A 57671-nucleotide genomic window follows, 5' to 3' on the forward strand; every position below is an offset into this window, starting at 1 on the left:
TGAGGCAAGCACAGGCGTATTTCGGAGAGTATGTCGGCATGACAGGCGTTGGCCGATTCATGGACGGCAGACTGACGGAGCTGACGATTACGGCGACGGCGGAGTATGACTCGCGGACAGAAGTTTTGCAGTTCACGCAGTACGCAGCCGGAAGCATCAATCAGTTGTTCGACAAAAGCGTCCACGTCAACTTGTACGTCCAATCGATGAACAAGCCGCTGGCCATTTATATTCGACCGACATCTGGCGAACCGTACATGCATCTGTATCGCCAGTAGACAGTAGCCAATAGCAGGAAGCGACCCCGATGTGCACCTCTCCAGGTGTGGATCGGGGTTTTTGTGCAGAAGCCAGAGGAGATTGCACACAAGTGTATACGGTTGAACAAAGTGTGAACAAAAGTGTAAGGTCCCGTTTTCTGAAGTTGGCTGTTGTTTTTCGCGGAAAAATGCAAACACTATCGGGGTCGGGCTTCTCAGTAGTAGTTGGTATGATCCTTGCATATGTTTTATAAGTGATCTTAGGAAGAAAACGATAAGGAGGCGTCACCAAATGCAAGTTGAATTCAAAAACGAGGCGTTTACTAATTTTGGCCTGCCAGAAAATAAAAAGGCATTTGAAGAAGCACTCGCCAAAGTAGAAAGCGAGCTTGGCCGCGAGTACCCTCTCATCATTGGTGGAGAGCGCATCACAACCGAGAAAAAATCCAGCTCCTTCAACCCTTCCAATAAAGAACAAGTCGTGGGCGTTGTGTCCCAGGCAGACCAGGCGCTGGCTGAAAAAGCGATCCAAACAGCAGCCAGCACTTTCGAAACATGGAAAAAGGTTCCTGCCGGTGCGCGTTCCCGTTACCTCTATAAAGCAGCAGCAATCCTGCGTCGCCGCAAGCATGAGTTCTCCGCTTGGCTGGTAAAAGAAGCAGGTAAAAGCTGGGCAGAAGCTGACGCTGACACAGCAGAAGCAATCGACTTCATGGAATACTACGGCCGTCAAATGGATAAGCTGTCCCAACGCCATGACCTGCCACGCATCCCGGATGAAGACAACGAACTGTACTACATTCCACTCGGTGTTGGCGTAGTAATCCCGCCATGGAACTTCCCTCTGGCGATCATGGCTGGTATGACAACTGCAGCTCTCGTAGCTGGTAACACAGTTGTACTGAAACCTGCTTCCACTACACCAGTAATCGCAGCGAAATTCATGGAAATCCTCGAAGACGCTGGCGTACCAGCAGGCGTAGTGAACTTCGTGCCAGGTTCCGGCAGCGAAATCGGCGACTTCCTCGTAGAGCACACGCTGACTCGCTTCATCAGCTTCACTGGTTCCCGCGACGTAGGTCTGCGCATCAACGAACTGGCTGCGAAACATCGTCCAGGTCAAAAATGGATGAAGCGTCTGGTTGCGGAAATGGGCGGTAAAGACTCCATCGTAGTAGACAACGACTGCGATATCGAGTTGGCTGCACAATCTATCGTAGCTTCCGCATTCGGCTTCTCCGGTCAAAAATGTTCTGCTTGCTCCCGCGCAATCGTTCACCAAGACGTGTACGATCAAGTGCTGGGTCGCGTAGTTGAGCTGACTAACCAACTGACTGTAGGCGACGTAAGAACAAACGAGTTCTACACAGGTCCAGTTGTCGACGAGAAAGCTTACAACAAAATTCTCGAATACATCGAGATCGGAAAAACAGAAGGCAAACTGGTTGCGGGTGGCGAAAAAGGCCCGGAAACAGGCTACTTCATCAAGCCAACCGTATTTGCTGACGTAGATCCGCAAGCTCGCGTGATGCAAGAAGAAATCTTTGGTCCAGTAGTAGCATTCTGCAAAGCCAACGATTTCGACCATGCTCTGGAAATCGCGAACAACACCGAGTACGGCTTGACTGGCGCTGTAATCAGCCGCAACCGTGCACACCTGGAGCGCGCTCGCGAAGAGTTCCACGTGGGCAACCTGTACTTCAACCGTAAGTGCACAGGCGCTTTGGTTGGCGTGCATCCGTTCGGCGGATTCAACATGTCCGGTACTGACTCTAAAGCGGGCGGACCAGACTACCTGTTGCTCTTCACCCAAGCGAAAATGGTTTCCGAAAAAATGTAAGAAAACGCAATACCAAAGCTGCCTCCACACGGGGGCGGCTTTTTTTGTCGCAAAAAGATTGAGGAAACCAAGTTTTCTCACGCTCATTTTGTCCACACTAAGAGGTAAGAAATGATGTGCGGGCAGGTGAGGGTAGCTGTTTACTTACATTGTGTCAGGGCTCTCGACGTTTTTTCTCGTGTACTTGCTGATGCCGCTTGCGTATCGGCTGGCGTGGAAAACAAAGCTGCTGGACATGCCCAGGGGAAGAAAAGGGCACAGCAAGCCAATGCCGCTATCTGGCGGGCTGGCGATGTTTGTCGGACTGCTGCTGGTGACAAGTTTTTTTGCAGGGGCGCAAAAAACGGTGGCAGTTTTGGCAGTCGGCGGCGTTCTGCTGGTGGCGATTGGCTGGGTGGACGATATGTACAAAGCGCAGCAAAAAGATTTTCCTGCGCTGCCGAAGTTGCTCGTTCAAGTAGCGGTCGCTGTCCTCGCCTTTTTGCTCGATATCCGGTTTCGCGGGATCAGCCTGACCTGGCTTGGGGCTGAAGATGGTTCTTATGTCTCGTTCCCTGTGTTTTTGTCTTTGTTGGCAACGGTGCTGTGGATTGTTGGACTGATCAATATGGTAAATTTTTTGGACGGAGTGGACGGGCTTGCGGCGGGAGCGACAGCCTTTTCAGCCATCACCTTGTTTTTTTTGTCGATGTTCAAGGGGCAGGAAGTCACGGCATTGCTGGCCGTTGCGTTGGCAGGGGCAGCGCTCGCTTTTTTGCGCTTCAATTTTTATCCGGCCAAAATATTCATGGGAGACGCCGGATCGATGTTTCTGGGCTTCGCGCTGGCGGTAATATCGCTGGAAGGAACGATGAAAGGGGCCACGCTCATTTCGCTGGTCGTGACGGTTCTGGCACTCGGCTTGCCTGTGATGGATACGATGCAGGTAATGATCAGTCGGTTGTTGGCGGGGTCGCCTATGTATCAGGCTGATCGGAGACATGTTCACCATCGCTTGATGTCGTTTGGCCTGACAGCCAAGCAAACGGTTGTCGTCCTGTATTTGGTCAGCCTGCTGTTCTCGGGACTTGCGGTGTTCCTGTTTTTGTACGGATAGAGCAGCGCAGCATTGCTTTATTTGGATAAAGCAATTGAGCAAGAGAGTGCCCGCCAAAAAGGATGGCGCAGCCAAGACAAAAGGAATGGACATTCGATCTCTAGTCTTCGGCAGGATCGAAGAAAAAGAACTGGTTGCGGCCTGTTGCTTTTGCTTTATACAAAGCCTTGTCGGCGTTGCTCAGCAACTGGTCCGCTTCTTTCGCAGAGGCAGGGAAAAGAGCAATTCCGATACTGGAGGTAAAGTGAAACGTCTTGTCCTCGTAGCTCCACGGCTGCTGGAGCGAACGCAGGATGCGCGTCGCCACTTTTTCGGCCTGACGTTCGCTGTCGATGGCTGTGAGAATGACGACAAACTCGTCTCCCCCCAAGCGGGCGACGGTATCCTGATCGCGAACGCACGATTTGAGACGCTTGGCCAGCATTTGCAAAAAAACGTCGCCAATATCGTGACCCCATGTATCGTTGATCTGTTTAAAATGGTCACAGTCGATGTACAGCGCTGCTACCATCTCTCCAGACGCCTCGGCGCGTTCCAGCGCTTCCTGGAGGTTGTTGTAAAGAAGGCGTCTGTTAGGCAAGCCTGTGAGCATATCGTGGTAAGCCATGTGCTCAAGCTGCCACTCCAGTTTTTTGCGTTCGGTAATGTCGCGGGTAACAGAAAAGACGTGTGTGCATAGCCCTTCGTTGTTGAAGACAGGCGAGAGGATGGATTCACCGACCATGTGGCCGTTCGTTGTGAAATGAGTGGGACTGGCGCCTTCAACGGTTTGGCTGTACATGCTGTTGAGCAAGTCAGCCTTTTCCTGCGGGTAAACTTCTTCAATCAGCTTCCCGTAGCAATCCTCGGTAAGACCTGATCCTTTCATGGCGGCAGGATTCATCAAGACATACCGGAACTGGTAAGCCCCGCCGGCGTTTTTTTCCACAGCCATAAGGAAAAACATATCCGACATGTGATGAAACAAACTGGTCAAGATGTCGCTGTGCTGACTGATGAGTGTTGTAATATCAAGCTTCGCCATATCTGTGGTCTCCTGATTGTAGGCTTGTCCCTATATTATAGTATAGCAAGGCAGGCCAAGAAAATGATGAGACGTTGGTAATAGTGCGGGGTTTACTGGCTGCAAGTGGAAGTGGTAAAGTAAGGGTATTCTCTCACTAGCTGTCTAATCGAAAATGATTAAGGAGTTCCACTTATGCGCAAAAAGCTGCTGCCCGGTCTGATCCATCGCCTGCCGCAAAACGCGATGTCGAGGACCATGGGAAAAATTACTGCTTCTCGCTTCAGTCGATTAGCCATTCAGCGATACATCCGTCACTATAAAATCGATTTTTCCATCATAGAAAAGCCCGTATCGGAATACCGGACTCTCAAGGAATTTTTTACGCGCCGCCTGAAACCGGAAGCAAGACCGATCGCCCCTGGACACGATGTTGTCGTAAGCCCGGTGGATGGGACTGTTTCCCAGCTCGGCGACATCTGCGAAGGCACGCTGATTCAGGCAAAAGGAAAAGATTTCACAGTGACTGAACTGCTCGGCGGTTCGGAGCAAGAGGCGAAACGTTATTACGGCGGAAAGTTCATTACAATCTATTTAAGCCCGCGCGACTATCACCGCATACATATGCCAGTGGCGGGGAATCTGGTGAAGTACAGCTACTTGCCTGGACGTCTCTACCCGGTCAATCAGCTCGGAATTGAAAACGTGGAGCGACTGTTTGCCCGCAACGAGCGGCTCGTGACCTACATCGAAACAGATGGTTTGGGCAGCATGGCTTTGGTCAAGGTCGGAGCGCTGTTCGTCGGAAGCGTCAAAGTCTCGTACAATACAGCCACGACGAACATCAAGCACGGCCGACAAACGGACGAACCAATCATCGGCACCCCGCATTACGAAAAAGGCAGCGAGCTGGGCTGGTTCGAGTTTGGTTCAACGGTCATTTTGCTCGTGGAGTCCAGCCAGCTGGAATGGGCAGACCGTGTGGAAAAAGGCCGGTCGCTCTTGATGGGGCAAGTGTTGGCGACGATCAACAAGGAGCAGGCGTAGCCGCTTTTGCTTTTTTGGCATGAAAAGGTAGTATGGATGCGAATGAAAAGGAGCTGATTGCAAAGTCAGCTTCTTTTATTTTTTATCGAAAAATTTTTGTTTATAGCCTGTCCAATCCCCGCGAAAATTGACTGAACCCGCTGTTTTCAAGTAAGATCAAAGTTATGTGATACGATTCGGAGGTGGAAGAGATGAGTGCCATCACTCGCAAAGAAGTAGAGCATGTTGCCAATCTGGCCCGTTTGCAGCTGACGGAAGACGAGGCTCTGCAATACACAAAAGACCTGAACGCGATTTTGGAGTTTGCGGCGAAGCTCAACGAACTGGATACATCCAATGTCGAGCCGACCAGCCACGCTACAGACGTGAAAAACGTGATGCGCGAGGACGTCAACAGACCGTCCCTGCCGCGCGAAGAAGTGCTGAAAAACGCACCGGACCACGAAGACGGGCAGTTCAAGGTGCCTGCTGTATTCGAATAACGGGTCAGGAGAACGAGAAGGGAGGAACCCACTGTGTCGCTGTTTGACAAGCGATTGTCGGAAATACATAGCGCTCTGCGCGCAAAAGAGCTTTCGGTAACGGATCTGGTGCAGGCTTCCATCGCAAGCATCAAGGAGCACGATGACAAGATCAAATCCGTCCTGCATGTGGATGAGGAGGGAGCGCTTGCCCATGCTCGCCAGCTGGACGAGCGTCTGGTGAAGGAAAATGAGGAGTTGGGCCTGCTTTTCGGGATGCCGGCGGGTCTGAAAGACAACCTGATCACCAAAGACATCCGCACCACTTGCGCCAGCAAATTTTTGGCGAACTACGATCCTGTGCATGACGGAACGGCTTCCAAAAAAGTGAAGGAAGCGGATGCTGTGATCGTGGCGAAGCTGAACATGGACGAGTTCGCCATGGGCGGCTCCAATGAAAACTCCGGCTTCTTCCCGGCGAAAAACCCGTGGAACACCGATTACGTGCCAGGCGGCTCGTCCGGCGGTTCTGCTGCGGCGATGGCTGCCCGTCACTTCTACTTTACGCTCGGATCGGATACGGGCGGCTCGATTCGCCAGCCGGCTGCTTTTTGCGGCGTTGTCGGCCTGAAGCCTACTTACGGGCGCGTATCCCGCTTCGGTTTGGTCGCATTTGCGTCTTCGCTCGACCAGATCGGCCCGGTGACGAAAAACGTGGAAGATGCGGCATACGTGCTGCAAGCGATTGCCGGACACGATGAGTTCGACTCCACTTCTGCCAATGTAGAAGTGCCGAACTATCTCTCCGCGCTCACTGGCGATGTAAAAGGTTTGCGCATCGGGGTGCCAAAAGAGTTGATCGGGGAAGGCATCGACACAGAGGTGCGCGAGGCTGTGCTTGCTGCCCTGAAACAGCTGGAAAGCTTGGGCGCAACATGGAGCGAAGTTTCCATGCCGCATACCGAATACGCGGTTCCAGCCTATTACTTGCTGTCCTCTTCGGAGGCATCGTCCAACCTGGCCCGTTTTGACGGCGTACGCTACGGTGTGCGCGCAGACAATGCGTCCAACTTGATTGAGCTGTACAAAGAATCCCGCAGCCAAGGCTTCGGTCCGGAAGTAAAACGCCGCATCATGCTCGGTACTTATGCGCTTTCGTCCGGCTACTATGACGCGTACTACAAAAAAGCGCAGCAAGTTCGCACGCTGATCATCCAGGACTTTACCAACATTTTTGCCGATTTCGATGTGATTTTGCATCCGACGACGCCGTCCACGGCTTTCAAAATCGGCGAAAACGCCAACGATCCGGTCAAAATGTACCTGGAAGACATTTGCACCGTACCTGTCAACCTGGCTGGACTGCCAGCGATCAGCGTACCGTGCGGCTTTTCCCAAAACGGTCTGCCGATCGGCTTGCAGATCGTGGGTCGTGCGTTTGACGAATCCACTGTCTTGCGCGTAGCACATGCTTATGAGCAGGCAGCAGGCTACAGCCAGCGCAAGCCGGAATGGGTGAGGGGGTAAAAGGCATGAGCAAGTACGAAACCGTCATCGGCCTGGAAGTCCACGCCGAGCTGTCGACCAACAGTAAAATTTTTTGCGGCTGCCCGACTGAGTTCGGCGCGCCGCCGAATACACATACATGCCCGATTTGTTTGGGACATCCGGGCGTTCTTCCCGTAACGAACAAGCAAGCGGTGGAGTTCGCGATGAAAGCGGCGCTTGCGCTCAACTGCGAGATTTCCCGCGAGACGAAGTTCGACCGGAAAAACTACTTTTACCCGGATTCTCCAAAAGCGTACCAAATCTCCCAGTACGACCAGCCGATCGGCTACAATGGCTGGATCGACATCGAGGTCAACGGAGAAACGAAGCGCATCGGCATCACGCGCCTCCATCTGGAGGAAGACGCGGGCAAGCTGACGCACAGTGACTTCGGGGGAGAATCGCTGGTCGACTTCAACCGCGTAGGTGTTCCGCTCGTGGAGATCGTCTCCGAGCCGGACATTCGCACGCCGGAAGAAGCTCGCGCCTACCTGGAGAAGCTGAAAGCGATCATCCAGTACACAGAAGTGTCCGATGTGCGCATGGAGCAAGGCTCGCTGCGTTGCGATGCCAACGTCTCGATTCGTCCGTACGGGCAAGAAGCGTTCGGAACGAAGACAGAACTGAAAAACATGAACTCTTTCCGCAACGTGCAGATGGGTCTGGAGTACGAGGTGCTGCGTCAGACGGAGGTTGTTTCTTCCGGCGGCACGATCGTGCAGGAGACACGCCGTTGGGATGAGGCGAATAAAAAGACGATTACGATGCGTTCCAAAGAGGAAGCGCACGACTACCGTTACTTCCCGGACCCTGATTTGGTGCGCATGCAAATTTCCGAAGAGTGGATCGAGGCCGTGCGCGCGACCATTCCGGAATTGCCGGATGCCCGCAAGGCTCGCTATGTGAACGAATACGGCCTGTCGCAAGCGGACGCGGAAGTCATCACGATCTCCAAGGAGACAGCGGATTTCTTCGACGAAACTGTGAAAACAGGAGCGGACGCCAAAGCTGTAGCCAACTGGCTGATGGTTGATTTGCTGGCACATCTCAATGCGAACAACCTGGCGTTTGCCGACGTGAAAATGACAGCGCAAGGCTTGGGCGACATGATCAAGCTGATTGCAGACGGAACCATCTCTTCGAAAATCGCCAAAACCGTCTTCAAAGAGATGGTGGAGACAGGCAAAGAGCCCAAGAAGATCGTCGAAGAAAAAGGACTGGTGCAAATCAGTGACGAGGGCGCCCTGCGTCAAATCGTCGTCGATGCCGTCAACTCCAATCCGCAAGCCGTGGCCGACTACAAGGCCGGAAACGAAAAAGCGGCAGCGTTCTTCGTGGGTCAAGTGATGAAGCAAACCAAAGGCAAAGCGAACCCGCCGATGGTCAACAAGCTGATCCAGGAAGTATTGAGCAGCCTCTAAGGATAAAAGCAGCAGCACGAACCCGAAAAAGGGAGCGTGCTGCTTTTTCTATGTAAAAAGTCGCATTCCAAAATGTCCCATACAAGGTAATATAGATGGTAAGTAGATGATAGGATGGGGGAGCATCGATGAAACGGAAATGGCAAGGAGCAGCTGTTGCTTTGTCTGCAACGATGGTGTTTGCAGGAATGGGAGGAACGGCATTGGCGGCAAGTCCCGGGTCTAGCCCAGCAAGCGCGACTGCTGCGAAAGTCGAAGCAAAGCTGCCTGCGCAAGCGCAAAAAATAGTAACGGCTTTGGAGCAGCTGGAGCCGTGGGTGAAGGCCATGACCGAGCGCGAAATCGATGTGCTTGATGCCGATCAAGGCTATGTGTATTTGGACATGTACGATCCGAAAAATACGAACGTCAGTGCCAGCCTGACTTTTGACAGCAAGACAGGTGAATTGATCAGCTTTGAATCTTCGGTGACAGCGAAAACGGAAAAAGACAGCGCCGTGCCGTCTGACAAGGAAATTTTGCAAAAAGCGATGACGTCGCTAGTCACCCTGCTGGGAGAAGCAAAGCTGAAAGGGCTTGGCTCTCCGGTGTTGTCCGTGTTAGTGCCTGATAGTGAGGAAGCGGAGCAAGTGGAAGCGGGAGGCACGCGGAACAGAGTCTTCTATCCGTTTCTGGTGAACGGGTTGCAAGTAAACGAAGGCAAATACGGAATCGAAGTCAATACGGATGAAGCGGGCCATCTTGTAGCACTGAATGTGTACCGTCTGGATTTGACGGGAATTAAAGTTCCCGATCCGAAATCCGCGCTGACGCCAGAGGCGGTCAAAAAGCAATATTTCATCCCTGACCGATTGGATCTCGGATACATGCAGGAAGGGAAAGACGGCAAGCCCGGCCTGCAATACACATTGCGAGTTTCGCCGATGATTGACGCGACAACGGGAACACAGATTGATCCGACGCGTGGAACTACAATCGACCAAGGCAAGCGCAGCAAGGCAACGATCAAAAACATCACACTTGCGCTTCCGGCCAAACCGCTCACGGCCAAAAGCAAGGCCGAAGCAGAAAAGGCAGTAATCAGCCTGTTCGGAATCGATACGAAAAAAGAGTACATCTACCCAGAGGAAGTCGCGGGGGATTACGATCATACGTATACGTGGTTTAATGAAGATCAAGATTACGCGTCCGTAACGTTTGAAAATGAGACGGGCAATTTGATTGCCAGCCAGTTTTTTGCATGGTCGGAGCAAAAGCCGGCTCCTTTGAAACAGGAAGAGGCGCTGACAAAAGCGGTTGGCTTCCTGGAGCAGGTAGCGCCGGAAAGCTCAGCTTCCTTGCAGGTTGAGATACTCGAACCATACAAAGAGGCGCCTTTGGCGGACTGGATGCTGGAACTGCTGGATGGAGAAGAACCGGAGCCGGAGCCAGGTCTGTATTACGCCTTCTTGTTCAGTGAAATGCACAAAGGCTTGCCGATCCTGGATCGCTACCATTGGATTTTGGTGAACAGCGAGGATGGCAAGGTTGCCCAATACTCCACTACGCTGCCGATGAAAAAGGTCGATTTTCCGGATGAAAAGCCAGCGGTGAGCGAGCAGCAGGCGGCTGAAATCATCGCGAAACAACTGCCGCTAAAGCAATCTTATTTGTGGACCAACTTCTACGGCATCCCGGCTCCATCCCTGTCTCTCGTCTACACGGTTGACAACAGCAAAGGCTGGCCATATGTAGATGCGGCCAAAGGCTCGATCGAGTGGATCGAAGACGAGGAATAACAGCCGATTTTGTTCAAAAGAAAGACGCGGACATTTTACATGCCCGCGTTTTTTATTTTGCGCAATGCAACTCAACTATGGAGCAAGCAAACTGCACAGATACTCGCAGCTCTCTTAATTCGCAGTGAGCGCCGCGTGGATTTTTTCCAGCAAGCTGACGGCCAGACCCTCATTGCTTTCAATGACCGACAAAAGCTGAATCGCTTGCTGTGCGGTTGCTGGCTCATTTGGTTCACCGCCACTCGGGAAAGGGAACAGCTGGACAAGCTTGTTAAAGTCTTCGGCAATTGTCCGGTAGAGCGCTGCCGCTTCTTTAAGCTGCGGGCGCACCCCATCCAGCGATTCGTCTGTCCATGCATCGGCAACTTCCGCAAAGAAGCGGGAAGCGTTGTTTCGTGCATCGTGTACGACAGCCAAGGTGTAGGCGTTTCCGTTTGGTTCCACGCTTCCTTTTTCAAAAGCTTCCTTCCAAACCGGATAGGCAGCCAAGCCGTTCACGTAGCGATCACTTGGCCCTTCCTGAGTGCGGTAATGCTTGAGCGCCGTTGCGATGGCGTTTGCCAGCATGGTGCGCTGGTCGATCGGAAGCGTGCTCTCGATTGCGAGCACAAACAGCTCCTCAATCAGTCCGCGTCCCAGATGCTCATAAGGGATCTTGGCGTCATTGTTGCAGTTGTCGCCAGCATGCAGCAGTTTGCTTGCATCCTCGTAGCCGTAAATCAGCGCAAACTCCGGCATGAACAAGTCCCAGGCGAGCACGGGGCAGCCTTTGTCAAGCGAGCTGTGAATCAACTCGATTGCTTGCGGCAAAAGAGCGGGAAGTTGCCGCTTTTCTCGTGCCGCTGAGCTGAGCAATGTCGGATTCACGAAAGTGGCGTTCGGCCCCGGCGTACCGTCCAGTTGTCCCTGGCAGACGGAGCGTGGCACAAAGCCCATGTTGCGCAGCCCTTCTTCCAGTACGGATTGAAAATCAAACATGGTCGGTCCCGCAATATGAATGTTTTTTGGAACGACAGTCAGGCGAAAAGCGTGGCCGCTTAGTCCGAGAACGGCTGGCAAAGACAGCTTGCGCTCCGTAAACTCCACTAATCCGTACAACGCCGCTCCACATGTAATCCAGGTCGGCTGCTTCATTGCCTCCGGTTTTCTCAATACAGCTTGTTTCATGATTCCCGCATCCTTTCGCGTCTTCACGTATTGGTCAACCACGACACGAATCCTTTCTTGCATGAGCTTTTTGCGAGAACGGGACAGCACTTGGTAGACATTGGCCTGCGTCATTTCGAACAGATGCGCGATCTCGTGGGGCGCGAGATGGTCAAAAAAGTGCGATTCGACAATTCGGCGCTCCCGCGGATTGAGACAGTGCAGCAAGCTTTTGATCGTCTCAAACAGTTCACGGCGCACCAATAGCTCTTCGGGGTTGCCGTTGTTTTCGACCGAGGCTGACCAGTTGCGGCCAAGCCTGTGCAAAATACTGTCGAGATCTTCCCAATCAGTAGCTTCAAGCTCGCTCGGCTGTCTCGTCAGGCCGGAAAAGACCTGCTCTTTTGTCTGCGGCCCTTTTTTCAGGCGCGTGTACGCTTGATTGCGCACAATCCGGTGCAGCCAAGGTAGAAAACGGCGGCTGTCGACCAGCGTACCCAGATGAAGAAAGGCGCGAATCAGCGCGTCCTGGACGATGTCTTCGGCAAGAAAAGCTTCCTGGGTATACGAGCGGGCATAGCCGTATACTTTTGCCCGATGCCGCCTCACCAGCTCGCCAAACGCTTCCTGATCCCCGGCTTTTGCCCTTTCCACCAAAATCTCGTCCTGTTCCTGTTGCTCTTCCGCTTGACTGGCAGGCTTGATAACCAAATGATCCATCCCAAATTCTCCTCGTTGTTAGTTGACTTACCGTATAGACTCCCGAGCGCCGGGTTTTCTGACAAAGGTGGCGGATTTGTAAGAAATTCCTCTCTATCCTATAATGAACATACACGAAGCAAAAGGGGGAAGAAAAGGTATGAAGCTGATTTCTGTCACGGGAGAAAGCGTGGCGCCCGGCAAAGGCGGTTCGCCATCCGATACATTTGACCGTTCGATTGCGACATGGGAAGCCAATAACCAGCAAAAAACCGTAACCGTTACATACTGTCGCTATTTCGGCAAAGTGCTGGCCGAGCGGGGGATTTACGACGAGGAGGCGGAAGGCGTGCCAGTCATGCATCTGGTAGCACCGCTTTTTGTGGAAAAGAACCCTGAGCAAAGAGAAACCCGCCACTACATCAACGATACCGAGAGCTTTGTTTCCTTGTTTGCAGGCTTTTCCTTGGCGGCTTGGAAAGATCGCTACGCGAGTGCTTTGAACTGAGTGTCGGCAGTCTCTGGCGGATTGAGGCCCAAACGCCTAAAAGTCGAAACATTCAGATCGGATAATCGGCACATATGCCAAACTTTTGAGAGGGCATGCTAAGGACAACCATTTATTGGAGCTGATTAGCATGTTTTCTTTTTGGATGACGCTTGTTCTTATGGTTTCTGCCCATTCGTCCGGTTTGTCCGGTTTCTCTGGTCTGCCCGGTTTGCCCGATTTGCCAGCAGCGCAAATGCCGCAAGCAGGCGCATGGTCTGCAGCTACTGCCGTCCAGGAGTTCGACGCCTTTTTGCAGGACTGGCGCGGCGGTCAAGAGCTGGCTTCGTTGCGCCATCCGCTGTTTGATCTGACGCGCGTATCGGGAGGCGCGGGAGACGTCCAGACGATTGTATTTTCCGGAGAGGCGCACGGCGACTCGGGGGAAGTCACGCTCATGTTTTATTCGTTAGAAGGTGACCGCATATACTTGCCGCCGGGCACAGTGTCTACAGCCCGCGTTGATGCGAAGCAACGCAAATTCCATATCGCCGCGAAAATACCGCGGGTGCTCCAAGGTCGTACGGGAGTCGTACAGGTGACATTTGCCGGGGAAAAAAGAGCTGCCTATTTGCTCAAGGTACAATTTTGACAACAAAGAAAAGCGAGGGAGAGGAGGACTGCCCTTGATAGAGGTAAAAGGCGCAAGCAAACAGTTTGGGACGGTCACAGCGGTCCGCGATCTGACGTTTCGCGTGGAAGAGGGCGAAGTGTACGGGCTGTTGGGCGAGAACGGAGCCGGCAAGACGACGACGATGCGCATGATGGCGACCATTCTCACGCCGACCGCCGGAGATATCGAGATCAGCGGCTTCTCGGTGCGGGAACAACCGCTGGAGGTGCGCCGCAGGATCGGCATTCTGTTTGGCGGAGAAGTCGGGCTGTACAGTCGTTTGACGGCGCGGGAAAATATCGCTTACTTCGGCAATTTATACGGACTGACTTCCTCACGGGTGCAAGAGAGGATTGACAATTTAAGCCGCATGCTGGACATGGAAGCGTTCATCGACAGGCGTGTCGGGGCCTTTTCCCGGGGAATGAAGCAAAAAGTGGCGATTGCCCGCACGCTTGTCCACGATCCGGACGTCATTTTGCTGGATGAACCGACAACCGGGCTTGACGTGACAGCCGCCACGATTTTTCGCCGGATGGTGACCAGGCTGCAAGAGGAAGGAAAAACGATCCTCTTTTCCAGCCACAACATGGGCGAGATCAGCAAGCTGTGCAAACGGATCGCGTTGATGCACAAAGGCAAGCTGCGCTTCTCCGGGGATTTGGCCGCATTGCGCAAGCAGTACGGAACGGACGATTTGGACGATATCTTCATGGCAGTCGTGGAAGGGGGCGAGCTGTGATGGGCTGGCAAATCATCTGGACTGTCTTGAAAAAAGAGCTGCTGGATTTGTTTCGGGACAGAAAAGCGTGGATCGGGACTTTTCTTGTGCCGCTGGTCATCATCCCGTTTGTGTTTTTTCTGCTGGGCAATTCCTACAGCAATGTAGAAAAAGAAGCGCGGGAGTACGTGCCGCTGGCGATTCACGGCTCCTCCCCGCTGATTGACATGCTGGCAAAAAATCCGGGCGTGCGCCTGATCGAGTCTGCTGATCCCGAGCAAGCGCTGCAAGCGGGACAGCTCCGCGCGATCATCACGATCCCGGAACGGTTCGACGAGGAAATCAAGGCAGGGAACACCGCCAAGCTGCTCGTCGCTTTTGACTCGACCAATACGAAGTCCGTCTACGCACGCGATCTGATCAAGCAAACGGTGGAGGCATACAGCAAAGAAATCGTGGCGAAGCGTTTGCAGCAAGCAGGTATGTCCGAAGCGGCGATTCAGCCGATCGCCGCTGATTTCCAGAACGTCGCGACAGAAGAAAGAAAGTCGGGCGGGATGCTGGCAGGCTTTATCCCGTTAATGCTCGTGGTTTCTCTCGCTTCGGGAGGGATCGCTGCGGCTAACGACCTCGTTGCGGGCGAAAAAGAGCGCGGGACAATGGAGTCGCTCCTGACTGCGCCAATCGCGGCCAACCATATTCTCACGGCAAAGCTTGTGGCTGTAATGATGATGAGCATGTTGAGCGCGATCGCTTCACTCATTTCCGTATCGCTCGTGTTCAGCATGGGGCCGCTCGGCGGAGGAGACAATGCTGCCTTTTCTTTCGCGTTTTTGTCGCCAGCGACTCTGTTGGTGCTGATCGTGGTGATTTTGCTTATGGCGGCGACTTTTGCCGGACTGGAGCTGATGCTCAGCACGATTGCCAAGTCGTTCAAAGAAGGGCAGACGTATATGAGCGCCGTGATCTTTCTGGCGATGGTGCCGTCGTACATGCTGATGCCGCAAAGTCCGGTGGACATCGCCGAGCATTATTACGTGTTGCCCGTCTTCAACGGCGTGGCGCTTTGCAAGGAAGTGTTTTACGGCAAGGTCGATCCGCTGCATGCCCTGCTTGGCATCGGTTCTTCACTTGTGTACGTAGCGATTACGATTGCTTTCGCATCACGGCTGTTTCGCAGAGAGGGAGCGGGATTAAAAAACTGATCGGAGGATACTGACTGTCTGTTTTTTTCATGTGTCGCTGCCATTTGAAGAAAGCTGGTGAAATGGTTGTGAAGCCGCTGTATCTGGGAGTGCTGTATATTTTGGCCTCGGCTGCGGGGTTTGGCGTGATGTCCATTTTTGCCGTCTACGCCTACGGAGCCGGAGTTTCGGTTTCCACGCTTTTGTTTTTGCGCTTTTTGTTCGCCGCAGGGCTGTTTTTTGGCTTGCTTGCCTTGCGTAAAGAGTCGCTGCGGCTGAATCGGCGCCAGGTGCTTGCCCTGTTTTGTTTGGGCGGGGTGTTGTATACGCTGCAATCGCTCAGTTTTTTCTCGGCGGTTCAGCACATCCCGACCTCGATGGCAGCGCTGTTGCTTTATACGTTCCCCGTGTTTGTAGCTGTATTGAGTTATTTTGTGGATAAAGAGCCGCTGACGCGCAAGACCGTTTTTGCCATGCTGCTGTCTCTGGTGGGACTTGGACTGGTGCTTGGGCTATCGTTTGGCGGGGTTAAAATTTTCGGCGTCTTGCTTGCGCTTGCGGCAGCGCTGTTCTACTCGGTGTACATCATCGTGGGCAATCGGATCGTCAAAGGATTGTCGCCGTACGTGACCTCGGGGTACATCTCGTTGTTTGCAGCCGTGTCGACCTTTTTGATTGCGCAAAAGGATGGCGGCGTCGATCTGGCTTTTGCGCCAACTGGCTGGTGGGCTTTGGGCGGCATCGTCGTTTTTTCTACGGTGATGGCGATCAGCTTTTTCTTCCGCGGCCTTCAACTGATCAGTTCGACAAAAGCTTCCGTGCTCAGCACGTTTGAGCCGGTCGTGACGTTTTTCTTTTCGGCTCTGTTGTTCGGCGAGGCGTTCAGCATGCTGCAACTGCTCGGTGGAGGTGCTGTGCTGGCGGGAGCGGCCCTGATCGTGGCGGGGAATGATGCGAAGTCCAGTCAGGTTCAGCAGGTTCAGGAAGGCGTGAATACGTAAAGCCGCCTGCCTGCTTCCAAAAATAAAACAGCGCTCCTGCGCGGCACATACGCTGCGGACAGGAGCGCTGTTCTTTTTTAGGGAAAGGTAACAAACAAACTAGGCTTCCATCCGGGAGCGGATCAGCCAGCCAGCGCCGTACACGCCAGCGTCGTTGCCAAGAGTGGCAGGCAAAATTTGTGTGGATTCTACGACGTAAGTGAAGGGAACAAATCGGGTAAACGAATCGCGGATGCGCGAAAAGAGGAAGTCTCCTGCTGCCGCTACGCCGCCCCCAATCACAAACTTGACCGGGTTCAGCACGATAGCCAGGTGGGAGAGCGCAAGCCCCAGATAGAGCGCCACATGATCGGCGATGGCGAGTGAGGCTGCGTCGCCTGCTATAGCTGCGTCGAATACGTCTTTTGCCCCGATCTTGCCTGTCTCGGCAAGTACGCGGGCGAGGTGCGGGCTTGTTCCGTTCGTTGCGGCCAGATGCCCTTCGCGAATAATGGCCGTGGCAGAGGTGAACGTTTCCAGGCAGCCTGTTTTCCCGCAATTGCAAGGTGCTCCGCCAGTAGGGGCCATCGTAATGTGTCCAATCTCGCCGCCGACCCCGTTCATGCCGTGAATTACATTTCCGTTCAAAATCACACCGCCGCCGACGCCCGTTCCAATCGTAATCAGCACGAGGTCTTGTGCGCCTTGCCCGGCCCCTTGCCACATCTCGCCCAGTGCTGCCGCATTGGCATCGTTGTCAACTTCGACGGGACGCCCTGTAAGTGCTTCCAGCTTTTGTTTCAGCAAAACCGGCTTGGTCCAGTGCAAGTTGACCGCCTGCATCACGATGCCGTTTTTCGCGTCGATCGGTCCGGGGATGCCGACCCCGATTCCACTCGCCTGTTCCAGACTATAGCCGTGCTCGTGCAAAAGGGCGCGGGTCATCCCTGCGATTTTTTGCAAAACGCCGTCTTCGCCTTCTGCAACAGGTGTCGGTTCCTGGATTTTGGCTACAAGCTCGCCGTTCGGTGTAATCAACGCCATTTTGATGGCTGTTCCGCCCACATCAACACCAACGATGATTTGTTTCACAACCGTCCCCCCACTCTCCTTTTTCCCATCTTTTTCTATCTTATCACGCTACATTCCGCATAGCGATTCCCAAAAATGGCTATACAGGATATGATGGAAGGAAGTACACCCGCGAGCGAGGGAAGGAAGAAGGGATCTGCCTTGAAACGAGCCAGATTAATCTATAATCCAAGCTCCGGCCGGGAGATCGTGCGTCGGCGATTGCCGGATATTCTCGATTTGATGGAGTCGGCCGGATACGAGACATCCTGTCATGCAACCAGAGGGGAAGATGACGCGACCGAAGAGGCTGCCCGAGCGGTAGCCCGCGGCTTTGACGTCATCCTGGCTGCTGGTGGAGACGGAACCATATACGAAGTCGTGAACGGGATGGCAGAGCAAAAAGCTCGCCCAACCCTTGGAATTATCCCCTGCGGCACCAGCAACGATTTTGCCCGAGCGGTAGGCATCCCCAAGTCGATCACACGCGCTACGGAAATCATCGCCAAGGGCAAGAAAAAGCGCATCGACCTGGGGCGAATCAACAATCGCTACTTCATGAACATCGCAGGCGGCGGCTCGCTCACCAACCTGACGTACGAAGTCCCGAGCAAGCTGAAGACGCTCATGGGACAGATGGCGTACTACGTCAAAGGCTTGGAGAAGCTGCCGTCCCTGCACCCGATCCGCGTCCGCTTGGAGAGCCGCAAGGAAGTGCTTTTGGATGAAGAGATCATGGTGTTCCTCATTGCCAACAGCCACTCGGTAGGCGGCTTCGACAAGCTTGCCCCGGAAGCGGACTTGTCAGACGGCAAGCTGGATGTCATCGTCGTCAAAAAGATGAACATCGCCGAGTTTATTCGCCTCGCTACACAGGCGGTTCGCGGCGAGCATTTGCGGGACCCAAACATTTTGTATTTCCAGGCAGACTACATCAAAGCGACCTCGCCATCCGGCGAAGTGGTCCAGCTCAACCTGGATGGCGAGCTGGGCGGGCAGTTGCCTTGTGTCGTGGAAGCTTTGCCAGGTCATATCGAGTTGTTCGTCCCGTAGGAAGATAGTAAAATGAATAGCAACAAGCCGTAGGGATGCCGCTTTCGCTGTGCATCCCTGCCTGTTTGCTACGGAAAACAGGCGAGGCAGACAGAGCGCGAGACAAAAGGAGCAAAAGAAAAGTGGCGAAAACAACAAAAAGACGGCGCAGACCGCAGCAAACTGCCAAGGTAGAGCTGGACGTTCCGGTTCGTGTCGGACAAACTGTGGAAGTGGAGATAACCGGACTGAACCACGAAGGCGCTGGCGTCGGCCGGATTGAAGGATATACGCTGTTCGTCGACGGCGCACTCGCAGGAGAGCGCGTCCATGCGCGCGTCGACCATGTCAAAAAGAACTTCGGCTTCGCCAAACTGACCAAAGTGTCAGTAGCGAGCACATTCCGCTCACAGCCGCCCTGTCCGCTGTACGACCGTTGCGGCGGCTGTTCGCTGCAGCACTTGGCATACGAGGAGCAACTGCGTCACAAGCAGCAAATCGTGCGGGACAACCTGCGGCGCATCGGCGGCTTCCAGGTGGAGGGAGACGGAGCAATCACCGTTCACCCGACACTCGGCATGAGCGAGCCGTGGCGTTACCGCAACAAGGCCCAAGTGCCAATCGGTGAGGAAAACGGCGCCTTGGTCGGCGGATTTTACGCCGAAAAGTCCCATTCCATCATCGACATGCACGAATGCCTCATCCAGCACCAAAAAAACGACGAGGCGGTCGCAACGGTGAAGAAGGCCGCAACTGCCCTTGGCATCAAGCCATACGATGAAGTGCGCGGCTCAGGCTTGCTCCGCCATGTGGTCGTCAAAGTCGGGGTCAAGACGGGAGAAGTCATGGTCGTGCTCGTGACGACCGAGGAGACGATTCCGCAGCGTGACAAGCTCGTGGAAGCGATCCGCACCGAGGTGGCGGGCGTAACGAGCATCGTGCAAAACATCAACCCGGACAAGACCAACGTCATTTTCGGCAAAAAGACGGTAACGCTCTGGGGCAGCGATGTCATCTACGATTACATCGGAGCGATCAAATTCGCCATCTCGGCGCGCTCGTTCTACCAGGTCAACCCCGCCCAGACGGAAGTGCTGTACAATAAAACGCTGGAATACGCCGGAGCGACAGGAACCGAAACGGTCATCGACGCCTACTGCGGCATCGGAACGATCTCGCTCTTTTTGGCGCAAAAGTCCAAGCATGTCTACGGCGTGGAAATCGTCCCAGAAGCGATCGAGGACGCCAACCGCAACGCCAAACTGAACGGAGTGGAAAACGCAACGTTCGAGGCAGGCCCCGCGGAGGTCGTGATTCCCGCGTGGAAAGAGCAAGGAATACGGGCCGATGTAATTGTCGTCGACCCGCCACGCAAGGGCTGCGACGAGGCGCTGTTGACGACGATTTTGGAGATGCAACCAGAGCGCGTGGTGTACGTGTCGTGCAACCCGTCCACGCTGGCACGTGATTTGAAGGTGTTGGCGGAGAAGTACGAGGTGCGGGAAGTGCAGCCGGTGGATATGTTTCCGCATACGGGGCATGTGGAGAGTGTGGCTTTGTTGGTATATAAGGGTTTTTGATATGCTGAAACCACGTTCGGGGCGATATTAAATCATCCATTCTTCTGTTGAAATCAAATCAAACGAAGGATAGTTGCTCAATTGAACCTAAATACAGGGGATTCGATAACCTTGCGAAATGCAGATTTGGTATTAGTACAGCTTGCATTATCGCTTTATATTGCAGTGAAGCTTGAAATCACAAAGGTTAATTAAATGATCGTTCCGTCAACAGCCCTCCGGAGATTTCCGGGGGGATTTTTTTACCAAGAATTTGAGCGCCTCGATCTGTTCGGGGCTATTTTTATTGCCTGATGAGGCAGGGTGGAAGGTGTACATGGAGGGATTTTACAAGGTAACGTTTGCAGGTGGAAGTACAACAGGTACATTCTTATTTGGTGGTTTGCCTGCGTTGCTTAGCGTCCTAGGTGCGTTCGTTATTTTCGACTTTGTAGTTGCTTTAGGTGACCAAAACTTTATTCGCGATGCAACGATCTTCTGCTATCTGGCCGGCGAGCTATTGTCAATATTATTGGGAGGATATTGAACCAAAGTTCGATAAAATAGTTGCAGCATTTGAAGCTTCATTTAGTGCAATGGCTGACGAAATTGTAGAGGCTTTTGACTATTTGTATGCAAAAGGAATAATCGACTATCATAATATCCCTAAAAGGCTGTTAAATGATGCTGGGGACGGTGTTGATTTAGGCCAGTTTGATAAGAGAGTTGATGGAAATACGAGAGAGAATGAAAAAACCGGTTGGAGTATTCAATTCAAAAAGATAGGGGCAATAAACCGCATGGTGGAAGTGCATGGAAACATAGAGATAGTAAAGGGAAACGCAAGGCAACATTAGATGATACAGGTAAAATCCTTCGTGATTAAGAAAAAGGAGGGTGTTTGGTGGAAATTGCTAAGATAGTTGAGGGTTTATGGGGAAGCAAATGGTCTCCTTCTATGGATCTGGAACCAGGTAATATGTGTGAAACTTTTCTCCTGGAACATAGCCATTTTGTAGCTGATCGCTTCCCTGAAAATAGCTTTTATCTGGATAGATTCCCATTGCAAATAAAAGATCAATCGGCTTTTGAAAAGGTGAACATTTTTTTCGACAAGACTGTGGATGATCCAAACCTGCTTTCTTTATATTTAAGAGAAGAAGAGAAATTTAAGCAGGTACTCCGTAAGCTTTGGGTGTACAATTCTGTTTGGATCGAAACAGCATTGCCTAGCGTAAACGAGTAGTAGATACGATAAACAGTGATACCCAAAAAATAAGGGCGAAAGAAATTCATTCACAGCTAAAAGCATCTGGAAGCAAGAGTATGAAATTAGCGAACCTGCATGATTTTGAAATATTAGTCGAGCTGGGACTCAGAGAGAAAGTTTCAACCGTGTTTATTTTTGAAGATATGAAGATTTGTGTATGGTCAAATTTTGATTTTTCTCTACCCGTGTATTCCAAAGATGAAAAATACACGCAGCTACTCCACAGGATTTGTACCACAGAGGAAATATTTTTACGCCCTTTGAATGATTGATGATGGAAGATTTTCAAAGGTTTTGAGGATTGGCTCGGATTAACAAAGCGGGTCGACACTCCCGAATGTGGAGAGTGCGGCTGTGTTGGTGGGGAAAAACTATTAGCATGGATGAAAAAGAAGCGGGCAAAGTACCGCTTCTTTTTCGATTTAATACAAGGAGCGAAAATAGCTAGAAAATAATTTTAAATAAAAAGCAAGGGAATGAATTACGCTCACTCCCTTGCTTAAAAATGTATTACTTTTTATTTCTTACGTTAATCCAACTTGCTTCCCACACATTATACGAATTGTTAGCAACTTCTTCGTACGTGTACCAATCTTCAGTTCCCCCGTTTGGATCGACCATAATTACATAGTTTGTATTATCACCAGGTTTATTGAAATAGCCATTGATGATAAGAACGTGTCCATTTCCTTTTTGCTTCTTTTTAAATACTACAACTGGTCGGCCTTTGTCGATTGATGATTTAATTTCATTCCAAGTAGCGGCTGTTGCTTTGTAGTCTCCATAAATACCTTTTTCATTTAGCTTGTCAATGAATTGGCTTTTAAAAATGGTAACGTTATCTGTGCTTCCATTTACAAACTTTGCGTATTCTGATTGGGACATTTTTTTTCCATAGAGCTCCAAAAGCATCACTGAGACGGCACTCCAGCACCACTGCGATTTTTCTTGAGAAACAGGTTTGATTTTAATTTGAGGATCTGGGTAATCTTTTTTTCCAGCAAATGCAGCAGTGTTTGGTAAAAGCAAAAGAACAGCGGCCAAAAATAGAGCTAAAAAATTTTTGAATCTCAATGAAACTGCCATGGAATCTCCTCCTAATTATCTTTTATGTAATAAATTTACTTTTAATATAATAATATCTTCAAATTACAAAAAATGAAATTATATTCAACCGATTTTAATTATGGCTGAATTTTTTGTTATTTTATACTCTTCATGATTAAATACAGAAAAAATTAAAGTAGTGATTGGTAAACATGTCACAGGTTGAGTGGGTGTACGTAGTAATGATACGTGTCCGAAATAGGCCACTATAGTAAAATAAAATGAATCAGTGAGAACCTTCCACGGAGGCAAATATGGCAAACGAATCCTTTCTAGCTAACGTAAAGCTACTAATCCAAATGCACTCCCAAGGCCTCCTCGGCGGCGAAACAATGCCAGAAGATGCGCTCCTCGGCATTGTCCCTGAGAACGATCTGCCCAACGTATTAACACTAGGCATGGCCTTAAACTACCAAAGAAACTCATACACCCTATGGCAATCAATCGCACAGGCGTACCAAGATGAAAGGATTAGATGGATATTCAATCCGCATGCAGTATCCAAAAGTAGCATAGAGGAACTGCGTCAAGCACTGCTCCAGGAGCGCGTAGCCTTGCAGCCTAATCGACACCCGGAAATCTGGAAGAGCGTCTCAACCGGAATTACTCAATCTTCCTTAAAAGGTGACGTTGCCGGAATGTTAGAATCCGTTCAATTTGACATCGCCAGCTTGAAAAACATGATGCAAGTAACGCGTAAACGCGAATTTCCGTATTTGTCCGGTCCGAAAATTTTCAATTATTGGCTGTACGTAATGGAGACGTATACAGGGGTAAAGTGGAAATCCCGCGAGCTGATTACAATTGCCCCCGACACGCACATCATGAAAGCCACGGTAAAATTGGATCTGTGCTCGTCGGACGTCCTGGATGGAACGGCTGAGGACAGGAACCTTGTTGCGGAAGCATGGGAAAAGGCACTGCGTGGTAGCGGGCTGGCTCCGATTGATGTTCACACACCTTTATGGTTGTGGAGCAGGGCCGGATTTCCACCGCTGTCCGGTGACGTATCAAGGTCATGAGACACTAATTCCCAACCGTGGCATTGAAAAAGGATGTTAACAAGAAAGACACGGAATGGATCTTCCGTGTCTTTTAATAATCAGTTGTATTGCAACGGACCAGATAGCGAGTGGTCCTGAAATGTCCGGCTTTCCAGGTTGCAGGGGGATATTGTTTGTTTTTGCGATTGCAATCTTTAGTTCTCGATTAGATAGCTCTTTTAGTATTGGGCAGTACCAAGAAATGTATAGATCAAATGGGAGGAATGTTTTATTATAGGCATGAGAGTGAATGGCTATCCTTTAGCGGGGAAAAATAGACAGACAGAGATAGTTAAAGTCAGATTTTCGAGGATAGGCTGTGGTTTTTGACAGAAAATGAATCCTCGAAAAAAGAGTGGTTTCTTGTTGGCACTGAGTATGAAAAAAGCCTTGGTGTGACTGGGGTTGAGCATGTTAGTCAAAGTCGGTTACATTGAAGACCCGAGAAGTTAGGGGACTGAAACTAATCTGATTTCCATCATAATGATATCGTTGAGGGGTTACATTGAAGACCCGAGAAGTTAGGGGACTGAAACAGTCGATGACTTCTGCGATCAGGCGCTTGTCCTCCGTTACATTGAAGACCCGAGAAGTTAGGGGACTGAAACTGTCGAGTTCCTCTTGCGTGAACGTCTTCGCGGGTTCGTTACATTGAAGACCCGAGAAGTTAGGGGACTGAAACTGGCACGGAGGCCGAACGCAAGGCCCTCCGGTTCATCGTTACATTGAAGACCCGAGAAGTTAGGGGACTGAAACAGACAGCATGCCGAATTTGCCGTCAGTGGATTGGGAGGTTACATTGAAGACCCGAGAAGTTAGGGGACTGAAACTACTATGACTGCTCGTATCCAGCCTTTCAAAACCCGAGTTACATTGAAGACCCGAGAAGTTAGGGGACTGAAACTGTGGAATCGTGATCGCCTCCTGCCGTCCGGCGACGGTTACATTGAAGACCCGAGAAGTTAGGGGACTGAAACGCTGGGCTCCTGGCACCTGCGGCCATTCCCCTGCATTCGTTACATTGAAGACCCGAGAAGTTAGGGGACTGAAACGAGTAGACGTTCAATTTGATATGGTGATCCGCGACAAGAAGTTACATTGAAGACCCGAGAAGTTAGGGGACTGAAACCATCCGGTATCCAATCGTGCGATAAGTAACCGTAACGTTACATTGAAGACCCGAGAAGTTAGGGGACTGAAACGGAAGATTCCTTCACTTTATACAAACTGGATACACGAGTTACATTGAAGACCCGAGAAGTTAGGGGACTGAAACCGTAGTTAGAGCCGTCGCTGGTGCGCTTAGTGAAGCTAGTTACATTGAAGACCCGAGAAGTTAGGGGACTGAAACCACATATGAACATACTTCATGGTTTCTTCTATCGAAGTTACATTGAAGACCCGAGAAGCTAGGGGACTGAAACAGCGCGATCATCAAACCCGCTACGATGACGGTTTCAAGTTAGATCCAAGCTCCGAAGAACAGGAGATAGATGGATTGCAAAGAAGGGAATATCAAATCAGTTCGAGGGGAAACAGGTATCCATTACAATGAGCTGACTTCATGGAACGAAAGATACTGAGCATCTCTAGAATTTTAAATTTTTTGATCTTTCATCAGATAAACAAAATAACGAATTGCTTCTAAACGGCGTGGAATTTCGGTTTTGGATACAAGCTTCATGTTGTACTTGTCCGAAGGTTTTGTGAGCTGATTTTTTATGTATAAATCATTTCGAAAATTGGAAAGAGGGTAATCCCGCACATCGTGGAGAAACAATATTAGGGAAATTCGAATGTATCTTGTATCTAAAGGTAATATAGAGAAACTGTAACTGGCTTTGCTCCAGAGTTACTTTGTAACCTAAACTATCATTTACCACTGGTCAGACGACAATTCGACTTAGCGAACCACATAAACCTATAGCTGAAAGTAGAGCAATGTTTTATTATAGACAGGAGAGAGAATGGTTATCCTCTGGCGGGAGAAAATAGACGATATGGGGTACTTAAATATAGACTTTCGAGGATAGGCTGGATTTTTTAACAGGAAATCAATCCTCGAAAAAAGAACGATCTCTTGTTAGTGTTGAGATTAAGACAACCCTTGGTAGAAGTGGATTCGTTTGCGTTAACCGAGGTCGGTTACATTACAGACCCGAAAAGCAAGGGGACTGAAACAATAAGTACACAGACATGCGTGTTGGTCAGTACGTGTTACATTACAGACCCGAAAAGCAAGGGGACTGAAACATATAACGTGGTATTACGTACATTCTATCACGAAGTGGTTACATTACAGACCCGAAAAGCAAGGGGACTGAAACCTGTATGCCTATGAAGTGTGCCACCCTTACTTTCCCCGTTACATTACAGACCCGAAAAGCAAGGGGACTGAAACACGAACTGAGTTACAGCACCATGACCATCTTCACGAGTTACATTACAGACCCGAAAAGCAAGGGGACTGAAACCGAAGTCAGTAAAGTCATAGGTGAGGAAAGCCTGCTCCGTTACATTACAGACCCGAAAAGCAAGGGGACTGAAACTTGTATTGGAATACAGCATGCCTAACTGTGAACTCAGTTACATTACAGACCCGAAAAGCAAGGGGACTGAAACCAGGGGTATGATCTCCTCGGACGGGATTCTTTTGAACGTTACATTACAGACCCGAAAAGCAAGGGGACTGAAACAATCGTGCATTATCGACCTTGACTCAGCGCTGCAACGTTACATTACAGACCCGAAAAGCAAGGGGACTGAAACTTGTGTATCAATCACGAATTGCAATTTGTTATTGAAAGTTACATTACAGACCCGAAAAGCAAGGGGACTGAAACGTAAAGGTGCTGGCGCTGGACAACTTCGAGAATCTCGGTTACATTACAGACCCGAAAAGCAAGGGGACTGAAACCCGAACCGGATGATACAGTAGAACTACTGAAAGAATTGTTACATTACAGACCCGAAAAGCAAGGGGACTGAAACTTTTTGACGATCTCCTGTGCAATCTCATGTTTTGTCCGTTACATTACAGACCCGAAAAGCAAGGGGACTGAAACTTTGCTGCCGTTGCGAGTGCAAGCGCTTGCTGTGTACCGTTACATTACAGACCCGAAAAGCAAGGGGACTGAAACAGATCATCACTTTCCGCTTGGATCGTCCGTAGAGCCGTTACATTGAAGACCCGAGAAGTTAGGGGACTGAAACTTGATGATACTGGGACTACACGATGAAGAGTTTCACGTTACATTACAGACCCGAAAAGCAAGGGGACTGAAACGAATGGAGTCGGTGCGTTATTGGATGGAGAAGCGGGAGTTACATTACAGACCCGAAAAGCAAGGGGACTGAAACCGTGTTCCTCGATCCGCCGCAGCAGTGGGCAGTATCGTTACATTACAGACCCAAAAAACAAGAAAACTAAAACCGATAGACTGATAAGCGTAGCAGCAGCCGAGTGCCAAGTGCCGAGGAGACTGAAGCACTGCTCGATCATATGTCCAACCAGTTCTTTTTTCCGATTGCATGAAAAACCCGAAACCCTAGAGACCCCGACTCGAAGTCGAGCGGTTGCCTCAAGTACATTTAGTTTTTGCCCGACCTTTACGCTGATCAACGAGGGAATTGTATGAATTGCACGACAATAAACGGTGGAACCACTCCCTTATCTTTTGATCGCGCCTTTCCCAATACCTGAGCAATCTGTATAAACCGATATGCATGAATCGCTTCTCAAAAAATCAGCATCTCATAACTATCAGCACTCTCCCAACATTAACCTCTCTGCCTTTACTCATGCAGAGAGTTTTTGTTTTTCTCAGATGCCGTTTACTCCATCAATTTTCGGACGAGACTGAATCTATCCTACTAAATGCTAAATGGGAGTGGATGTTTGTGCAGGTAGTAATTGATGAGTACGGATACGCCTTGCGTAAGACCAGTGAACGGCTAGTGATTCGGGACAGGGAAAAGAAAGTTGTGCAGGAGATTCCCTTTTTTCAAGTGGATGATGTTGTGATTTCTTCCAAAGGTGTTTCGATTTCGTCGGATGTGGTTGAGAAGTGCATTGAAAACGGTATACATATACATTTTTTGTCCAACAGAGGGGAACCTTTTGCCAAAGTAGTCTCTCCTTTCTTGCAAGCGACGGTGGCTACAAGAAGGGCACAAATACAGGCGTACAATGATGAGCGTGGTGTGAAAGTCAGCAAGCATTTTGTTCGGGCAAAAATACGGGCTCAAGCCAGTCTCGTTAAATATTGGGCGAAAAATCGGAGAGACAAAAATGAGAATTTGCAAGCGATGTTTCAAACAGCCATCTCCAATTTGGAGCACAAGCTGGATGAATTGGAGGAAATAAAGGGAGCAAGTGTTGATGAGGTTCGCGGAACGCTAATGTCCGTAGAGGGACGTGCTGCATTTGCTTATTGGGAAGTTGTGAAGTGCTTAGTACATCCTGATCTTGGCTTTCAGGGGAGGGAACATCGGGGAGCGAGTGATCCCGTGAATCTTGCCTTGAACTATGGATATGGTTGTTTGAAAAACGAAATCTCGAAGGCCGTTCTCTTGGCAGGACTGGAGGAGTGTGCAGGTTTTCTTCATGTTGATCGGTCTGGCAGACCTTCCTTCGTTCTTGACTTTATGGAGGAATTTCGCCAACCCGTCGTTGATAGAACGGTGCTCTCCATGTTTACCAAAGGATTTGCGCCCAAAATGGAGGAAGAGGCTCTGCATGTGGAAAGCCGACGGGTAATTGCGCAAGAAATTCGGGAGCGTTTGGAGAGCAAGGACAGGTATGAAGGGAAGAAATATCAACTAAAGACGATCATTCAGAGGCAAGCTTACCATCTGGCTACTTATTTCAGAGGCGAGCGAGAGTACAGGCCGTTTGTCTGGAGTTGGTAGCGATGCATCTACTTGTGATCTACGACGTGCAAGATGATAAAGTCCGGAACAGAGTAGCCAATGCCTGCAAAGACTATGGCTTATACCGCGTGCAGTACAGTGCTTTCAAGGGGGAGCTTTCGCTCAACCGGATGCAAGAATTGTTTTTACTTTTGAAAAAGATTCTTGGCGTAGACGTGGGAAACATTCAGATGTACCCGATGTGCGAAAAAGATATAAAGCAGGTGAAAGAAATTGAAAACGTCCACTTTCTCTGAGAACCGCACTTTCCATGACGGGTTGGAGTTGAATGTCACTGATTTGAAGCAACACTTGTATTGCGCGCGCATTCCTTATTATTTTTATGTGATGCCAGTTCCCCGACCAGTGTCCTACAAAATGAATCACGGTGTAGCCGAGCACATTGAGTTGGATCGTCTCGAAAAGCGAAGAGGGTATCGCTCGTATGGGCTGACAGAAGGAGGGCGATTGTTTCACCTGCAATTGAAGAGTGAATCTCTCGGCTTGTATGGCAAGCTCGATTTGACGATTGCTTATCAGAAAAAAGGGATGACCCACTATATTCCTGTGGAATTTAAATACACGGAAAATCGTATTTTTACAAATGCCAAGTATCAGGCAACCGCGTATGCCATGTTGCTGGAGGAGCATTTTCAAGTCCCTGTTCAGGAAGCGATTATTTATCAAATTCCTACGAAAACGGTACATCCTGTGAAAATAAATGATGCTATGCGCAAACATGTCCAGGACAGCCTGACCGTCATTCGCCGCATGCTGGAGAGTGAGGCGTTCCCCGAACCAACCTCGCGGGCACGCTGTCATGATTGTGAGTACCGGAGATATTGCAATGACATTTACTGAGCAAAATAGCATTGCTGTACTGGAAAAAGCTGTGCGGGAACGGAAAAGCGTCGTTTTTATCGGAAGCCACTCTGTATTCATCCAGCAAAGAAAACAAGAACTGCTACAGGCGACAGGCGGATATATCGGAATCAAGTGGCTGACGCTGCATCAGCTGGTGGATCGTATTATGCAACAAAATGGGCATTCGTACGTTCGAATCGACCAGCCAATGCGGGAGGATCTGGTAGAGACAGTCATGCTGCGGCTTGAAGAAGAGGGGAAAATTCCTCTGCTAAAGAATAGCTTGCGTCATGCAGGAATGGTTAAGTCTGTTGCCTTGTGGATGGAGGATTTGGAAAAACGTCCCCAAGAGAACTGGCGCTCTATCTTGAGAAGCGTCGCCCTGCCTGTTCTGGCAGAACTCGGTCTTGTTTATGAATCTTACGTTACACTCGTGGAAAATCGTTCCGTGTCTTACAAGGAAGCCGGACAACTGATGGACATGGCAAGTGAATACTTGAAAGAGCCATATACAGTAGCTGATTTGTCGACGGAGCTTGTCATTGTAGAAGGGGATTTTCCCGAGTTGCCTGAAATTGCAGGCATGTTGGAATCCATCTCCAGACTGCCCACGGAAGTCATTTTCACCTCACCACATATAGCAAGCAACACGAGCAAGTCTTTTAGATGTTTAGTGGGAATGAATGTCTATGATGAAATGCAAAAAATAAGCGAAGATATTATTCAGCGGCTTAACGAAGGCTTTTTGGCAGAGGAAATCGCTGTTGTTTGCCCAAATGATGGTTACCTTACAGTGGCGAAGCGCGAACTGCGAGCGAAAGGTGTGCAGGTAAAAGAAGCGGGAAGCAGCTCTTTGTTGAATTTGTCAGTGACGAAGCGGCTTTTGGCAGTAATGGAGCTGAAGAGAACCGACTGGAAACGCACGCACCTGCTGATTTGTGCCAGTTTATGTTCCAAGATGGCTGGCATGTCGGATGCAGAAGTCGCCTGGGGACGGGCTGTCATCAAAGAATCGGGTGTTGCTGCGGAGTTTTCCCGATGGCTTGCTTTGTTCAAGGGGCAAGCAGCACGAAGTCGGCTCCGCAATCACTATTTGACAGAAGCCGGAGAGAGCCAGCTTGTTCAAGCGTCTGAAAGCTATGCTCAAAAGTGGGTCAAATTTCTTTTCTGGTTAAGACGGCGTCTTCGAGCTTTAGCAGATGATGAAACGTGGGAGAATCATCTCACTAGCATGTTAGAGTGGATCGATCAAGACGAAAAGTGGATGAGAAAAGGAAAACGAAGCGCCATCCAGAGTATGGAGTACGAAACAATTCGGAGTATTTTCCGAACACGTCGGGAAATTGCCCTGAGTGTTCACGGTGAGGAACAGGGAAGATTGATCAGTCTGGAACGAGTGATGAAATGGCTGCGTCAACGAATGGCCTTTCATCAGCTGCTTTGTGATACGAAGGGGGAAGGAGTTCATGTCCTTCTGGCGGATCAAATCTCTGGGGCAAAATTTGCTTGTACATATATTGCCGGGTTGGCTGATGGCATTTGGCCACAGTCATATACTCCACACTGGATTTGGCAATTAGTTGAGCAGGACCGATCAATCACGAATGTGAAGCTACCCTCCGCTAGTGAGCAACGTCAAGAAAATGATCGGCTGTATGACCTGGCGGTGATGTCTGGTCAACGGGAGGTCATCCTGTCCATGCCTTTGCGAGGAGAGCGTGGGCGTCCGACAGTTCCAGCCGATTATTTGAAAGAACGTTTTGGAGAAGCAGATTGGCAGTACGTCGAGGGCAAAAGTGATAAGCCAAAATTCAACAAGATTACGAAGAAAAACAGTTTCAAAACAAAAAGCACGGTCGCCCCACGTTTTTTTGACGAGCGTGTACCGATCAGTGTGACAGGAATAGATGATTACGCCAAATGTCCATTTGCTTACTTTGCCAGTCGTGTGTTAGCAGTGAGAGAAGAAGTAGTACGTCATGAAAGATTGCTGCCAACCGATATCGGGAGCATCATCCATCATGTTCTTAGACTGCTGGTTGGGGAACAGCTTAATGCTGTCGATGAGCTTATCCAGCAGGCGGCTGTTTATTTGGACGAGGAACTGCAACGGTATGAACGAAAGTATTGTCTCCATGGTCCAAAATGGGAAGGGCAGTGCAGCAGCCTCAAAAAAGATTTGGAATCGTTCCTTTTGAAAGAAGGCGATCAACTGTTAAGCAGAGAGGGAATCGTTCAACTTGCCGAGTGGGGATTTGGACGAGTGCATTTGGAAAAAATGGACCCCCGTTCAACAGGAGAACCTTTGCTGATTCGCAAAAATCAAAAAGAATTGCGCCTTTCGGGGATTATTGACAGGATTGAACTTGCTTGCGATAGATTCAAAATTATTGATTACAAGCTATCGAAAAGTCCAACCAGCCGGGAGATGGAGTGCGGCTCTGATCTGCAAATGGCATTGTACTTGATTGCCTTTGAGAGCATTGATCCTGAAAAGGCTCAATCAGTGGAGGGAAGATTTTCTGTTTTAAAAGATCAGGGGAGCGGTGGGCACATGGTCTTTTCATCGAAAGCGGAATTTGAAGCTTATAAAACAAGTATCGTGGAGCAGCTTTTCCAGTTGAGGGAAGCGATGGCTTCGGGAGATGTCTTGCCGCGCCCGCGTTCTATTTTGCAGTGCAAGCAATGTTCATTTCAAAGCGTTTGTCGAAGGGATGAAGGGAAGACATGGAGAAGCTGACGGAGTCACAGCGACTGGCGGTTGAAGCAAAAGGTTCCCGGATTCTTGTTTCGGCGGGCGCGGGGGCTGGAAAGACGCGGGTATTGACTGCACGCGTACAACACCTGATTGACCACATTGGTATCGCGCCGGAACGGATACTGGCCCTGACGTTTTCAGATCAAGCGGCTAACGAGATGAAAGAGCGAATAGATCGCAAGCTGGGAAAGACAGACGTAACGGTCCTTACTTTTCATCGCTTTTGCGGCAGGATTGTCAGGGATAACCCGCTGCTGGCAGATGTAGACCCGGCGTTTGCCATGCTGGATGAGTCTACATCCCATTCATTTTTGCGTGAAACGATCGAACGGGAATTATACAGCGGCAATTCCGATGAGCTGATCCATTGGGTGGAACAATGTGGCCCAAAAACGGCACTGGATTTGTTTCTCGCTTTTTATGAACATTGGCGGGAGACTTCGTATAGCCTGGATGCGCTTCAGGCAAAAACAGAAGCGCGATTGGCCGATGAGGTAAGAAAGTGCCAGGAGGAAATACAAACGATCATGAGTCAACTCCATACCATTTCCGAGGGAAGTGCAGTTAAAGCATCAGGAACGCTGGCACGAATGGAAAAAATCTTGGCGGCCTGGCAGGTCTATACCCGATTAGGATGGCAGCGCCCTCATTCAAGAGCGTCAAAAGAGGAAACGGTGTGCTTGCAGGCGGAAAAATGCCTGCACAGTTTGTTCGGTGAAGTGACAAGAAATGTTTCTAAGGAAGTCAAAGATTGTTTTGGGAAACTGTCTGTATGGAAAAAGGATCAGCTTTGGAGAGAGCTTTTGACGGATCAAACGGCACGCTTCCGTGAAAGTTTTTTTGCCTGGATGGAGAGGACAGATCAAGCTTATCACATACTGAAAGAAATTTATGGCTGGTGCGACTTTGCCGATTTGCAGAGAAAAGCGTATATGTTGCTTCACGATCATAAAGAACTGCGCGAAAAATATGGCATGATGTATACGCATGTCTTGGTTGATGAATACCAGGATACCAGCCCGATTCAACAGCAGATTCTGGAGCAGCTTGAAGCAGGAAGCGACAGTACAGCATCTTTGTTCATGGTCGGAGATGCAAGGCAATCCATTTACCGATTTCGCGGGGCAGATGTAAGCGGATTTGAACAGATGCGCAAACAGCTGGGAGACAGTGATGCGTACATTTCCATGCGGGAGAATTTTCGTTCTGCTCCTTCCTTGGTGGCGTTTTTTGCAGAAATGACCAGACAATTGTTCGGGGACGGTGAGATCGTCTCAGGGTTGTCTGAGTCCCGTTCATCCAATCAACCAGTTGTGGAAGTATTGATCCCTGCATTGGAGGAGGACTGTGATCCTCGGGAAGCAGAAGCACGGTTAGTGGCTCAGCGTATCAATGAATTAGGTCCTGCATTATGGGGAGATGTTGCCATCCTGTTACAGACGCGGACTCATCTAGTCAAATATCAGCAAGCTTTGGAGGAACTGGAGATCCCATATGTCGTGCATGCAGGAAATGGGTACTGGAAGCGACAGGCTGTCCACGATCTTTATCACCTGGTTCGCTTGGTGGAAAATGTGGAGGATGACATTGCATTGCTCGGTTTTCTGCGCGGGCCGCTTGTTGGCTTGTCTGAGCATGGCTTGTGGAGGGTGGCAGAGCAAGCTGGACTGAGGCAAGGCTTTTTGAACTTCATGGAAAATGAAGACATCAGTTGTTCAGCAGAAGACCGAAAGTGTTTGCGGGAGGCAAAAAGAATATTGCTGAGAGCAAGAAGCCTTCATAAAGTAGCAGGACTGGCTGATTGGCTCCATATGCTCTTGTATGAGGAAGGGCTGGCGGAGCAATTGGGCTTTCCGGATTTTGCCCCAGTAATCGCTTTGGCAGATGAGCTGGAGAAGCGAGGGGAGTTTCATCTCTCGGATTTGCTACTCTGGTGGCAGCGGCTTCGTGAAGGGGACGATAAGGAGGATACCCAACAAAAAGAGAATGCGCACGGCAAAGTCAAAATCATGACCATTCATGCAGCGAAAGGGTTAGAGTTTCCGATTGTGTTTGTCCCTGACCTTTCCCATCGGTACACAAAAGGAATCGGGAGGCTGCATTTCAGTCGCGATTGGGGCTTGGCCAATCAGCATTATCATCAGGACGTCAAAGAGTGGCTCCCTACACTCGGCTATATTCGTGCTTGCGAAGACGAGCGCAAAGCCGTGATTGACGAACAAAAGAGATTGCTGTACGTTGCCATGACACGTGCGCAGGAACAGCTGATTTTCTCTGGGGCTGCCGCCTCTTTTACGGATAAGCCTTCCATTGAAGAGTGCTCCAATTGGTTTGATTGGCTCCCGTTTCTTGTTCCCGAGTTGCGGAATGGGGCAAGCGATCAGGTGATACGAAGACCGGACTGGAGTTTGCAAGTAAGGGTGGGGATGTCGCATGGGCCATTCTTGCGTGCGACGCAGAAAGTCACTGCGATGGAAAAGCTCGATTCTCCAACAAGTGAGAAGCATGTAACCGCACGGAAAAACCGCTTTTCGCAACGAATATGGAGCGTGTCAGAATGGGTCGAGCTGTTGGCAGATGAACAGAAAAAGCAGAAGAGGAACGAGTCTGTCTCCTATTGGCGTCACGAAAGCAACCGTTTGCAGGCATACGAATGGGGCCATGTCTTGCATCGGATATTGGAGCATTTGCAAGGGGACCATGACCTGGATTATGCTTGCGAGCATCTTTTGAAAATGGCACTGGCTTCGATAGGACTGACGAGTCGGGAGGCGCTTGAAACCGCCTGGGAGCACGTGAAAAATGATGTAGCGACCTACATGAAGAGTGAACTGCATAAGGAATGTCGTCGGGCGAAGACTCTTCACAGTGAAATGCCGTTTGCAATCCGATTGTTCGGAGACGATCAGGACAAAGGCCCCTTGTTGCTGAATGGAGTCATGGACAAGGTATGGGTAAGGCCAGACGGCAAGGCTACCATCGTGGATTTCAAAACGCACAAGTACAAAAATGCGGCACAGGCCAAACGAATTGTCGAAACATACACGCCTCAGCTTCAACTGTATGCGCATGCGGTAGAACAGTTGCTGGGGTGGCGAGTGGACCGTGCGGGTCTGTACATGACTGCTACTGGCAGTTACATGGAAGTCCCTTGCGATTTGCGAGCAAGAGGAGTGTTATTCGAAAAAATGCACGAAATCTGGACGAAAGCAGCCATTGTCCCTGAAAGCGAGAAGCGCCTTTTTTCCTTGTGAGGAGGCGTTTTTTGCCGTTGATGCATGGAGGAAAGTTAGAAGCAATCCCGAATTTATCCAGATAAGACCCGATCAAGGGGACTGGCAAGGAGGCTAACCGTTGTTTGAAGAACTGAGAATTGCGCAATATCGTTTTACTTTGGAGGCAGGGGAGCAGGGGCTGGAGCTGCCGGCCTGGAAGGCGTCGACTTTTCGCGGAGCTTTTGGTCACGTGTTCAAACGCTTGTCCTGTATGCATCCTGAGCAAGCTTGCAGCTCCTGTACAGCCTTATCTTACTGCGCCTATCCGTACATTTTCGAAACCAGACCGGACCAAGAGGACGGGTTTATGGGGAAATACGATCAAGTCCCTCGTCCATATTTGTTCGAGGTGCCGCAGGATAAGCAGACGCACTATGAAGCAGGCGACTTGCTCACGTTTGATTTGCGGCTGTTTGGCAAGGCGATTGATTACGCTCCTTTGTTCGTGACGGCTTTTAAAGAGCTGGGGCGGGAAGGGATCGGCAAAGGCAGAAAACCGTTTCGGCTCATTCATGTGGAAAACAGGGACGAGTACAACGGGAAGCATCGAAGCATGTACATGAATCTTGAGAGCGGGATTGTGCACCAGCCAGTTGTCCTGACAGGTAAAGAGATTATAGAGCGGGAGCGTGCTCGGATAGACGGAGCTGGTGGCGTGGAGAAAGTGATGATTTTTTTTGAAACGCCTTTGCGGTTGAAGTGGAAAGGCCAATATACGACTGATGTGCAGTTCTCTGTGTTGTTTCGTACCCTTTTACGCCGTATGACAGGCTTGCTGCAATTTCATCATGATGTTCAGCCAGAGTGGCCGATTCGTGAGCTGGTGGAGCGTGCGGAGAGAGTGAGACTTGTGGAAAAGCGGGTCAAGTGGCTTGATTATGATCGGTATTCTGTGAGACAGGATGTCAAGATGAAGATGGGCGGAGTAGTGGGATGGGCTTTGTATGAAGGGGAAATTGCGGAGTTTCTACCGTGGTTGAAGGCAGCCGAGCATACCCATGTTGGGAAGAATACTGCGTTTGATTTGGGGCGGGTGAGGGTGACTCACCTATAGATTAACTAATAGATGGACAGGGAAAGGAAATTAAAGAGTTTTCTTTAGTGGGGGTTGAGTTATATATGGGCCTGTGCAATCAGGCTTCTATATGACCACCTCCATTTTTTTGATTACCATAAAATTTAAGAATAAGGGATGGTTGAATTTAGTGGTAAAACATGGTATTTTTGGTACATACCCGATTTTTACTAAGGGAACTGAAACTTATTGCTAAAATTTCTTAGCATAGAAAATGACCTGTTATGGGGACTAAAAGCTTGTAAACGAAAATGGGGGTGTCACATGCGGGACCTCTTTTCAAAGTTGTTCAACTCTGGATCAGCAAACACCACGATTGAGCCGTACCCTTACCAGATAAAAGTCGCTGAACTGCTGCTGCAAAGCCGCAATCTGGTATTGACCGCTCCAACTGGCGCAGGCAAAACGTGGGCAGCTCTTTTTCCTTTCTTGTATGCCCGTAAGCAAAAAAGGGATTTTGCAGACCGTGTCATCTATTGTTTACCTCTCCGTACATTAGCTTCTTCCCTCTATGAATCCACAAAAGAAACGCTAAAACAACAAGGCATTACACCAACACTCCAAATGGGCAACCAACCAAACGATCCGCTGTTCCAAGGCGATGTCATTTTCACGACCATTGATCAATTGCTGAGCGCCTACATCGGCTTGCCTTTCGGAACGTCAAAGGCAGCGGCCAACATTCCTGCCGGAGCTTTGATCGGTGCGTATGTGGTCATTGATGAATTTCATTTGCTGTCGTACACGGAAGCGCTGCCGACATTCCTGGATATGATGAAACGGCTGCACCCGTATACGCGCTTTTTGTTGATGACAGCTACTTCTCCAGAGCCGGTGGTGTCGGCGCTGGTGACACATCTCGATGGCATGAGCGTGGAATTGCAATCAGCAGAGTTGAACAAGCTGTCCACGAGAAAGCGCAGCCTGTACTGGCGCGACAAGCGAATGAGCGGCCAGGATATTGCAGACAGACACCAGGGCGGACGAACATTGGTCATTGTCAATGAAGTCAAACGGGCGCAGAGCTTGTACTTCGAGCTGGCGGACATCCTGGAAAATCAGGGGCGGTCAATCGAGGTCCGCGTATTGCATTCGCGCATGTTCCCCAAACACCGGGAAGAGGTGGAGTCTTGGGTGACGCAAGCTTTTTCCCGGGATTCGGAAAAGGAAGCGATCCTGATCGCGACCCAAGTCGTAGAAGCCGGGCTAGATATTTCTGCCAAACTTTTGCTGACAGATTTGTGTCCAGCCAATGCGCTTTTGCAGCGGGTGGGGAGATGTGCACGTTTTGCCAATCAGGAAGGGACTGTGGAGGTGTACTCGCTAAGGGAAGGAGGCGTAGAACATTTTCTGCCATATGTCTCCTCGCAGCGTAAAAAGGAAGAAAACGACGATTACCAAATCATGCTTGGAACGGAGCGGGCGCTGAAGGAGCTTGAACCGGGAACAATCATCACGCATGAATTGGAAAAGCAGCTGATCGAAACGGTGCACGGCGCAATTGACCAGAAACGAATCGCGTTGGTCATGCATGATCTGTTTTTGCGGGAAGATCAAGTTACCAGGGCTTTGATACGCGGAGATGCAGAGATGGGCGAGCTGATCCGGGCCATCGATAATGTTTCGATCATTATTCATCACTCGCTTGAAGAGGTGGATTTGCATCGGAAGCCGGAAATGGTCTCCATCGGGCGCAGAGGGCTTTACTTTTTTCTGAGCGGCTTGGAGTGGACAGCGGAAAAATGGGAAAACAACCAACTGATTTTTGTTCCCCAGTTTCCAGATGATCAGGATATTTCAGCGCGTGTTGCATGGAAGCCGATTCGATCTCCCAAAGAAGTCCTCGCTCATATGACGGTGCTTTTATCGCCCAAGCTCGCGAAGTACGATCCGGTTGTGGGATTGCAGCTTCAAAAAGAGCCGTTGAACTGCGAAGAAGCAGGGGAGCGGGTGTCGGAATTTTTGGAGAATGAACAAAAGGTATCTTCCCAGCGTTTTAGCTACCAGCGAGAAACGTATTTGGAGCACGTACAAGACGTTCGCAAAATCAACAGAGAGGAGAGAGCGAAATATTTACAGGCAACGAACTTTCTTTCCAAAAGGTTTCGGATGAATCCAGTCCAAGTGGAGGAAATAGCTGATCTGGTGACGGCCTTGCACGATGTGGGGAAGCTGGGAGTGGAAGTCCAGCGAAAAATGCGTCGCTGGCAGACGGAGTACAAACAAAAAGCAGAGCTGGAATTGCTCGCTCACACCGATTTTGATGCCACGAATCCGGAAGAGCTGGCTGCTTATCGGATAGGGAAATACAGGCCGCCACATCATGCTGTGGAAGGGGCGGTTGCTTTGCAGGAATGGTGCGGAAAGACATTTGACAGGAAAGTTGCGGTTCCGCTCCTGCTTGCGATCATGCGCCATCACAACGCCTACAGCAAGGAGTCTGACACGATTGTCTTTTGCAAGGGAGCCAGAGAGCATGTGCTGAAAAGCCTGCAAGATTTGCCTTATGAGCCGTTTTTAAAGCCGCAAACGATTCAGCATCGCATGGACGAGCTTGTGAGTTGGCTGCGCAACAACGACGTGCTGGCGATGTACTGGTATTTGTCACGCAGATTGCGGCTCGCGGATCGGGCATCGCAACAGCTAAAAAACCAGAAGAATGACGGGAAGGAGGAAACAGATGGCTGGTTATCGTGAGTTTTACGTGGGAAAGCGAACCGGGACCTATGCAGACACGCTTGCTGCTGTCGGTTTGACGAAAATGCTCCGGGCCTTGCAAGGAGGAGATGGCTCGCTGGTAACCGTTACGGAGCAGAGCAGCCGATTTTGTGTCGAGTTAGCAGAGCCGATCGAGCTGAATGCAGAAAGAGTCTCCATCCTGCAACGGGAGCCGCTCTACTCTTTTATCGTGACAAAGCCTGGGGAAAATGCTCCTGATGGTATCGTTCCCTATGATTATGTGGCGAACAAGGCGATCGCAGATGCTTACCGGGAGGAGCGCAAACGGAAAAAGGGAGGGGAAGAGCGGGAGGAGCTTCCGAATGTGTCGCCCCGTTTTTATGTCTACCAAAAAGTCAATGTGCTGCAAGGCATCAGTGCCCGGAACAAATTGCTGGAGGAGATTGTCTACGCGAAACCGGAAGAACTGGCACAGGCGGTAATTGCGAAATTGGAAGCTCTTGCAAACGGGCAACTCACCAGTGAGGCTGCAACTAAATTCAATCCTAAAGTCGCTGCTGTGCAAGTGTTTAATCCGAGCGTAGGGAAAGGAATCAATCGCCTAAAAGCAGATGGTGCAACACGTGGTCCGTTGCCGTCTTCGTTTGTCGACTGGTTTGAGGAATGGTTGCGTTTTATCGGTTCAGATGTTGTCCTATCTGGAAACTCGATTGGTGACGACATCAAAATGAACGTGGTGGTTCCGGCAAAAGCGAGCTACCGTCACCTAAATGAGTTGGAAGAGCATAAGTTCAGCTATGTGCGCACATCGCGGAAGGCAGACATATTGGCTGTTTTTGACTTGGTTTTGTTCCTCGTGAGTAAAGTAGATGTTCCAACAGATACATTTTGGAGTTTTCGGATGCAAGTCGGCGAGACGCCCAGGGATATCTTTTCCGCTGTTCAGACCGCTTATTTCAAATCATTAGGTTCAGCCAAACCCATTTCCAATATTGCGAGCATCGGCTTGCCGCATTGGTTTAAAGTGCGGGATGAAGCGGATATCGCACGGTGGGAAACGCTCATCAAGGAGCATCGCGACGTGTTGTTTTTACTGGATGAGGATAAGACGGAAGAAGCCGAGTTGCTCCATTTGTACCGCGATTTTCTTTCCGGCGATGATTGGCTGTCGTTTCTCCGATTTCTGGGCAGCTATGGTTGCTGGAGCATGAAGCGCAGGGAAGCTAAAAAACCGATGAGGTCTTTTGTGAAAAATCATTTGGAGGAGTTGTTTACGTTGAGCCAACCTCGGCTGCCTGTAGTAGATATTATCAATAACTCCGGCTTTCAAAACATCGCCAAGGCGATCAGACAAGCGACGGTCAGCGAGCAGTATGTAAAAGCGAAGGGCAGACAAATTTTTGAAGTCAAATACGGGCTGTTTCAGGAAATCAAAAGAAAAGCCAAATTTCGCGAGGAGCTGCTGACGGTCATTAGCGATTTTATTTCCCAATTCAACTATGAAAACGCGAGACGTGAGGAGCAGTTAAGGGAAGCGCCAGGACGTCGGCGCAAACGGGTCTCTATGCAAGATTTACAAGAGTTTGCCGAGCTGATGGACCGTTTTCCGAGTCAAAAGGAAACGGAAGCGATAGCGATGCTGTTGATCGCCTTTGCCTCGTGCAAGGATGGCAAGGGAACAGATGCAGATACAGAAGATCAAGAAGTAGACTTGGCATATACAAGTGAGGAGGAAGAAATATGAGCGTACCGTTTCAGTCTTTGTCAATCTCGGGATTGCTGACTCTCGATATGCATGCTTTGAACAATGAGGGAGCCGAGGGCAATCAGCTTCAGACACGCATGGTTCATATCGTGGATGGAGAGGGAGAGCCAACCGTTGTCAATGCGATTTCCGGCGATATGTTGAAACACATGCAAGCCGAGCATTTGCACGGGATTGCGGTGGAAAAAGGCTTGCCGTTATGTGCAGGCTGCCAGAAGTTTAATGCAAACCGGATCAACGCAGATAGTGACTTTATTCAAACTCTTGGAGACAAAAATGCCATCGGAGAAACGGTAAAAAAAGTTCTCCAGCATTGCGCCGTGGATGATCTCGAAGGCGTATTGATTACCCAGGGCGGACGTTCTACTCCACGGAAATCTACGGTGGAGTTTGGCTGGATGATCGGCCTCCCGGACAAAACAAGGACCGAATCTTATTTTCATGTAAAATTCGATCCGAATCGTGGGCAGGGATCGGGGGGAGAATCTGGCGCCAATCTCGGACAAAACATTTTCTACAGACCAGCCAGCTCCGGCGAGTATGCCGTTGTCATGAATGCGGAACTATCCCGGGTCGGGTTTAACGATGTGGAGCGCGAGCATCAAATTCCGGTCGAAGCGCGCAAGGAGAGAGTAAAGGCGTTGCTGGAAAGCGTTTTGCTCACTTTTATCAAGCCGCTTGGCGCACATAGAAATACGCAATTTCCGCACATTTTGAACTTTACAGGTGTTGTCTCTGTCTCTGCATCTACTGTGCCAGCCCCGACGGTCAGCCCTCTGAAGAAAAACTTTTCCGAGGAACTGTTGAGCATACAGGAACAGTTGAACCGACTGTACCCAGAGGCGATTACCACCTATGAGTATTCGTCTCAAGCTGAATTTACAAAAATCATGGTCGATTTGATCGAACAGGTAGGGTAAATGTATGTGGCTTGTGACTACGTACTCGCCCAACGCTCTGTTTTCCTTGAGGACGTCATCTTCGACAAGCTCGGGTGGAAAAACGAATCTCGTACCAACCATGTACAGTGTAAAAATGGCATTGCTTGATGCCGCTTTTCGCAAAGGAATCGAGGGGAGAGAAATCTTTTCCTGGATTCGCGATTTGGATATCCGGTTTGAGCCACCCAAACAGGCCATTGTGAATAACAGTTTCGTCAAAATTCAAACGGAGCCAAAAGACAAAAAGGCAGGACCTGCGTTCATCTCTTCCGTAGGGTTTCGCGAGTATGTTTTCTTTGAGGGAGAGCTTGCCATCGCGATCCAAACAAGGGAGCTTGCCGAACAGCAAGTGTCTTTGTTGAAGGAGTTGCTGCTCCATTTGCATTATTTGGGGAAACGAGGAAGCTTTCTGCAAGCGGTGGGTCAAGAAGTATGCGAGAAATTGGGGCAAACTTTCAGTGCCTTGCTTGGAGAACCAACCGCATTCAGTGAATGCGTGGTGATGCAATACCTCGATGACATGGGACCCAAGGCAACCTTTGAAAGCATCAGTTCTTTTGATGGTACGAGTGCAAAGATGGGACGAGACCGAGTTATGAAAACGGTGTTTATTCCGTATCACCAAAAGCGGGCAAGCAGGGATTTTACTTGGTATACGCGTGAAGAGAGTTAGGTGGTTTGGTTGGAGCAGGGGCAGAAGACAGAAGGCTGCCCCTCCCCTTTTAGGTGAAGAGATTGGTTGTGGTGTTGTTGTCAGGAAAAGATGGAAGGGTCTTATAAAAATGGGGAAAATGATTTATTATTGACATGAGAGTACATTGTTATGCAGAAGAAAGTGAATACTAAGGCTAGGTATTAGGGGTAGCGGAAAAGCAATACAGACGAAAAAAGGGATTTTCGAGGATCGAGCGTGTTTTTTGGCAGAAATGCAATCCTCGAAAAAAGTGAGGAATGCTTAGGGCTGTGAACGCGTGTAAAGCCTTGGTATTACTGAGTTTAGTTGTGCCGATCGAGGTCGGTTACATTGAGGACCCGAGGAACGAGGGGACTGAAACGGTCAGGCTTATACGTTTGAATACTGGGTAGAGAAAGTTACATTGAGGACCCGAGGAACGAGGGGACTGAAACTGCAGGTAACTGTGCTGTGTAACTTGACAAACTGGCACTGTTACATTGAGGACCCGAGGAACGAGGGGACTGAAACTTAACAAGTGCCGATACAGGAATCGCGTACTCGAAGTTACATTGAGGACCCGAGGAACGAGGGGACTGAAACTGGTGGTGATCGCGCTTGAGTTCATAGTTGACTGAAGTTACATTGAGGACCCGAGGAACGAGGGGACTGAAACAAGCGCTTGGGGATTTGTTCCGTTGGAATAGTTGCAGTTACATTGAGGACCCGAGGAACGAGGGGACTGAAACCAGTAACAGCTCCGCTTGGCTCGTTCCACTCTCCTACGTTACATTGAGGACCCGAGGAACGAGGGGACTGAAACTGCAAAAAGTAAACGCAGCCTGCTTCGGTTTCCTTCGTTACATTGAGGACCCGAGGAACGAGGGGACTGAAACGCTCATTCATCAGCGCTTTGTACGACCAGCGCCACGGGTTACATTGAGGACCCGAGGAACGAGGGGACTGAAACCACGTAGGAAACACCATCCTCGCGTTCACCGCATCCGTGTTACATTGAGGACCCGAGGAACGAGGGGACTGAAACGCTCATTCATCAGCGCTTTGTACGACCAGCGCCACGGGTTACATTGAGGACCCGAGGAACGAGGGGACTGAAACAGTCATAGGACGCTCAATTTTCTTGCGTATAAGATAGTTACATTGAGGACCCGAGGAACGAGGGGACTGAAACCAATAGTCAAGAATAAATCACCTCCAAAAACTGAATCAAGTTACATTGAGGACCCGAGGAACGAGGGGACTGAAACCCTGGATCGTCAACCGCGTATACGTTAACGGTGTAGTTACATTGAGGACCCGAGGAACGAGGGGACTGAAACAAAAATGTTCCAGAAGAGTTTTCTTCTCCGATCATGGTTACATTGAGGACCCGAGGAACGAGGGGACTGAAACTACGGTCCGGTATTCCACGGTCCTATTGGTTGGAGCCGTTACATTGAGGACCCGAGGAACGAGGGGACTGAAACTAGGAAGGAGCTAAAAGCTCACTGCCGTTTGCCTTTGTTACATTGAGGACCCGAGGAACGAGGGGACTGAAACGTACGGCAGGGATAGCTGCAACTCACCGTTCTTTACCTGTTACATTGAGGACCCGAGAAGTAAGCAGACTGAAATGGCTGGCGCTTATCGTCGCGTCCGCACTCTTGTGTGGTTGCATTAAAGACCGAATAGTGCTGTTCCGACATGTAGATCATGAAAGCCACCGTTAAGTTGAGCTATGCTCATTAGAAGTCCTGAATGGAACGGCGGAGGAAAGGAATGCAGGGGAAAAGCCACTGCTTGATAACGGGCTGGCACTGATTGATGTTCACATGTGCTAAAGCAGGGCAGGGCTTCCAGCGTTGATGGAAGGCAGTTCTAAGAGTAAGGCAAGTTGATTTCCAACAGTGGTGTTGAGAAGATAGACACTAAAAAAGGCACGGAATTGATCACCCGTGCTTTCCAAAAGATGCGATTTGATGAATAAAGTAACGCTCAATGCTAACTCCTATGCTTATTCTTTGGCACAGAGGTACTTCCTCTTCCGCCTAAACGAAATATTTGAAGTGAAGATCACTGCATAATAGGCAAAAGTAAATGCCGTCTGGGTGAAAATAAAAAACGAAAGAAGCATGAAATCGATTTGGGATTCATGTTATGTTCTGAAAGCTTAAACAGTAAGTTGGATTGCTCCCCATGAAGAAATTTGGAGCGTTCAAGTGGCGGTTGAAGTTATTTTATGTAGTGGATGAAAAAGGCTTTTTGGATGCTAGACCGTTTAAAGAAATGTATAGATGAGATGGAGGATAATGTTTTATTATAAACATGAGAGCGAATGGTTACTCTTTAGCGGGGAAAAATAAACAAGATGAGCACAACGTGATTTTCGAGGATCGGACGTGATTTTTGACAGAAAATGAATCCTCGAAAAAAGAGTGGTTTCTTGTTGGCGTTGAGTATGAGGAAAGCCTTGTCACGACTGGGGTTCAGCATGCCAGTCGAAGTCGGTTACATCGAAGACCCGAAAAGTTAGGGGACTGAAACTCCCGTGGGTGTTTCTGTGGAAGTCGCTTTGGAGAAGTTACATCGAAGACCCGAAAAGTTAGGGGACTGAAACTTAATAACTGCGTTATATTTTCCTTGTAGGTAAGCTTGTTACATCGAAGACCCGAAAAGTTAGGGGACTGAAACTCCTGCACAAGATACACCATGTCGTTCTCGATAATGTGTTACATCGAAGACCCGAAAAGTTAGGGGACTGAAACCTCGTTTGCCAGCTTGATCAGGCGCGCGTTCTGATCGGTTACATCGAAGACCCGAAAAGTTAGGGGACTGAAACGAGACGATGAAAGCCGTTGCAATCGTTTTAAAGTGTCGTTACATCGAAGACCCGAAAAGCTAGGAGACTGAAGCTTCCAGCAAGCCAGTCATGATGCTTGTCCTTGACGGCGTTACATCGAAAACTCAAATACAAGTAAACTAACCCCAATCCCCCTATGAGGCCCCTCAAGAAAATCTTGTAAAATGCTTCTGCACAATTGCAAATGGCACCCCAACTTGACACAGCCCCCTTCCCAGCTCTCGTTGTATTGCTGAAAATAATCGAATTTCAATCCCCTAACTTTCCAGCTCTGTCATACAAAAGTAATCAGGTAAGGTTACCCCTCGACTGCGAGGTTAGTTTCAGTCCCCTTGCCACCCACCTCCCTCCCCCAAAAATCCCCCCTATATATTCCTTTTCCACCCCACTCATGCTATATTATTAGGAAATAAGTCCCATTTCCCCATCTTTCGACAAAATGCCTCGCAATGTTTCACAAAACACCCAATACTCAAACACCTTTTTACCCAAACCAAACCCAATCTAAAAACCCAAAGACACAAGGCTCTCTTTCAGTAAAAGTGGCAGCGGGACTTCTATTTTTACGGATCGGCAAGCCGAGTGTCTTTTTCATGGAGGTGGAAAGCATGTCGAAACTCGTTGAAGTACAAGCGGAGGAGCTGCGCAAGGACGGGATTCCTCTCGCCTACGTTCAGGCGTTTTTGCAGGCAGCGAAGAAAAACGACTCGATTGTCATTACACGCGCGCCTGGTCTGGCAAGCGAAGGGTTGCTTGCAGAAGGGTACGATGCAAAAGGAAAACAGATTCAAGCCATGCCGAGCAAATCGGGACCGATGGCTGGTTTTGTGTGCCTCGATCCTTTGCTGAATCCGGATGGCTTGCCAGGATGGTTGGCGACACAAAAGCGCAACAAGCAGTCCCTAAGCAAAAAAGAGGGAGAGCAGGCTTGCTCGGCAAGTCCGTTGGTCATATCGGACAAGCGTTTGGACTGGCTGATAAACGAGCAGAAATGGAAGGCGAACAAAGAGAGCGAGAAGCTTTACAGCGGAACCGTCACGTTGCCTGCCAAGGAAGGGGCAGCCGGGGAGGCGACTGCTTTTTCGGTTGTTCTCGTCAAACAAAAAGAGGATCGCTGGGCGCTCTACTATGATGTGTTTGCGGCATATGGCTTGAAATACGAGGCGGACTTCGAGCAAGATGCGGTTTCGACCCTCGCAAATGCTTGCACGAAAATGCTGGGCGAAGCGATTAAGGAAGAAGGCAAGCAGGAAGTTGCCGCGTTTTTCAAAGAGATCAAGAAGTATCTCGAAGTGGACAAAGCTTTGGAAAACCCGTATGCCCATTACCGCCCTGTGTATGGCCTGACAAATCCTGCGGCGCCGTATGCTGAGGACGAAAAATATCGGAATTGTGTGACCAACGATATTGGTTTGTTTTCCATCTGGCCGAAAAAAGCAGAGCAAGTCAAAGAGCAAGTAACGGCCATTACCAAGGAGCTTACCACCGCCATTTTTCCCGCACCAAAAGAAGGGCAGGGCGCCAAAGTGCCGGCATCCCTGACCCGTTTCGCTCTGACTCCGGCAGTCGGGCGGCCTGTCATCGATTCGACAGACAACCTAATTGCGTTTTCCCCCAACGGTCATGTATATCGCCTCACAGACACCAAACAGCTTGCGGAATGGATCAACGAGTGTCACGGATCGGGCTATACCATTTTGCTTGAAGAGAAGTGGAAAAATGATTGGCTGCCGCATGTAAAAGAGGTCCAGGACAAAGTAACCTGGTCGAGTTTTTCGGGCGAAGGAAAAGAAGCGCCAGCAAAGGACGGCAAAGCCGAAGAGAGCAAAGAGAAGGAAGCGCAAGAGAAGACAACAAGCAAAGACATCAAGACGCAAGCGTTGAAAGAAAAGGAAGAACAGCTCGCCATTCGCGCAAAAGAAATAGAGCTGTTGAAAAAAGAAAAAGCGTTGGACGACGAAGCGGCCAAGCTGCACGACAGCAATGATCTGCGGCAAAACTTGATCAATAAAGTAAAGGTAGCGATCCCTAAGCTGATGGGCAAGGAAGAGCTGGGGCCGACATTGAAAGACATCAAGTCGGATGACTTCGCGAAAAAAGAAGACGCGAGCCTCATTCAACTGAGCGTCATCAAAGAGAAGAAAGACCCGCAATTGAGTGACTTTTTCATGCTTCATAAAAATTTACGTGACGATTTGCTGGATCGCACCGGGTTTTTCCGCGGCATCGTGATCGACTACAGCTACCCGGAGATCATGCAGCAAAGTTTTCGCAATGTGCTGGCGAGCACTACGGAGCAAGTCAAGCAGCAGGAGATTGTCCCAACCGAAGTGTACTACCGCAAACCGAGATATTCGGGGTATTTCGATAATCAGTACACGTTTTCGGAGTTGGTTCACCAGCTTCAGAAAAATGGCGTCTCCAACTTCGGCGCATCGCTCACGATCGCTGCGGCTGTTCCTTCTTTCGGTGCCGGCGTCGGGGTGGGCTACTCGCAATCCGATGAAAAGAGCACCAGTTCTTCCAAGCAAGCGAAAACGGTGTACATTACCAGCAGCTATTTGCTGCCAAAGGTAGAGCTGTCGTTTAACTACTTGGTGCCATGCGCCAGCGAAGAGTTTGTCAGCGAGATCAAAAAACTGCTGGCTTCCGCCAAGAAAGATTCGTCTAAGGCGAGAAGCTTCCAAAGCCCGCTTGACCGTTTGTTGCTTGTGTTGAAATCGTTTGGGCATTTTGTGCCGACTACCAGCACGCTCGGCGGCAAACTGATTGCCAGTGACGCCAAAGAGCTGCAACAAACGAGCGATGTCAAAGATGTCGTCAGCAAATATGCGGCAGAAGCAAAAATATCTTTGAAAAAGATGGGCGTGGGAGTGGAGGCGGAAACGAACTATTCTTCCGGAGAGCGCGAGCAGCAGCAGGACAAAGCCAAGAACGAGAGCCAGTCGATGACGTTTACCGCGATTGGCGGAGAAGGCACGTTTATTAGCAATGCCAATGAATGGGCCAACTCTGTAGCTCCTTATACCGAGTGGAGCCTGATCAGCTCTGACGGCTTGCTGCCGAGCATCGATTTGCTCCCGGCTTCTTTGTATGAAGCTTGCGTCAACTTGTTGAAATCGGAAGTAGAGACGTTGACAGCCCAGCAGCTCATGCAAAAAAACGCCCATTTCCTGTTCTACGGAAAGTATTACGATTTGATCGGCAAGTACGCGAAAAAAGAGTATTTCTACATCGCCAGCAAAAACAAGCAAGTGCTTTCCTTGGAGGATGCCAATCCTGTGGATGGTACAAAAGTCGAGCTGGCTGTGGGGAAAAACGGCGATCACCAGCTGTGGCATATGTCTCCGCTCGGACATATCGTCAGCAAAGCATCTACGGACGAGACGGAATATGTGCTGACAATGCCGGAAGTCGTTTCGGAAGAGGCATTTTTGCCTTTGATTGTCTCAGTAAAAGGGCGCTCGCAAAATCAGGTATGGGATGCGAAAGGCGGCCGCATTTTGCTGAACAATCCTGCCGTCAAAGGCGAGTACACGGTGTCCTTGCGCGATGACGATAAAGTAGGAGTCGCTGCCAAGAGCGCGAACGCGAACAACAGCACTTACGCCCAAACGTGGACGATGATCCAGGCGGCTGAACAGGAATTTGCCCAAGAGGCTGGACAAGAAGAGGTGTACTTTGTCATTTCGAGCCGATATAAAAAAGGCTATGTCATGACAGTGCGCGACGGAGAAGGCGGAACGGCGAAAGAGCAGGCTGAGATCGTGTTTGCTCCGCATGTGAGCAGCCGCAATCAACTGTGGTATACGAAGGAAAACAGCGATGAAATCTACAGTGCGCTTACCAGCTCGAATGGGAATCCGTTTGTGTTGGCAAATGTCAACAACAAGCTGGTGCTTAAAGAAAAATTTGCTCTGAAGACGAAGACGGATCACATGTGGGAGTTTACCAGCGATGGACTGAAGCACACCAGATCAGGGCAATACGCGATTGTCGAAAAGGATAAGGATACGCAAGGTTCTCCGATCGTTTTGGCAGAAAAAGGGGATTGGCGAACATTGAGCTGGGTGAAGCAGATCGTCGCCCAAAATCCGGCAGATGCTTATGCGAAAGTGTGCAAGACGACTTCCTCCCAGGATGGACTCGATCTTGGATTGAAACGGTTGCTCGTGTCCACAGCTCCGCTCGCCATCAACGGGAAAATAAGAGGGATCGGATTTGTTTGCCGGACAGGCGGAAGTACGCAATGGGACATGCTGGTTCCGCGAGTGTTTGTCGAGCGTGACGGTCGGAGGACGTGGGTGGAAGAAACGCGTTCGTATGACGAGTTGCGCAACAGCGGCCAGTATTTTGATTTCGAATATTCCCAGTATATCGATGAAAATCCGCTGTTGCTTCCGGCTAATCAGAACATAAAGGCGTTTTCGTTCTACCAAAAAGGCGGCAACCGGCTTGCGATCAGGGTACAGGCAGACAATGGCGAATGGCTCGAAAATACGAACACGAGCAACGATCATTATTTCCACGTTGGAGATACCAAGGTTACGTATCAGTCATTCGTCAATGACACCGCAGCAGAGACAATCGGCTTGGCTTTTGCCAGAGTCGACAACAGGCTTTACATCGAGACGATGACTCGGGAAGCAACGAGCGCCGAGGGGTATTTCCGCTTGCAGAGTCAGGTAGGGGACAAGCTTTTCCTGACGTTGAACAGCGACCGGAGAACGGTTAACTTGCAAAAACTGGCTCCAGGCAATGAGCAACTATGGCGCATGACAGCGGATGGATATATCGAGTGCCGCACTGCGAATCGCTCCGGGGAGAGGCTCGTATTGGATCATCCGAACTCTCCCAATCCGGTGTACGCTTTTACAATCAACGACGGGAAGACGCCCAATCAGCTCTGGGAATGGAAGGACGGCAAGCTGATCTGCAAGAAGGAGCCTGAGAAAGTGTTGAGGGCGAACCACTCAAGCGGAAGAGAAGGCACCCAGGTAATACTTTTGGAAGACGACGGAAAAATGTCTTCTCTGTGGGTACAGAAGATGGATGGGGTGTCGGCAGGTTTGGATAGTTAAGCTGGTCTAGGAAAAAAATATCCCGTCCCACTTGGCAAGAGTAGGACGGGATTTTTGCGTATGCGTAAAAATTTTTGATAAGTGCTTAGCCTCTGGACGGAAATTCGCCGCTCAAGCAGATGATGAAGTTTTGGGCGATAAACGGTTGCATGTTGTTGTGAGGTTGCGAACCGCCTGTTACGTTCAAAGCCATAGGAGACATTGGGACATTGGGAGTTGGATCGTAGTAGAGCGGTGCTCCGGAGAATGGATCTGGCTCAGGAGTTGGAGCCCAATAGCCATTTGTCGGAACAGTGGAATTGCCGGGATCTACAGTTGCCTGCGGGATGTGAGTGTGGGCAGGGATTTCGCTTGTCAACAGTGTTTCGTTCGCATTGCCAACTTTTTGTCCTACTGTACGATTGGTTAAACCGTATCCCTGACCTTGATTCATTACAGCGCTCCCCATCAAGTTTGGGAGAGCAAAGGTGGTTTTTCCATCTCCACCGTACTGAACTCCAAGAATGGAAAAAAGGGCAGTGTTTTGTTGAACGCTCATAAGCTGGCCATTACACAGCGCCCAGCCTTTAGGGGCGAAGTTTCCTGCAAAGATACGAATTTCTCCAATATAAGCATCTGCCATATGTACCGCCTCCTCTTAGTTTCTGCTTGGAAATATTCCTTGAATGGCAATGGCGTAGTTCATTACCAAATAAGGCTGCATGTTGTTATGGGGTTGACTTCCACCGGCTGTGGACAGTGTATTGGCATTCATTTGCTGGAGGTTTGCTGCCGGACCGTATGCGTTGGTTGCTGCTGCCCACACGTTGTTAGCCGCAGTAGAGAGTGTTGGTTCGACAGATGAACCGGCTACTTGATGGGTGTGTTGAGGCATTTCATTGATCGTTAAGGTATGATTGGCTTCACCTTGCGCGGTACCGAGCGGAATAGTAGAACTTACATGAATCGGTGTGCGCCCGCGGTAATCCGGGAGGGCAAACGTAGTTACTCCATCTCCGCCATACACAGCTCCGAGCAAAGAATAGAGTGCCTGATTTTGATTGATATTCAAAATCTGACCTTCGCAAAACATCCACCCGCGCGGGGCGTAATTATTGGCAAACAAACGAACTTCACCCAAAAACGGCTCAGACATGGTAGAATACCTCCTTTTATTCTCTAACATTGCTGCTGGATACTATGGCTGCGGCGGGAAGACTCCGTATAAAGAAATAATGAAGCTGATTGCGGTCGTAGGCATCATGTTGTTATGAGGTTGTCCCCCTCCGACGGGAGAGACTGACTGGGGATTCATGTTGCTAAGTGCGCTGGAAGACTCTACAGAAAAGGATAAATAAGGATTTTTGCTCCAGACATTATTGGCAGGAGTATCATCGTCCTGGTATTCAGGAATTGCATTGACCGTATGCGTGTGAACTGGCAGTTGATTGCTGACCAATGTGACGGTCTCTGTGCCGCTCTTGCTGCCACGGGCGTAAGTGGTGTTAGGGTGGACCGGAACTCTTCCTTGCAAATCGGGCAGGGCAAAGGTTGTCTGACCATCGCCGCCGTAAGTCGTGCCAAGCAGGGCAAAAAGTGCTTCGTTCTCCGCTATGCTCACTAATTGACCGTTGCACAATGCCCAGCCTTGTGGGGCAAAGTTGCCTGCAAACATGCGGACTTCTCCAAGATAGGATTCACTCATACGGGTCACCTCTTGATTGTTTAATTATATAGAAGGCCCTTCATCAGATGATGTCGGAGTCCATTCCATGCCGATATGAAATCCTGAGCTGTCGATCGTTTGAAAACCTAGACGCTCATACAGATGTATCGCTCGATTCGTAGGTAATACGCTCAGGTGCAAGGGCCGTGAAGTGTCAGCAGCTTCCTGCTGTAGTTCACGAATCAGCGTGCAGCCAATTCCTTTATTGCGATGATGGGGAAGCAGAGAGATGTCGACGAGGGTAATCTTTGTTTCGGTTCGTGCAATCATGATTCTGCCAGCCGGGATGTTCTCGGAGAAAATCAGCAGATGCTCCGCGTCAGGGTACTGGGTCGAGTAGGAATTTTTCTGGGCAAGAAACTGTAGCTGCAAAAACTGTTCCTGCATCTGCTTGTCCCACCCCCATGCTGCAAGTTCATCTGCACGGGTGCTTATGTACAGCTGAAGCAAAAAAGCTTCATCCGTTTTCTCAACCGCTCGTTTTTGAATCATCGTTCGTTCCTTTCAAAAGATCGAAATGTTTAGAGTTCTCGTCTCGCTAAGGGAATACGCTTTTTGTGAGGCATTTGCACGAGGGGAAACTGTTAACTAATGAAGCAATGAAGTTGTAGGGAACATGAGATGAAGAAATAGTTTGTGAAGAAACTAAGTGTGAGTATTTAGGTCTAAAGTAACCATAATCTACCTTTCAAAAGTAGCATAACTTTGAAGGGATAGGGAAGAGAGAAATGAAAAAAATGATGAATTTTGTAATATTAGGGTTCTGCGTTTTTTGAACGGAGTATGAACTTTATACTGAATTTATCGGATTTTCTGTCGAAAAGTGGCTCGGACAAAGATATAATGGTTGTACATCTGTTCAAGGCACTTATGGAAGTGTGTTTGAAATGCCCAGGCAAAGCATCATGAATGAAGGCGAGGAAAAAAGTCCTGCCTTTCATCGGCCACGATGTTGCCTTTATTTTTTGATAGGGAGGTTTTTGGTGAAAAAAAGCAATGCTAGTGCATGGGTAGTAAAAATCTCGGAGAATGAAATGTTTCAATTGCAATCAGGTCTTTTTCTAGTGGAATTATAGGGTTGAGCAAGTTTCAAGTTTAGTAGGGAAGGGGAGGGAGTATGAGAGACAACTATCGTAAAATACGGACTTTATCCAAAATGATACTGGCTATCCTGTTAATTTTTACCTCTATGCAATTCGGTTCCCTGGTTTCCACGGCGTCTGCCGGGTCATGGACAGAGGTTAGCACAACTAACACAGGGTTGGGGGGGAGTTCGAGTTTGAAGCTTGGTTACCACGATGGCACATGGTTGGCATTTGCTTTAACGAGGGACTACTCTTCATCCACAAACGGAACGACATGGTCGAAGGCAGCAGCTCCATTAGATTGCGCTGTCAATGCTACCTATCATTTTAAAACGAAATGGATAGCGGCATGTTCGAATAGAGAAATCTATACTCTTAATGACGGTTTAGACCCAAAAGTAGCTGGCAATTGGGTAGAGCGGAAGGCTGGGGATGGGAAAACAGTCACATTCGCTGAAATTGCCAGTGATGGGGGGAAAGTAGTTACTGTTGCGAATAGCTCAGCAATTGTTCTTGTTTCAACTGATGGAGAGACATGGACGCAGCATACAGCGACAGGAACCGCTGGATTCAACTCGGTTACATACGGTGAAGGAAAGTTTGTGGCTGTGGGAAAAGAGCTAGGTAGCATTTATTCTTCTAACGATGGAGAAACATGGCAAAAGGTGAACACTGCTAGCCCGACGCAGCAACTCTATGGGATAGCATATGGAAATGGAGTATTTGTTGCCGTAGGTGCATCAAACTACCTGTATGCTTCTGATGATGGGGTCAACTGGACACAAAAGACAGCGCCAACAGGCATAGGCGGGATTTCCTATTCAACTGTAACTTTTGGTGAAGGTCATTTTTTTGCAGGCGGAACGAATCAGACCGTAATCAGCTCGCCAGATGGCTCCACTTGGTCGGTAGAAAATACAGGTGGAAGCAAAGCAGTATCGGCCGTGAAGATTGGAAATGGCAAGGTAGTGGCTTCAGGAGCTTCAGGATTACTTTTGGTAGGAAATGCTCCGATTAGCAGCCAAGCGCAAAAGCCGACAGCGAATCCGGCAGGCGGAGAAGTAGCGGCAGGGACGACAGTTACGTTGAGTACGAATACAGCAGGAGCCACGATTCACTACACCACAGATGGAAATGCCCCGACAGGAAGCAGCCCCGTGTACAGCACACCGATTCCCATCAACAGTGCGGTGACGATTAAAGCCATTGCCGTGAAAGCAGGCATGACGGACAGTGAGGTTATGAGTGAGAGTTACACCATTAAACCCCAGGCAGAAAAGCCAACAGCGAATCCGGCAGGCGGAGCAGTAGCGGCAGGAACGACAGTTACGTTGAGTACGAATACAGCAGGAGCCACGATTCACTACACCACAGATGGAAATGCCCCAACAGGAAGTAGCCCCGTGTACAGCACACCGATTCCTATCAACAGTGCGATGACGATAAAGGCGATTGCCGTGAAGGCAGACATGACGGACAGTGCAGTCATGAGTGAGAGCTATACCATCATGCCGCAGGTAGAAAAACCAACAGCGAACCCGACAAGCGGAGCAGTAGCAGCAGGAACGACGGTTGCGTTGAGTACGAATACAGCAGGAGCCACGATTCACTACACTACAGATGGAAATGCCCCAACAGGAAGTAGCCCCGTGTACAGCACACCGATTCCGGTCAACAGTGCGATGACGATTAAGGCCATTGCGGTGAAAGCGGGCATGACGGACAGCTTAGTGATGAGCGAGAGTTATACCATCATGCCGCAGGTAGAACAGCCAACGGCGAATCCGACAGGTGGAGCAGTAGCAGCAGGAACGACGGTTGCGTTGAGTACGAATACAGCAGGAGCCACGATTCACTACACCACAGATGGAAATGCCCCGACAGGAAGTAGCCCCGTGTACAGCACACCGATTCCTATCAACAGTGCGATGACGATAAAGGCGATTGCCGTGAAGGCAGGCATGACGGACAGTACAGTAATGAGCGAGAGTTATACCATCATGCCGCAGGCAGAACAGCCAACGGCGAATCCGACAGGTGGAGCTGTAGCAGCAGGAACGACGGTTGCGTTGAGTACGAATACAGCAGGAGCCACGATTCACTACACCACAGATGGAAATGCCCCGACAGGAAGTAGCCCCGTGTACAGCACACCGATTCCTATCAACAGTGCGATGACGATAAAGGCGATTGCCGTGAAGGCAGGCATGACAGACAGTACAGTAATGAGCGAGAGTTATACCGTCATGCCGCAGGCAGAACAGCCAACGGCGAATCCGACAGGCGGAGCTGTAGCAGCGGGAACGACAGTAGTTTTAAGTACGAATACAGCAGGAGCTACCATTCACTACACTACAGATGGAAATGCCCCGACAGGAAGTAGCCCCGTGTACAGCACACCGATTCCGGTCAACAGCGCGATGACGATTAAGGCGATTGCCGTCTTGGCAGGCATGACCGACAGTACGGTTATGAGTGAGAGCTACACGATATTGCCACTGCCGCAAGTAGCGACTCCGACCGCAACACCAAGCAGTGGAGCTGTCCTAGTGGGAACTCCTGTCACATTGCAAACGACCACACCGGGAGCGACGATCTACTACACAACAGACGGCAACACACCAACAACAAGCAGTAACGTATATAGCACACCTATTCCGATTAACAGTGCAGTCACGATCAAAGCAATAGCGGTTCTCGGAGGCATGACGGACAGTACAGTGATGAGCGAGAGCTACACGATATTGCCACTGCCGCAAGTAGCGGCTCCGACCGCAACACCAAGCAGTGGAGCTATCCTAGCAGGAACCCCTGTCACACTGCAAACGACCACACCAGGAGCGACGATCTACTACACGACAGACGGCAACACGCCAACAACAAGCAGCAACGTATACAGTACGCCGATCCCGATTACTGGAGCAGTTACAATCAAAGCCATTGCCGTCTTGGCAGGCATGACGGACAGTGCGGTGATGAGCGAAAGCTACACCATAACCCCGTTACCGCAACCGCAAGTAGCGACCCCGGCGGCAGCGCCAAGCGGAGGGGCAGTCCCAGTAGGAACGACAGTCGCGTTGAGTACAACGACACCAGGAGCGACGATCTACTACACAACAGACGGCAACACGCCAACCACAAGCAGCAACGTGTATAGCACAGCCATTCCGATTAACAGTGCGGTAACAATCAAGGCATTCGCTGTCTTGGCAGGCATGACGGACAGCACGGTAATGAGCGAAAGCTACACCATAACCCCGTTGCCGCAACCGCAAGTAGCGACACCAACGGCAACACCAAGCAGTGGAGCTGTCCTAGTGGGAACTCCTGTCACGTTGCAAACAACCACACCAGGAGCGACGATCTACTACACGACAGACGGCAACACGCCAACAACAAGCAGCAACGTATACAGTACGCCTATCCCGATTACCGGAGCGGTTACAATCAAAGCCATTGCCGTCTTGGCAGGCATGACGGACAGCACGGTAATGAGCGAAAGCTACACCATAACCCCGTTGCCGCAACCGCAAGTAGCGACCCCGACAGCAGCGCCAAGCGGAGGGGCAGTCCCATCAGGAACGATGGTCGCGTTGAGTACAACCACACCAGGAGCGACGATCTACTACACGACAGACGGCAACACGCCAACAACAAGCAGCAATGTGTACAACAACTCAGCCATTCCGGTCAACAGTGCGATGACCATCAAAGCAATTGCCGTGAAAGCAGGCATGACGGACAGCACAGTAATGAGCGAAAGCTATACCATAACCCCGTTGCCGCAACCGCAAGTAGCGACGCCAACGGCAGCACCAGGCAGTGGAATGGTCACACCGGGAACCCCTGTCACTCTGAAAACTACCACGCCGGGAGCGACCATCTATTACACAACAGACGGCAGCACACCGACAGCAAGCAGCGACGTTTACAGCACAGCAATTCCTGTAAACAGCGCACTCACGATCAAAGCCATGGCAACAAAGCCAGGCATGACAGACAGCTCGGTCATGACAGAATCTTACTCCATCTACGTACCAAGCATCGTGGTGACCAATGTCAAACCGGCTCCGGCGATAACTGGCTTGCCAAACGGCACGGCGAAAACAGCCTCCGCGCTAGGCTTGCCTTCGCAGGTAGAAGTGACGTTGAATAGCGGTGCAACGATCGAAGTAGATGTGGACTGGATGGTAGCGGATGCCTCATACGATCCTGACAGCAAAGAAAAGCAGACGTTTACCGTTCAAGGCAACCTGGTTCATCTGCCAGGCGGCATTACCAACCCGCAAAACTTGACAGCCAGCATTCAGGTGACCGTTTTAGCAGACTCGGCAAAAGAAACCGATATTGTCCGCGTGGCTGAACTGGCGCCAATCACGGGCCTTTCCAATGGGACGCCGAAAACGGCAGAAGCGTTGGGACTGCCTGAGCGGGTCGAAGTGACGCTCGATGACGACAGCAAGCTTTCTGTCAGCGTCGATTGGGCTGTCTCTGAAGCTGATTACGATCCCGAAAGCAAGGAAAGTCAAAGCTTTACCGTAACAGGAGAATTGGTGAAGCTGCCAAAAGGGGT

38 protein-coding genes and 4 CRISPR repeat arrays (2 of these 42 only partly in view) are annotated in these 57671 nt (G+C 49.9%); of the genes, 30 read left to right on the plus strand and 8 right to left on the minus strand.

The features are described from left to right. The 3 genes from NST23_RS03655 to NST23_RS03665 all read left to right on the plus strand — a co-directional run. On the plus strand, window positions 1-278 hold the 3' portion of the coding sequence (locus NST23_RS03655; protein ID WP_122965536.1) for a CamS family sex pheromone protein. It extends 790 nt beyond the left edge of the window; only the last 278 of its 1068 coding nucleotides appear in the window; its start codon lies off the left edge, out of view; it ends in the stop codon at window positions 276-278. A gap of 274 nt (window positions 279-552) precedes the next feature. Continuing rightward, window positions 553-2100 (plus strand): L-glutamate gamma-semialdehyde dehydrogenase, encoded by a 1548-nt coding sequence (gene pruA / locus NST23_RS03660; protein WP_122965535.1) that lies wholly within the window; start codon window positions 553-555, stop codon window positions 2098-2100. 151 nt (window positions 2101-2251) lie between these two features. Then, complete coding sequence (locus NST23_RS03665) at window positions 2252-3196, plus strand: MraY family glycosyltransferase (RefSeq protein WP_229049814.1); 945 nt, start codon at window positions 2252-2254, stop codon at window positions 3194-3196. A gap of 100 nt (window positions 3197-3296) precedes the next feature. Here the strand turns inward: NST23_RS03665 and NST23_RS03670 are convergent, their stop codons facing one another. Then, the gene (locus NST23_RS03670) at window positions 3297-4220 is read right to left on the minus strand and encodes a sensor domain-containing diguanylate cyclase (protein ID WP_122965534.1); all 924 of its coding nucleotides are present in this window, start codon (window positions 4218-4220) and stop codon (window positions 3297-3299) included. Between the two features lie 174 nt (window positions 4221-4394). Between NST23_RS03670 and asd the strand changes: the two genes are divergently transcribed. From asd to NST23_RS03695, 5 genes are all read left to right on the plus strand, one after another. Further along, complete coding sequence (asd, locus tag NST23_RS03675) at window positions 4395-5246, plus strand: archaetidylserine decarboxylase (protein WP_340963123.1); 852 nt, start codon at window positions 4395-4397, stop codon at window positions 5244-5246. A 191-nt stretch (window positions 5247-5437) separates the two neighbouring features. Beyond that, window positions 5438-5728, plus strand: a complete 291-nt coding sequence (gene gatC, locus NST23_RS03680; RefSeq protein ID WP_122965529.1) for an Asp-tRNA(Asn)/Glu-tRNA(Gln) amidotransferase subunit GatC — start codon at window positions 5438-5440, stop codon at window positions 5726-5728. A 33-nt stretch (window positions 5729-5761) separates the two neighbouring features. Next, window positions 5762-7234, plus strand: a complete 1473-nt coding sequence (gene gatA, locus NST23_RS03685) for an Asp-tRNA(Asn)/Glu-tRNA(Gln) amidotransferase subunit GatA (protein WP_173597859.1) — start codon at window positions 5762-5764, stop codon at window positions 7232-7234. Between the two features lie 5 nt (window positions 7235-7239). Further along, window positions 7240-8676 (plus strand): Asp-tRNA(Asn)/Glu-tRNA(Gln) amidotransferase subunit GatB, encoded by a 1437-nt coding sequence (gene gatB, locus NST23_RS03690; RefSeq protein ID WP_122965527.1) that lies wholly within the window; start codon window positions 7240-7242, stop codon window positions 8674-8676. Window positions 8677-8804: 128 nt separating this feature from the next. Then, window positions 8805-10454 carry a YcdB/YcdC domain-containing protein gene (locus tag NST23_RS03695; RefSeq protein ID WP_340963125.1) on the plus strand — a complete coding sequence of 550 codons (1650 nt, stop codon included), beginning with the start codon at window positions 8805-8807 and terminating at the stop codon, window positions 10452-10454. 114 nt (window positions 10455-10568) lie between these two features. Here the strand turns inward: NST23_RS03695 and NST23_RS03700 are convergent, their stop codons facing one another. Continuing rightward, window positions 10569-12320, minus strand: coding sequence for an RNA polymerase sigma factor (locus NST23_RS03700; protein ID WP_340963127.1), 1752 nt, complete (start codon window positions 12318-12320; stop codon window positions 10569-10571). A 139-nt stretch (window positions 12321-12459) separates the two neighbouring features. On the opposite strand from NST23_RS03700, the gene NST23_RS03705 reads away from it, so the two are divergent. The 5 genes from NST23_RS03705 (at window position 12460) to NST23_RS03725 (ending at window position 16365) form a co-directional block, all read left to right on the plus strand. Then, window positions 12460-12807, plus strand: coding sequence for a hypothetical protein (locus NST23_RS03705; RefSeq protein WP_280648998.1), 348 nt, complete (start codon window positions 12460-12462; stop codon window positions 12805-12807). Window positions 12808-12937: 130 nt separating this feature from the next. Continuing rightward, window positions 12938-13438: a hypothetical protein gene (locus tag NST23_RS03710; RefSeq protein WP_340963130.1), complete on the plus strand. Its 501-nt coding sequence runs from the start codon at window positions 12938-12940 to the stop codon at window positions 13436-13438. 34 nt (window positions 13439-13472) lie between these two features. Continuing rightward, window positions 13473-14201, plus strand: coding sequence for an ABC transporter ATP-binding protein (locus NST23_RS03715; protein ID WP_173599470.1), 729 nt, complete (start codon window positions 13473-13475; stop codon window positions 14199-14201). Then, window positions 14201-15385: an ABC transporter permease gene (locus NST23_RS03720; RefSeq protein WP_122965521.1), complete on the plus strand. Its 1185-nt coding sequence runs from the start codon at window positions 14201-14203 to the stop codon at window positions 15383-15385. Before NST23_RS03715 ends, NST23_RS03720 begins: the two co-directional genes overlap by 1 nt. A 68-nt stretch (window positions 15386-15453) precedes the next feature. Continuing rightward, window positions 15454-16365, plus strand: coding sequence for a DMT family transporter (locus tag NST23_RS03725; protein WP_173599471.1), 912 nt, complete (start codon window positions 15454-15456; stop codon window positions 16363-16365). 99 nt (window positions 16366-16464) lie between these two features. Here NST23_RS03725 and NST23_RS03730 read toward each other — a convergent pair whose 3' ends face one another. Beyond that, window positions 16465-17436 (minus strand): ROK family glucokinase, encoded by a 972-nt coding sequence (locus NST23_RS03730; RefSeq protein ID WP_173599472.1) that lies wholly within the window; start codon window positions 17434-17436, stop codon window positions 16465-16467. A gap of 141 nt (window positions 17437-17577) precedes the next feature. Here NST23_RS03730 and NST23_RS03735 point away from each other — a divergent pair, with 141 nt between their 5' ends. The 4 genes from NST23_RS03735 to NST23_RS03750 all read left to right on the plus strand — a co-directional run bounded on the left by NST23_RS03735 (window position 17578) and on the right by NST23_RS03750 (window position 21252). Beyond that, window positions 17578-18468, plus strand: coding sequence for a diacylglycerol kinase (locus tag NST23_RS03735; RefSeq protein WP_122965519.1), 891 nt, complete (start codon window positions 17578-17580; stop codon window positions 18466-18468). A gap of 122 nt (window positions 18469-18590) precedes the next feature. Beyond that, window positions 18591-20027: a 23S rRNA (uracil(1939)-C(5))-methyltransferase RlmD gene (gene rlmD, locus NST23_RS03740; protein ID WP_274874833.1), complete on the plus strand. Its 1437-nt coding sequence runs from the start codon at window positions 18591-18593 to the stop codon at window positions 20025-20027. 443 nt (window positions 20028-20470) lie between these two features. Beyond that, on the plus strand, window positions 20471-20863 hold the full coding sequence (locus tag NST23_RS03745; RefSeq protein ID WP_280649001.1) for a hypothetical protein: 393 nt from the start codon (window positions 20471-20473) through the stop codon (window positions 20861-20863). 47 nt (window positions 20864-20910) lie between these two features. Beyond that, entirely contained in the window at window positions 20911-21252 is a 342-nt protein-coding gene (locus NST23_RS03750) for a hypothetical protein (RefSeq protein ID WP_328139876.1), read from the plus strand. Window positions 21253-21786: 534 nt separating this feature from the next. Here NST23_RS03750 and NST23_RS03755 read toward each other — a convergent pair. Beyond that, window positions 21787-22362: a C39 family peptidase gene (locus NST23_RS03755; protein WP_122965516.1), complete on the minus strand. Its 576-nt coding sequence runs from the start codon at window positions 22360-22362 to the stop codon at window positions 21787-21789. Between the two features lie 275 nt (window positions 22363-22637). Between NST23_RS03755 and NST23_RS03760 the strand changes: the two genes are divergently transcribed. The 12 genes from NST23_RS03760 to NST23_RS03815 all read left to right on the plus strand — a co-directional run bounded on the left by NST23_RS03760 (window position 22638) and on the right by NST23_RS03815 (window position 50308). Further along, window positions 22638-23405 carry a hypothetical protein gene (locus tag NST23_RS03760; protein ID WP_340963133.1) on the plus strand — a complete coding sequence of 256 codons (768 nt, stop codon included), beginning with the start codon at window positions 22638-22640 and terminating at the stop codon, window positions 23403-23405. A 448-nt stretch (window positions 23406-23853) separates the two neighbouring features. Beyond that, window positions 23854-24851: a CRISPR direct-repeat array (repeat unit 37 nt). A 719-nt stretch (window positions 24852-25570) separates the two neighbouring features. After that, window positions 25571-26859: a CRISPR direct-repeat array (repeat unit 37 nt; unit sequence GTTACATTACAGACCCGAAAAGCAAGGGGACTGAAAC). A 467-nt stretch (window positions 26860-27326) separates the two neighbouring features. After that, entirely contained in the window at window positions 27327-28337 is a 1011-nt protein-coding gene (gene cas1, locus NST23_RS03765) for a CRISPR-associated endonuclease Cas1 (protein WP_208715229.1), read from the plus strand. 2 nt (window positions 28338-28339) lie between these two features. After that, window positions 28340-28594, plus strand: a complete 255-nt coding sequence (cas2, locus tag NST23_RS03770; protein WP_122965509.1) for a CRISPR-associated endonuclease Cas2 — start codon at window positions 28340-28342, stop codon at window positions 28592-28594. Continuing rightward, window positions 28572-29198, plus strand: coding sequence for a CRISPR-associated protein Cas4 (cas4, locus tag NST23_RS03775; RefSeq protein WP_340963136.1), 627 nt, complete (start codon window positions 28572-28574; stop codon window positions 29196-29198). The genes cas2 and cas4 overlap by 23 nt, the downstream gene beginning before the upstream one ends. Beyond that, window positions 29185-31941 (plus strand): PD-(D/E)XK nuclease family protein, encoded by a 2757-nt coding sequence (locus NST23_RS03780; RefSeq protein ID WP_340963138.1) that lies wholly within the window; start codon window positions 29185-29187, stop codon window positions 31939-31941. Before cas4 ends, NST23_RS03780 begins: the two co-directional genes overlap by 14 nt. Then, the gene (locus NST23_RS03785) at window positions 31929-35213 is read left to right on the plus strand and encodes a UvrD-helicase domain-containing protein (RefSeq protein ID WP_340963141.1); all 3285 of its coding nucleotides are present in this window, start codon (window positions 31929-31931) and stop codon (window positions 35211-35213) included. Before NST23_RS03780 ends, NST23_RS03785 begins: the two co-directional genes overlap by 13 nt. 100 nt (window positions 35214-35313) lie before the next feature. Then, a complete protein-coding gene (gene cas6 / locus NST23_RS03790; RefSeq protein ID WP_217022517.1) occupies window positions 35314-36288 on the plus strand; it encodes a CRISPR system precrRNA processing endoribonuclease RAMP protein Cas6 in 975 nt (324 codons plus the stop codon). Window positions 36289-36573: 285 nt separating this feature from the next. Next, window positions 36574-39006 (plus strand): CRISPR-associated helicase Cas3', encoded by a 2433-nt coding sequence (cas3, locus tag NST23_RS03795; RefSeq protein WP_340963143.1) that lies wholly within the window; start codon window positions 36574-36576, stop codon window positions 39004-39006. After that, window positions 38990-40732 (plus strand): hypothetical protein, encoded by a 1743-nt coding sequence (locus NST23_RS03800; RefSeq protein ID WP_340963145.1) that lies wholly within the window; start codon window positions 38990-38992, stop codon window positions 40730-40732. The genes cas3 and NST23_RS03800 overlap by 17 nt, the downstream gene beginning before the upstream one ends. After that, the gene (locus tag NST23_RS03805; RefSeq protein ID WP_122965502.1) at window positions 40729-41673 is read left to right on the plus strand and encodes a DevR family CRISPR-associated autoregulator; all 945 of its coding nucleotides are present in this window, start codon (window positions 40729-40731) and stop codon (window positions 41671-41673) included. Before NST23_RS03800 ends, NST23_RS03805 begins: the two co-directional genes overlap by 4 nt. A gap of 184 nt (window positions 41674-41857) precedes the next feature. Next, on the plus strand, window positions 41858-42367 hold the full coding sequence (locus NST23_RS03810) for a type I-A CRISPR-associated protein Cas5 (protein ID WP_141254171.1): 510 nt from the start codon (window positions 41858-41860) through the stop codon (window positions 42365-42367). 345 nt (window positions 42368-42712) lie between these two features. Next, a CRISPR array of direct repeats spans window positions 42713-44003; the repeat unit is 37 nt; unit sequence GTTACATTGAGGACCCGAGGAACGAGGGGACTGAAAC. A gap of 871 nt (window positions 44004-44874) precedes the next feature. Further along, window positions 44875-45206: a CRISPR direct-repeat array (repeat unit 37 nt). Window positions 45207-45835: 629 nt separating this feature from the next. Next, window positions 45836-50308: an anthrax toxin-like adenylyl cyclase domain-containing protein gene (locus NST23_RS03815; protein WP_340963147.1), complete on the plus strand. Its 4473-nt coding sequence runs from the start codon at window positions 45836-45838 to the stop codon at window positions 50306-50308. Window positions 50309-50393: 85 nt separating this feature from the next. Here NST23_RS03815 and NST23_RS03820 read toward each other — a convergent pair whose 3' ends face one another. From NST23_RS03820 to NST23_RS03835, 4 genes are read right to left on the minus strand one after another with little or no spacing between them, the layout of a single operon-like run. Continuing rightward, on the minus strand, window positions 50394-50930 hold the full coding sequence (locus NST23_RS03820) for a phage tail protein (RefSeq protein ID WP_122965903.1): 537 nt from the start codon (window positions 50928-50930) through the stop codon (window positions 50394-50396). A gap of 15 nt (window positions 50931-50945) precedes the next feature. Further along, window positions 50946-51443 carry a phage tail protein gene (locus NST23_RS03825; RefSeq protein ID WP_122965904.1) on the minus strand — a complete coding sequence of 166 codons (498 nt, stop codon included), beginning with the start codon at window positions 51441-51443 and terminating at the stop codon, window positions 50946-50948. 42 nt (window positions 51444-51485) lie between these two features. Next, complete coding sequence (locus tag NST23_RS03830) at window positions 51486-51992, minus strand: phage tail protein (protein ID WP_122965905.1); 507 nt, start codon at window positions 51990-51992, stop codon at window positions 51486-51488. A gap of 24 nt (window positions 51993-52016) precedes the next feature. Continuing rightward, window positions 52017-52505: a GNAT family N-acetyltransferase gene (locus tag NST23_RS03835; protein ID WP_122965906.1), complete on the minus strand. Its 489-nt coding sequence runs from the start codon at window positions 52503-52505 to the stop codon at window positions 52017-52019. A 1537-nt stretch (window positions 52506-54042) separates the two neighbouring features. Between NST23_RS03835 and NST23_RS03840 the strand changes: the two genes are divergently transcribed. Then, window positions 54043-57671, plus strand: partial view of a chitobiase/beta-hexosaminidase C-terminal domain-containing protein gene (locus NST23_RS03840; protein ID WP_340963148.1) — the 5' portion only. 1777 nt of this gene lie beyond the right edge of the window; 3629 of the gene's 5406 nt are visible here — the first part of the coding sequence; the start codon lies at window positions 54043-54045; its stop codon lies off the right edge, out of view.

The sequence above is a fragment of the Brevibacillus sp. FSL K6-0770 genome (assembly GCF_038000275.1).
Classification (GTDB): Bacteria; Bacillota; Bacilli; order Brevibacillales; family Brevibacillaceae; genus Brevibacillus; species Brevibacillus parabrevis.

Bases quoted from the DNA above. Each gene is read 5' to 3' on its own strand.
- pruA (WP_122965535.1), top strand. From the start codon at position 553: ATGCAAGTTGAATTCAAAAACGAGGCGTTTACTAATTTTGGCCTGCCA.
- NST23_RS03670 (WP_122965534.1), bottom strand. From the start codon at position 4,220: ATGGCGAAGCTTGATATTACAACACTCATCAGTCAGCACAGCGACATC.
- asd (WP_340963123.1), top strand. From the start codon at position 4,395: ATGCGCAAAAAGCTGCTGCCCGGTCTGATCCATCGCCTGCCGCAAAAC.
- gatC (WP_122965529.1), top strand. From the start codon at position 5,438: ATGAGTGCCATCACTCGCAAAGAAGTAGAGCATGTTGCCAATCTGGCC.
- gatB (WP_122965527.1), top strand. From the start codon at position 7,240: ATGAGCAAGTACGAAACCGTCATCGGCCTGGAAGTCCACGCCGAGCTG.
- NST23_RS03695 (WP_340963125.1), top strand. From the start codon at position 8,805: ATGAAACGGAAATGGCAAGGAGCAGCTGTTGCTTTGTCTGCAACGATG.
- NST23_RS03700 (WP_340963127.1), bottom strand. From the start codon at position 12,320: ATGGATCATTTGGTTATCAAGCCTGCCAGTCAAGCGGAAGAGCAACAG.
- NST23_RS03705 (WP_280648998.1), top strand. From the start codon at position 12,460: ATGAAGCTGATTTCTGTCACGGGAGAAAGCGTGGCGCCCGGCAAAGGC.
- NST23_RS03710 (WP_340963130.1), top strand. From the start codon at position 12,938: ATGTTTTCTTTTTGGATGACGCTTGTTCTTATGGTTTCTGCCCATTCG.
- NST23_RS03720 (WP_122965521.1), top strand. From the start codon at position 14,201: ATGGGCTGGCAAATCATCTGGACTGTCTTGAAAAAAGAGCTGCTGGAT.
- NST23_RS03755 (WP_122965516.1), bottom strand. From the start codon at position 22,362: ATGGCAGTTTCATTGAGATTCAAAAATTTTTTAGCTCTATTTTTGGCC.
- NST23_RS03760 (WP_340963133.1), top strand. From the start codon at position 22,638: ATGGCAAACGAATCCTTTCTAGCTAACGTAAAGCTACTAATCCAAATG.
- cas2 (WP_122965509.1), top strand. From the start codon at position 28,340: ATGCATCTACTTGTGATCTACGACGTGCAAGATGATAAAGTCCGGAAC.
- NST23_RS03780 (WP_340963138.1), top strand. From the start codon at position 29,185: ATGACATTTACTGAGCAAAATAGCATTGCTGTACTGGAAAAAGCTGTG.
- NST23_RS03785 (WP_340963141.1), top strand. From the start codon at position 31,929: ATGGAGAAGCTGACGGAGTCACAGCGACTGGCGGTTGAAGCAAAAGGT.
- cas3 (WP_340963143.1), top strand. From the start codon at position 36,574: ATGCGGGACCTCTTTTCAAAGTTGTTCAACTCTGGATCAGCAAACACC.
- NST23_RS03800 (WP_340963145.1), top strand. From the start codon at position 38,990: ATGGCTGGTTATCGTGAGTTTTACGTGGGAAAGCGAACCGGGACCTAT.
- NST23_RS03805 (WP_122965502.1), top strand. From the start codon at position 40,729: ATGAGCGTACCGTTTCAGTCTTTGTCAATCTCGGGATTGCTGACTCTC.
- NST23_RS03815 (WP_340963147.1), top strand. From the start codon at position 45,836: ATGTCGAAACTCGTTGAAGTACAAGCGGAGGAGCTGCGCAAGGACGGG.
- NST23_RS03820 (WP_122965903.1), bottom strand. From the start codon at position 50,930: ATGGCAGATGCTTATATTGGAGAAATTCGTATCTTTGCAGGAAACTTC.
- NST23_RS03825 (WP_122965904.1), bottom strand. From the start codon at position 51,443: ATGTCTGAGCCGTTTTTGGGTGAAGTTCGTTTGTTTGCCAATAATTAC.
- NST23_RS03830 (WP_122965905.1), bottom strand. From the start codon at position 51,992: ATGAGTGAATCCTATCTTGGAGAAGTCCGCATGTTTGCAGGCAACTTT.
- NST23_RS03835 (WP_122965906.1), bottom strand. From the start codon at position 52,505: ATGATTCAAAAACGAGCGGTTGAGAAAACGGATGAAGCTTTTTTGCTT.